The sequence below is a fragment of the Dictyobacter formicarum genome, from assembly GCF_016587435.1.
Genome location: NZ_BNJJ01000001.1, coordinates 403701 through 461371 on the forward strand (window position 1 = coordinate 403701; position 57671 = coordinate 461371).

General features: G+C 50.8%; 51 protein-coding genes, 1 tRNA gene and 1 pseudogene (2 of these 53 cut by a window edge). 34 read left to right on the plus strand and 19 right to left on the minus strand.

What is annotated here, in order from left to right; genetic code table 11:
• On the plus strand, positions 1–2723 hold the 3' portion of the coding sequence (locus tag JMI88_RS01585; RefSeq protein ID WP_201359999.1) for a VWA domain-containing protein. The gene continues 418 nt to the left of window position 1, outside the view; 2723 of the gene's 3141 nt are visible here — the last part of the coding sequence; its start codon lies off the left edge, out of view; the stop codon is at positions 2721–2723.
• A 492-nt stretch (positions 2724–3215) separates the two neighbouring features.
• On the opposite strand, the gene JMI88_RS01590 is transcribed toward JMI88_RS01585, so the two are convergent.
• Positions 3216–4381, minus strand: a protein-coding gene (locus JMI88_RS01590) for an IS3 family transposase (RefSeq protein WP_201360000.1) whose coding sequence is annotated in 2 segments (ribosomal slippage) — positions 3216–4342 and positions 4342–4381 — 1167 coding nt in all. Because the reading frame shifts where the segments join, the coding sequence is not laid out codon by codon here.
• Between the two features lie 276 nt (positions 4382–4657).
• On the opposite strand from JMI88_RS01590, the gene JMI88_RS01595 reads away from it, so the two are divergent.
• From JMI88_RS01595 to JMI88_RS01610, 4 genes are all read left to right on the plus strand, one after another.
• Positions 4658–5781 (plus strand): IS630 family transposase gene (locus JMI88_RS01595; protein WP_373323728.1). Its coding sequence is split into 2 segments (ribosomal slippage): positions 4658–5081 and positions 5081–5781, totalling 1125 coding nucleotides; the frame shifts between segments, so codons are not numbered across the junction.
• A 1057-nt stretch (positions 5782–6838) separates the two neighbouring features.
• Positions 6839–8482 carry a hypothetical protein gene (locus tag JMI88_RS01600; RefSeq protein ID WP_201360001.1) on the plus strand — a complete coding sequence of 548 codons (1644 nt, stop codon included), beginning with the start codon at positions 6839–6841 and terminating at the stop codon, positions 8480–8482.
• A gap of 245 nt (positions 8483–8727) precedes the next feature.
• Positions 8728–9075 (plus strand): hypothetical protein, encoded by a 348-nt coding sequence (locus tag JMI88_RS01605; protein ID WP_201360002.1) that lies wholly within the window; start codon positions 8728–8730, stop codon positions 9073–9075.
• 49 nt (positions 9076–9124) lie between these two features.
• Positions 9125–9319 carry a hypothetical protein gene (locus tag JMI88_RS01610; RefSeq protein ID WP_201360003.1) on the plus strand — a complete coding sequence of 65 codons (195 nt, stop codon included), beginning with the start codon at positions 9125–9127 and terminating at the stop codon, positions 9317–9319.
• Between the two features lie 77 nt (positions 9320–9396).
• On the opposite strand, the gene JMI88_RS01615 is transcribed toward JMI88_RS01610, so the two are convergent.
• The 7 genes and pseudogenes from JMI88_RS01615 to JMI88_RS01640 form a co-directional block, all read right to left on the minus strand.
• Positions 9397–9579 (minus strand): zinc ribbon domain-containing protein, encoded by a 183-nt coding sequence (locus JMI88_RS01615; protein WP_236022765.1) that lies wholly within the window; start codon positions 9577–9579, stop codon positions 9397–9399.
• The gene (locus tag JMI88_RS39995; RefSeq protein WP_268905950.1) at positions 9569–9691 is read right to left on the minus strand and encodes a hypothetical protein; all 123 of its coding nucleotides are present in this window, start codon (positions 9689–9691) and stop codon (positions 9569–9571) included. The genes JMI88_RS01615 and JMI88_RS39995 overlap by 11 nt, the downstream gene beginning before the upstream one ends.
• A 149-nt stretch (positions 9692–9840) precedes the next feature.
• Positions 9841–10140, minus strand: coding sequence for a YciI family protein (locus tag JMI88_RS01620; RefSeq protein WP_201360004.1), 300 nt, complete (start codon positions 10138–10140; stop codon positions 9841–9843).
• 352 nt (positions 10141–10492) lie between these two features.
• Positions 10493–10639: pseudogene (locus tag JMI88_RS01625) on the minus strand (transposase); the annotation flags it as partial.
• An 86-nt stretch (positions 10640–10725) separates the two neighbouring features.
• Complete coding sequence (locus tag JMI88_RS01630; protein WP_201360005.1) at positions 10726–12885, minus strand: recombinase family protein; 2160 nt, start codon at positions 12883–12885, stop codon at positions 10726–10728.
• A complete protein-coding gene (locus tag JMI88_RS01635) occupies positions 12885–13052 on the minus strand; it encodes a hypothetical protein (protein ID WP_201360006.1) in 168 nt (55 codons plus the stop codon). Before JMI88_RS01635 ends, JMI88_RS01630 begins: the two co-directional genes overlap by 1 nt.
• A gap of 126 nt (positions 13053–13178) precedes the next feature.
• Complete coding sequence (locus JMI88_RS01640; protein WP_236022766.1) at positions 13179–13931, minus strand: IS5 family transposase; 753 nt, start codon at positions 13929–13931, stop codon at positions 13179–13181.
• Positions 13932–14357: 426 nt separating this feature from the next.
• Here JMI88_RS01640 and JMI88_RS01645 point away from each other — a divergent pair, with 426 nt between their 5' ends.
• From JMI88_RS01645 to JMI88_RS01670, 6 genes are all read left to right on the plus strand, one after another.
• Positions 14358–15215 carry a hypothetical protein gene (locus tag JMI88_RS01645; RefSeq protein ID WP_201360007.1) on the plus strand — a complete coding sequence of 286 codons (858 nt, stop codon included), beginning with the start codon at positions 14358–14360 and terminating at the stop codon, positions 15213–15215.
• A 21-nt stretch (positions 15216–15236) separates the two neighbouring features.
• Positions 15237–15497: a hypothetical protein gene (locus JMI88_RS01650; RefSeq protein ID WP_201360008.1), complete on the plus strand. Its 261-nt coding sequence runs from the start codon at positions 15237–15239 to the stop codon at positions 15495–15497.
• Between the two features lie 93 nt (positions 15498–15590).
• On the plus strand, positions 15591–18629 hold the full coding sequence (locus JMI88_RS01655; protein WP_201360009.1) for a VirB4 family type IV secretion system protein: 3039 nt from the start codon (positions 15591–15593) through the stop codon (positions 18627–18629).
• A gap of 68 nt (positions 18630–18697) precedes the next feature.
• Entirely contained in the window at positions 18698–21763 is a 3066-nt protein-coding gene (locus JMI88_RS01660; protein WP_201360010.1) for a type IV secretory system conjugative DNA transfer family protein, read from the plus strand.
• 2 nt (positions 21764–21765) lie between these two features.
• On the plus strand, positions 21766–23727 hold the full coding sequence (locus JMI88_RS01665) for a replication-relaxation family protein (protein ID WP_201360011.1): 1962 nt from the start codon (positions 21766–21768) through the stop codon (positions 23725–23727).
• 33 nt (positions 23728–23760) lie between these two features.
• On the plus strand, positions 23761–24180 hold the full coding sequence (locus JMI88_RS01670; protein ID WP_201360012.1) for a hypothetical protein: 420 nt from the start codon (positions 23761–23763) through the stop codon (positions 24178–24180).
• Here JMI88_RS01670 and JMI88_RS01675 read toward each other — a convergent pair.
• Together JMI88_RS01675 and JMI88_RS01680 are read right to left on the minus strand one after the other, a co-directional pair.
• On the minus strand, positions 24177–25067 hold the full coding sequence (locus tag JMI88_RS01675) for a class I SAM-dependent methyltransferase (RefSeq protein WP_201360013.1): 891 nt from the start codon (positions 25065–25067) through the stop codon (positions 24177–24179). The genes JMI88_RS01670 and JMI88_RS01675 overlap by 4 nt on opposite strands.
• A 35-nt stretch (positions 25068–25102) precedes the next feature.
• Positions 25103–25990 (minus strand): hypothetical protein, encoded by an 888-nt coding sequence (locus JMI88_RS01680; protein ID WP_201360014.1) that lies wholly within the window; start codon positions 25988–25990, stop codon positions 25103–25105.
• A 408-nt stretch (positions 25991–26398) separates the two neighbouring features.
• Here JMI88_RS01680 and JMI88_RS01685 point away from each other — a divergent pair, with 408 nt between their 5' ends.
• From JMI88_RS01685 to JMI88_RS01720, 8 genes are all read left to right on the plus strand, one after another.
• Positions 26399–27235, plus strand: coding sequence for a class I SAM-dependent methyltransferase (locus JMI88_RS01685; RefSeq protein WP_201360015.1), 837 nt, complete (start codon positions 26399–26401; stop codon positions 27233–27235).
• A 207-nt stretch (positions 27236–27442) separates the two neighbouring features.
• Positions 27443–27691: a hypothetical protein gene (locus tag JMI88_RS01690; protein ID WP_201360016.1), complete on the plus strand. Its 249-nt coding sequence runs from the start codon at positions 27443–27445 to the stop codon at positions 27689–27691.
• A gap of 137 nt (positions 27692–27828) precedes the next feature.
• On the plus strand, positions 27829–28398 hold the full coding sequence (locus JMI88_RS01695) for a GrpB family protein (RefSeq protein ID WP_201360017.1): 570 nt from the start codon (positions 27829–27831) through the stop codon (positions 28396–28398).
• Positions 28399–28443: 45 nt separating this feature from the next.
• Positions 28444–28617 carry a hypothetical protein gene (locus tag JMI88_RS01700; RefSeq protein WP_201360018.1) on the plus strand — a complete coding sequence of 58 codons (174 nt, stop codon included), beginning with the start codon at positions 28444–28446 and terminating at the stop codon, positions 28615–28617.
• A gap of 8 nt (positions 28618–28625) precedes the next feature.
• Complete coding sequence (locus JMI88_RS01705; protein ID WP_201360019.1) at positions 28626–28994, plus strand: nucleotidyltransferase family protein; 369 nt, start codon at positions 28626–28628, stop codon at positions 28992–28994.
• 3 nt (positions 28995–28997) lie between these two features.
• The gene (locus tag JMI88_RS01710; RefSeq protein ID WP_201360020.1) at positions 28998–29501 is read left to right on the plus strand and encodes a DUF4037 domain-containing protein; all 504 of its coding nucleotides are present in this window, start codon (positions 28998–29000) and stop codon (positions 29499–29501) included.
• Positions 29502–29732: 231 nt separating this feature from the next.
• Complete coding sequence (locus JMI88_RS01715; RefSeq protein WP_201360021.1) at positions 29733–30203, plus strand: hypothetical protein; 471 nt, start codon at positions 29733–29735, stop codon at positions 30201–30203.
• Positions 30204–30234: 31 nt separating this feature from the next.
• Positions 30235–30465 (plus strand): DUF4253 domain-containing protein, encoded by a 231-nt coding sequence (locus tag JMI88_RS01720; RefSeq protein ID WP_201360022.1) that lies wholly within the window; start codon positions 30235–30237, stop codon positions 30463–30465.
• 430 nt (positions 30466–30895) lie between these two features.
• On the opposite strand, the gene JMI88_RS01725 is transcribed toward JMI88_RS01720, so the two are convergent.
• Both JMI88_RS01725 and JMI88_RS01730 read right to left on the minus strand, forming a co-directional pair.
• Positions 30896–31048 carry a hypothetical protein gene (locus JMI88_RS01725; RefSeq protein ID WP_201360023.1) on the minus strand — a complete coding sequence of 51 codons (153 nt, stop codon included), beginning with the start codon at positions 31046–31048 and terminating at the stop codon, positions 30896–30898.
• Positions 31049–31453: 405 nt separating this feature from the next.
• Positions 31454–31600 carry a hypothetical protein gene (locus JMI88_RS01730; protein WP_201360024.1) on the minus strand — a complete coding sequence of 49 codons (147 nt, stop codon included), beginning with the start codon at positions 31598–31600 and terminating at the stop codon, positions 31454–31456.
• Between the two features lie 523 nt (positions 31601–32123).
• Between JMI88_RS01730 and JMI88_RS01735 the strand changes: the two genes are divergently transcribed.
• The 3 genes from JMI88_RS01735 (at position 32124) to JMI88_RS01745 (ending at position 35296) form a co-directional block, all read left to right on the plus strand.
• Positions 32124–33023, plus strand: coding sequence for an EamA family transporter (locus tag JMI88_RS01735; RefSeq protein ID WP_201360025.1), 900 nt, complete (start codon positions 32124–32126; stop codon positions 33021–33023).
• A gap of 440 nt (positions 33024–33463) precedes the next feature.
• Positions 33464–33637 carry a hypothetical protein gene (locus JMI88_RS01740; RefSeq protein WP_201360026.1) on the plus strand — a complete coding sequence of 58 codons (174 nt, stop codon included), beginning with the start codon at positions 33464–33466 and terminating at the stop codon, positions 33635–33637.
• Positions 33638–34195: 558 nt separating this feature from the next.
• Positions 34196–35296, plus strand: coding sequence for a DUF1679 domain-containing protein (locus JMI88_RS01745; protein ID WP_201360027.1), 1101 nt, complete (start codon positions 34196–34198; stop codon positions 35294–35296).
• Between the two features lie 473 nt (positions 35297–35769).
• On the opposite strand, the gene JMI88_RS01750 is transcribed toward JMI88_RS01745, so the two are convergent.
• Positions 35770–37320, minus strand: a complete 1551-nt coding sequence (locus JMI88_RS01750) for a hypothetical protein (RefSeq protein WP_201360028.1) — start codon at positions 37318–37320, stop codon at positions 35770–35772.
• 19 nt (positions 37321–37339) lie between these two features.
• The gene (locus JMI88_RS01755) at positions 37340–37849 is read right to left on the minus strand and encodes a hypothetical protein (protein ID WP_201360029.1); all 510 of its coding nucleotides are present in this window, start codon (positions 37847–37849) and stop codon (positions 37340–37342) included.
• A 625-nt stretch (positions 37850–38474) separates the two neighbouring features.
• Here JMI88_RS01755 and JMI88_RS01760 point away from each other — a divergent pair.
• Positions 38475–39494 carry a GAF domain-containing protein gene (locus tag JMI88_RS01760; RefSeq protein ID WP_201360030.1) on the plus strand — a complete coding sequence of 340 codons (1020 nt, stop codon included), beginning with the start codon at positions 38475–38477 and terminating at the stop codon, positions 39492–39494.
• Between the two features lie 201 nt (positions 39495–39695).
• Positions 39696–40529 (plus strand): PHP domain-containing protein, encoded by an 834-nt coding sequence (locus JMI88_RS01765; RefSeq protein ID WP_201360031.1) that lies wholly within the window; start codon positions 39696–39698, stop codon positions 40527–40529.
• Positions 40530–40668: 139 nt separating this feature from the next.
• Here the strand turns inward: JMI88_RS01765 and JMI88_RS01770 are convergent, their stop codons facing one another.
• Positions 40669–41244 carry a class I SAM-dependent methyltransferase gene (locus JMI88_RS01770; RefSeq protein ID WP_201360032.1) on the minus strand — a complete coding sequence of 192 codons (576 nt, stop codon included), beginning with the start codon at positions 41242–41244 and terminating at the stop codon, positions 40669–40671.
• Between the two features lie 239 nt (positions 41245–41483).
• Here JMI88_RS01770 and JMI88_RS01775 point away from each other — a divergent pair, with 239 nt between their 5' ends.
• From JMI88_RS01775 to JMI88_RS01785, 3 genes are all read left to right on the plus strand, one after another.
• Positions 41484–42071 (plus strand): DUF2690 domain-containing protein, encoded by a 588-nt coding sequence (locus JMI88_RS01775; protein ID WP_201360033.1) that lies wholly within the window; start codon positions 41484–41486, stop codon positions 42069–42071.
• 39 nt (positions 42072–42110) lie between these two features.
• Entirely contained in the window at positions 42111–42668 is a 558-nt protein-coding gene (locus tag JMI88_RS01780; protein ID WP_201360034.1) for a hypothetical protein, read from the plus strand.
• 111 nt (positions 42669–42779) lie between these two features.
• A complete protein-coding gene (locus tag JMI88_RS01785) occupies positions 42780–43358 on the plus strand; it encodes a DUF2690 domain-containing protein (protein ID WP_201360035.1) in 579 nt (192 codons plus the stop codon).
• Between the two features lie 172 nt (positions 43359–43530).
• On the opposite strand, the gene JMI88_RS01790 is transcribed toward JMI88_RS01785, so the two are convergent.
• A complete protein-coding gene (locus JMI88_RS01790; RefSeq protein WP_201360036.1) occupies positions 43531–44442 on the minus strand; it encodes an SDR family oxidoreductase in 912 nt (303 codons plus the stop codon).
• 239 nt (positions 44443–44681) lie between these two features.
• Between JMI88_RS01790 and JMI88_RS01795 the strand changes: the two genes are divergently transcribed.
• The 5 genes from JMI88_RS01795 to JMI88_RS01815 all read left to right on the plus strand — a co-directional run bounded on the left by JMI88_RS01795 (position 44682) and on the right by JMI88_RS01815 (position 53180).
• Positions 44682–45533: a helix-turn-helix transcriptional regulator gene (locus JMI88_RS01795; RefSeq protein WP_236022767.1), complete on the plus strand. Its 852-nt coding sequence runs from the start codon at positions 44682–44684 to the stop codon at positions 45531–45533.
• Positions 45534–45982: 449 nt separating this feature from the next.
• The gene (locus tag JMI88_RS01800) at positions 45983–46801 is read left to right on the plus strand and encodes a hypothetical protein (protein WP_201360037.1); all 819 of its coding nucleotides are present in this window, start codon (positions 45983–45985) and stop codon (positions 46799–46801) included.
• Entirely contained in the window at positions 46798–50304 is a 3507-nt protein-coding gene (gene rpoC, locus JMI88_RS01805; protein WP_201360038.1) for a DNA-directed RNA polymerase subunit beta', read from the plus strand. Before JMI88_RS01800 ends, rpoC begins: the two co-directional genes overlap by 4 nt.
• 277 nt (positions 50305–50581) lie before the next feature.
• A complete protein-coding gene (locus JMI88_RS01810) occupies positions 50582–52363 on the plus strand; it encodes a hypothetical protein (RefSeq protein WP_201360039.1) in 1782 nt (593 codons plus the stop codon).
• A gap of 235 nt (positions 52364–52598) precedes the next feature.
• On the plus strand, positions 52599–53180 hold the full coding sequence (locus tag JMI88_RS01815; RefSeq protein ID WP_201360040.1) for a hypothetical protein: 582 nt from the start codon (positions 52599–52601) through the stop codon (positions 53178–53180).
• A gap of 336 nt (positions 53181–53516) precedes the next feature.
• Here the strand turns inward: JMI88_RS01815 and JMI88_RS01820 are convergent, their stop codons facing one another.
• On the minus strand, positions 53517–53915 hold the full coding sequence (locus tag JMI88_RS01820; protein WP_201360041.1) for a hypothetical protein: 399 nt from the start codon (positions 53913–53915) through the stop codon (positions 53517–53519).
• A gap of 220 nt (positions 53916–54135) precedes the next feature.
• On the opposite strand from JMI88_RS01820, the gene JMI88_RS01825 reads away from it, so the two are divergent.
• Both JMI88_RS01825 and JMI88_RS01830 read left to right on the plus strand, forming a co-directional pair.
• Positions 54136–54199: transfer RNA gene (locus JMI88_RS01825), tRNA-Arg, on the plus strand.
• Between the two features lie 166 nt (positions 54200–54365).
• The gene (locus JMI88_RS01830; protein ID WP_201360042.1) at positions 54366–54875 is read left to right on the plus strand and encodes an AAA family ATPase; all 510 of its coding nucleotides are present in this window, start codon (positions 54366–54368) and stop codon (positions 54873–54875) included.
• Positions 54876–55400: 525 nt separating this feature from the next.
• On the opposite strand, the gene JMI88_RS01835 is transcribed toward JMI88_RS01830, so the two are convergent.
• Both JMI88_RS01835 and JMI88_RS01840 read right to left on the minus strand, forming a co-directional pair.
• The gene (locus JMI88_RS01835) at positions 55401–56198 is read right to left on the minus strand and encodes a class I SAM-dependent methyltransferase (RefSeq protein WP_201360043.1); all 798 of its coding nucleotides are present in this window, start codon (positions 56196–56198) and stop codon (positions 55401–55403) included.
• 126 nt (positions 56199–56324) lie between these two features.
• A protein-coding gene (locus JMI88_RS01840; protein ID WP_201360149.1) for an ISL3 family transposase crosses the window boundary here: on the minus strand, positions 56325–57671 show its 3' portion. Its footprint extends 270 nt past the window's final position; 1347 of the gene's 1617 nt are visible here — the last part of the coding sequence; the start codon falls outside the window, past its right edge; it ends in the stop codon at positions 56325–56327.

Consider the following 57671-nt stretch of genomic DNA (forward strand, 5'->3'; position numbering starts at 1 on the left):
AAAAAACACGACGACTACGGCGCATTCTGATTCTAGACTGCTGTTTTGCCGCCGCCGCCTTCCACTCATTCCAGTCCGCACCCGGTCAGGTGGCCTTCCAACAGGCGGTTGATGCCTTCAAGGAGACCAGCCAGGGAACGGGATATCCCCAGAGAGGAACGACACTATGGTGTTCCTCAGGACCCAAGGTTCCTTCACTGATTTCACAAGACGGCAACCATACGATATTCACGGAGGCGCTCCTAAAGGTCCTCACAACCGGCAATCCACACCAGGCAAACAAATCCTATTTGTCCCTGCGTGACCTTAATATGCTGGCCACGGACCTGCTGGCCGATTCATTGAATGCGCCCCGGCCCCATCTCCATTCTCCCGATCAGAGCGAAGGAGACATTGCAGATATCCCCTTTTTCCCCAATGTCGCACTTCAGCAACCAGGCAATCAACCACTCAAGATAACAACGAATCCGGCACATACACCTGATTCTTTGAACAAGATAGCGGCTAACCCGGTCAATAAACCCGATCCCTGGCAAATGCCAGAACAACACGCCCTGTGGTATCAACCAGGAGGGCTGGCTGCCCCCGAGGAACTGGCAGAGCTTTTCACGACAAAACTTACGCCCAATGATCCGCGTGCTTTAAAGGAAGTTCGCTTAGCGCATATTTTGGAAAAGGAGTCGCTGCCAGCTCCAGGTGGTAGCCAGATTATACACATCTTATTGCAAGCCAAACCAGCCGAATTCCTGGCAGGAATTCGAGCACCCCTCAACGTAGCCATGGTAATTGACCATTCCAGCACAATGAGGGGAGCAAAACTAAAAAATGCCAGAGAAACCGCGAAAAAGATCGTTGATTACCTGGAACCATCAGACTACATCTCTGTGGTTATTTTTGATGATACGGCAGAAGTACTTATTCCTTCAATGCCTTGTAATGACAAACCGGGCATGAAAGCTGCCATTGATCGCATTCAGGATAGAGGTGGCTCAACCATGTCGCTGGGCATAGCTCATGGACTGAGCGAAATGCGCCACTGGAATATCCCCAACGCGGTTAGCCGCATGGTCTTGATCACCGATGGTGTTACTCACGATGATGCTGATCGCTGTCGCCAATTCGCGCGCGATGCAGCGGCAGCTGGCATTTCTATCATTACATTGGGTACTGGATCAGATTGGGATGAAAACCTGTTAGACGAGATCAGCCAACTTAGCGGCGGTCCACCAGCTCAACGTATCCAATCGCCTGAAGATGCGGTAGAATTCCTCAATCAGCAGGTGAAAGACGGCATGGCAACAGTGGTACATAACACAGTGCTAACCTTACGTTCGCCCACAGGTATTACGTTTCGCAAGGCAGTGAAGGCCCTGCCCATCATCCAGGCTGTTGATCCGGTGGCACTATCAGACTACCCGGTGATAATCCCGCTAGGAAACTGGCAACAAGATACGGTACAATATGTACTGCTTGAGCTTATGGTCGAACCATCCTTTATGGGTCACGTCCGTATTGTTCAGGCTGATCTTGCCTATGATATACCCGTTGCAAGTACCTTTAATGCACATATACGAGAGGATATCAGCCTAACCTTCACCGCCGGTCCCAATCAGGGAACGCAGATAAATGCCCCGGTAAGAAATCCAGTTCTGGTAATAAGCAAAGATGACAGTGCAGGAGGTATCTGTAGCCATTGTGGTTACCACAATCGGCCCGGCGCAAAGTTTTGTAGACGGGATGGGCAACCTCTTGTATCCGGATCTTTTGTACCTGGATCTTCAACTCCGAGCCGTCCACCTATTCGAGCCAGACCGGTACAATCGGGATCATCTCCGAGCCGTCCACCTATTCAAGCCAGACCGGTACAATCGGGATCATCTCCACAAGCGCGGCCTATTCGAGCACGTCCGGTAACAACCAATAGTCATACAGGTGGTCAGCAAACGGCGTACGATGAAGGTCTACAACTGCTCAAGGACAAGAATCATTCTGGCGCTATCGCCTATTTTAAGCTGGCACAAAGCCAGGGAGACAGCAGCTATACAACGCTTTATTACCTGGGATATGCCTATCGCCAATATGGTGAAACGCTCAAAGAAAGTGATCAGCCGCTTTTTAAGCAGAATATGAAAATTGCTGCTGAATACTTTGAGGAGGCATCGAAAGTTAAACAGGATACCTCGGAGGCCGCTATTCAACTCGGCCTGTGCTATCGTGATCTAGCACTGTCTACGAAAGCCATCAATGCCTTCAAAAAGGCTCTGACCCTGGCGCCAAAGGATGAGGCCATTTATTATCAGCTTGGGCTGATTGCGCTGGAACAGCACGCATATCGGGAGGCCGAAGCATATCTAACAGATGGCTTAAAGCTCAATCCCAATCATACATTAATGATGATAGCACTGGGGCAAGTGTATTCTGAAACTAAACAGTTACCTGCTGCCATCGGCACGTTGCGGCAGGCAACCCAGCTCGATCCAAACATCTGGCGAGCGTGGTATCATTTAGGCCAGGCTCATATGAAACAAAAGGAGTGGAGTATAGCATTAAGTGCATTGGGAAGAGCATGTATGGTTAACGAAAGTGAAGTGGATATTTATGTTGCAATGGCAACTGCATACCTGAAAATGCACAAACAATCAGAAGCACGCAGGATGATAGAAGATGCATTAAAATATGAGCCAAATAATGCAGATGCCCTGAAGTTACAGAGACAACTTTGATCACTTCAAAGTCGGGGACGTCAAGGTTTTCGCGCTAAAGGATTCAATTAAAGCGTCAAAGACCTGCTCATGATCCTATCCTCATCAACATACTAATGCCTGGAGGTTCTCTGTTTCATCTGCTATGCTTGAAGAATGAGGCTGTTTAATATGTGTAGAGATGCATGGAGGTAGGCAGCCATCGGAACGGGACGGATTGGGACGGATAAAGGGCAGATCGAGAACGCCAACACCGCGTCAGGAGTCGTCACGAGAAAGAAACCAGGCTCAAGATGCTACCCTTCCCTCCTCGCACGCTCTCGTCGCAAATAAAGAATGGACTTGACCCGTTTTTGTAGAGTGCCCAAAGGTGAGAGTTGGGCAAGAGGAACGACGTAAAAACGTAGATGAAACGCATAGAAATAGGTGGTAAAGAGAAATATATGACGTATACGTAACGTCAATATTTCTTCTTTAAAGAGAAAGATAGCACATATATCTCTCTTTGTCAATTTACTCGCTTTTCTCTCGTTCCCCTCCTTCTTCAAAAGTAAGTGGACTGACGTAGCCTAATGCTGAATGAAGCCGTTTCCTATTGTAAAATTCTTCTATGTAGAGAAAAAGGTCTTGCCGAGCCTCAATGCGCGTGGTATAGGACTGACGATCGGCACATTCGGCTTTGAGCGTGGCAAAAAAGGATTCGGCCAGCGCATTATCGTAACAATCGCCTTTGCGACTCATACTGGCCACGATTCCATGCCGCTGCAACTGGGATTGATAGCAGAGACTGGCATATTGCGATCCGCGATCGGAATGATGAATGAGGCCAGGAGCGGGCTTGCGCCAGGTCACAGCCATCTGCAGAGCAGCCAGGACCAATTCTTCCGTGCGCTCATGGCTCATGGACCAGCCTACAACGCGGCGCGAATACACATCAAGCACCGTGGCAAGATACAACCATCCTTCTCGTGTGCCGACGTACGTAAAATCACTGACCCAGACGCGATCTGGCGTCTCAGCGGTAAAATTTCTGTTGAGAAGATTGGCCGCAATGGGAAACGAATGCTCGCTGTTCGTTGTTTGTACGCGGGATCGCCGTCGCCTAGCGCTGATTCCATGCAGACGCATCAAGCGAGCCACACGCTTTCTTCCACACTGCATGCCTTGGTCTCGTAAAGCAACGTGAATGCGTGGACTTCCATAGACGGATCGATGCTCATGAAAAATCTGTTCAATCTCGTGCAGCAGCAGCTCATTGGCCTTGGCTCGCTGACATGTTTCACGTTTGAGCCAGGCATAATAGCCGCTTTCCGAGACCGAAAAGGCCGCACACATCCGTTTGACCGGATAGTCCTGGTGATGCTCAAATATGCATTGGTACTTCATCATGGCTGTTGCGCGAAGATATGCACCGTTTTTTTTTAGAATGTCGCGCTCTTGACGCAGGATTTCATTCTCGCGTTCGAGACGACGCAGTTTTTCTTCCAGCTCTGTTTGATGTCCTTTTCCCGGAAAAGCTTGATTTCCGTGGTGAGCAATACTTTTTCTCCAACTGTGCAGTGCGCTATCTGAAACCCCGAGATCGCGTGCCAGTTGGGCAATACTTTTCCCGCTGGTTTCCATCAGTTGAACCGCTTCTGTTTGAACTCTGTGGTGTACACACGCTGCTTTTTGGCCATTGGACCCTCCTGAGTCGAAGTCTATCACACTTTTCTTCCTCGACTCTACAAAAACGGGGGAAGTCCAGAATGACTACGGTACCGCACCATACAACGATACTCGACACACATAAGGTACACAAGTAGCCACACAAAAGACCATGGCTTATGCGTATCAAATCGAGTTATGTCATTGCAACCAATCAGCCTTCGCCAGGCATACTCAGTAGTCTCCCACACTAAAGTTGATGCTTGGCTTCTCCTTGAGGTATGCTGAGGAAAAAGGAGACAACGGTGATGGTCCTGATCCATAAAGTCAGCCTGACGAAGGAAGAGCAAGAACAACTGCATGATCTCCTCAAAGTGGGTGAGCATCCAGCACGAACCATCGCTCGAGGATACATCTTGCTTCTCGCCCATCAAGGCAAATTGGACGACGAAATAGCGCAGACGCTGGAAATAGGACGAGCAACGGCGCAACGAGTTCGCAAACGCTATTGTCAAAAGGGACTTGATCACGCCCTTCATGAATTGCCCCGCCCAGGCGCAATGCCCAAACTCGATGGCAAACAAGAAGCCTATCTGGTCGCCCTTGCTTGCAGCGAGGCACCAGAAGGACGAACCAACTGGACCCTGCAATTGTTGGCAAATAAGCTGGTCCAACTTCACATCGTCGAGGAAATTTCTGATGAAACCGTCCGTCGTGTACTAAAAAAAACGACCTCAAGCCCTGGCTCAAAGAAGAGTGGTGCATTCCCAAAGTAGGTGCGGAATTTGTGTGGCGGATGGAAGACCTCCTCGATCTGTACATGCAGCCTTACGACGAAGCATACCCTGTCGTCTGCATTGACGAGCGCCCTTGCCAATTGATTGGGCACATCCAATTATCAGAACCACCGCAGCCGGGTCGACCTGCTCGCGAAGACACCGAATTTTCGCGCCATGGGGCATGCAGTACCTTTCTCATGTTTGAACCACATGCTGGCTGGCGGCATGCCCTGGTGAAAGCCACACGCACCAAACGGGATTTCGCTGACTGTCTCCGCTATGTATTGAACGAAAAATACGCCTCTGCTTCTAAAGTTAGGCTTGTCCTCGATAACTTAAATACGCATACGCCCGCAGCTTTGTATGAAACGTTTCCTTTTCCAGAGGCGCTCCGCTTGATGAAACGGATTGAATGGCATTACACGCCGTTACACGGAAGCTGGTTGAATATGGTCGAAATCGAGTTAGCAATCCTCGTCAACCAATGTCTCAAGAGGCGTATCGACAATATCGACCGATTGCAGAAAGAAATCGCGGCTTGGGAGCAAGAGCGCAATGCGCAAAGAGCCATCGTGCAATGGCGTTTCACTCCTCCTGATGCGCGAATCAAACTGAAACATTTATATCCATCACATGAGAATACTTCTTCTTAGCCACTGTCAGGCATCACCTTCAGTGTGGGAGACTACTCAGCACAGAGAGAATATATTAGGATCGATATGCAATACAGGAGAATCTTTTGTTGAACAATCAAGATAAGTATGGAAAACGTTCAATCGATCTGTGAACAGCTACAGACGAACATGATCACGTCTGTTAGAATAGTGGCATGAAATTGATCGATTATCAAACCGCGCCGTAAAACCCCTGGCTTGAGCCGTGGGGAGGATGTCAAGCAAGGCTCCAAGGCATCAGCTATCGTGCTGCATGGCGATGGTACAAGGCAAGCAAAATTGCTGGCCAACAATACCGGCACTATTCTGGTGGCAGAACCATTGCTCGTGAAGGAGCAACCTGCCACATCCAAATTCGCGGTGTATACGCGGGTTTCCTCATCGGAAAACACGTCAAACTTGGACAGCCACGCGGAACGGTTGATTGCCTACTGTACTGTGCATAGCTATCAGGTGAGTAATTATAATACTTTTGAAGCTAAAATTGCAATACATAAATACACTATAGGTAAGTAGCATATAGAGCATAAAATATTTTAGTAAACTTTTAGGCAAGCTTCGCTATGCACTACAGTTCTCTATAAGCTCACATCAAGAACAAAATCTACGCCAATGAAGGCATAGACCCAGCTCAAAGGATTGATTTTCTTCTGGAAGGTCAATATCCCACCCTTTCGCTACAGATATTTCTGCAGTATTCTCACCACTACACACCCACGTTACATTCATATCGGTAGAGGTATCCAATCCATTTATCCCACAAATAGAAGTATACGCATGTGCTTCTGCTAAAATAGCTGAGCGGGAACTGACGGACATAGAAAAATCTCCAGGGCAAAGAAGACGTTGCTTATCCGAAGGCTAGCCGGGTTGCACATATGGATCAGCGTATGCAATATCATACAGTTCCTCATCCATATGCGATACCAGGTAGAATCTGGTAACATTTGACTGCACGCCAGCTCAGACAGTATGTATTGTCGTGCTATCATGATCTCTTTTCGCCGACGAAAAATAAGAAGGAAACCTGCTATTCGTGCAAAAACACTCAGAGAAAAAGAACGCTGGCCGCCTCGGCACATTCCTCAAAAGTTCACAGGGTCAGATTTTCGTGACATGCTGTGCTTATAGCGCGCTTGGTTGTACCATCATCGGTTTTGTACTGTCTGATTATACGCGACTGGCCTGGCCTTTTGTGGTTGCCAGTTTCTTTTTAGCAATCCTGGGCCAGGCGGCGTACGCTCACAGGCGGTTCGCGCAAGTGGTGCTGCTTCTGTGGGTTATCCAGGCCAATTCCATTGGAGTCACTGTTTTCAATCTTGGCGACCAAGCCAACCAGCAAGCTCAACTGCAGCAGCAAACGATTCAATTGGAAAATCAGCTTCACAGATTTCAAGGCATGGACAAGATCCTTGCAACACAGCTTCCTCTCTTGCAACAGCTGTTGGACGAAACAAAGGATCCTGACAACAGTTTTGTTGTCTCTGATTCAATGCAAACAACGCAAATGGAGCAGCTTTCAATCACAACAGATAGACAATTGTTAAGAGCAGACATCGATGACAATATATTTCTTTTGCGAGATAATCTCAGAAACCTGCCCACGTCTTCATTAGTAACCGGCAATAACGAGGAGATGCAATCCAACGCCGGGTCAATCCAGTTCTACCAGAAAGAACTCAATGACGCTACCCAGGTCATTGCCGATAATACTCTTTTGCTCCCGCGTGAGCATATCCCAACAGTATCGACCAGTGATCAAAAAAACTGTGTGAACGGCTTTGTCTGTCTCGCGCAATATTCCTGGCAGCAGTCTTTTATCGATGGCTGGCAGAGTATCTCCAGTGTGCCATTCACCGCGACGTGGCCGTTCTGGCTCTCATTGTTGCTCGGCATAGCAGGCATGTTTCTCCTGTTACCGCGCAATCTCAGCCAACGCTGGGTAGTGACATATCGTGTGCGATATATCGGTACTCTGGCTCATCTCAATGATCCCGCTTTTCCTGAGCAGAAACGCCGGGACCTGAGAGGAGAGACCCCTATTGTCAACATTGAGATCCGCTCCTCTCGTTTTCTCCTGAAACAAAAGGCCTGGCCGGATGAGGCACGAGAGTTGTTGCGCCTCAATCTGGGACTGGGCACAACCATTCAAGATGCCTTTCTGAAGCAAACAACAACAGAACATCTTTCCGAGGCCAGCTACGATACAACAAGCGGTGATATCGTGATCAAGGTGAAACCGCTCGTACCACTACAATTCGCCCCTCATACGCCGTACAAAGCGAAACGAGCCGCATTACGTGGCCAACGTCGTTTCCCAATCCAGCTGTATGTCGTGGTCGATTATTTTTCCGGCTCACTGACAGCAACGACGCCAATCGCTGAAGTAGAGTGCCTGCGAGAGCAGCGAGGACCGACCTGGCTGGTAAGCATGGCCGCCGTCTTTCATGAACTGGTCTGGTGGATCTACGCCACCGGTCTCTACATAGCTCTGAGTATCTGCTCTACCATGTTTTTTAGAGGCGCTCCTTATACGTATCCTCCAGTGTTCATTCCTGTTGGCCTGGGCGGGCTGATTGCCGCGCTGATTTTACAACTGACAGAAATGATTATTATGCACAAAACAATTAGAAAGCAAAATATCATAAAAAATACATCATATAATGATATAGCAATGTAAATGGATCACAAGATCACATCAGACAAGATTCATAAGCATAGAAATGTTGCGATTCTATTACGAACAGAGAGTCTCAGAAGAAAACATTGCTGGCAATTCGGACTGTTGAGTTGTCACGGTAATATGAATGTGCATGATCCGCTTTCCGCCCACAAAGCACAATGATATATAAGCCACTCTTGCTTTTCCAGCCGGAATCAACTATGATACGCTCCAGCAAGCAATGGTCATTCAGAAGGGCACTTATGCAAGTTTACCTACTAACGGCTGAAGGCATCGCAGGCTCCTATGAAGGCGCGTTCAGGCTCACCCCACGTGTCCTCCTGCGCAATCTTCCACGCAACATCATCATGCCTATGCCTGAGGACCCTCTCGAGCTCCGTCTCCCGAATGGACGTCTCCTTCAGGCCCATGTCGCGAGCTTTGGTGTAGACACCTGGCGCGATGCGGAAGGGAATCTCCTGATAGATATGGATCCCGCAAACCCTGTGCTCTCATTGACCATTACTGGCGTCGAGTTGTCAGATATCCTGCCTGGGACGGAAATCTGGCTACGAGAGCCGAAATTTCAAGCGAGCGACAAACCTTCTTGACGGTGTCCGCTTTCCTCATTCCTACGAGCACCTCAGGACAGCGATCAGCGTGCATCGTGCTTATGTGACCCGCACCTGGACAGGTGACTGCCAGAACTGCCGCATGAAACATTATCCCACGTGGACAAATTCCGCGCTGCACATTGCTGCTGGCGACGCCGTCGAAGGGATCTTCGTCATCACTGGCCACCAGGGAGCCCACGCTGTCGGTCATGCCCACAATCGACCGGCGCCGTTGGGGTAGATAATGCAGTTCTTGCGATTGGTGTTATCGTACCCATAACTAGTAACACTCTGCAGGGGTTAAAACCCCGCAGCTTCTCAGGGGCGCGTCCCTTGATGGCTCTGTCCGAGCCAAAGATTTTTGATATTCACAGCCGCGTTGTGGTCCTGATCCATTTCGCACCCGCACTCACATGAGTGCCAGCGTTCACTGAGTTCTTTCTTGCGGATCTGACCACACTTGCTGCAGACCTGACTGGTATATTTGGGATCAATCAGCAAGACGACGTAAATGCTGGCGAAACTCCTCCTGCTCTGACAGGACGTTTGATGAGGACTTCGGTGTCGAACCTTCAAGGGCCGATGTGGTAGGCTTGTGTTTGGGTACAGGCATAGCGCCCTCCTTTTGGGAAAATGTCTGAAGTATTTAAGGAGACAGTCTATGCCTGTAGTATTATCGTACAAACTCCTCTTTGCAAAGCTTCTACTTTACGTACAACGCGCAATAGTGTCCGCAAAGCGGCCTCGCTTCCAGACAACTCATCACTTGTTCACAAATGACGGCCCAACACGGCAAGGTGTGACCTCAATGTGTTGCCATACATCCCCTGTGACATACGGTTCTCTCGCTAGCCATGCGTCGAGTTCTTCTCGAGAAGCAAATTCACAGACGATGACCGAGCCAATCATCCTGTCAGTCTCGTTCAGCAGTGCTACGCCATACAACTGATGACCTGAGGCAACCATGCTATCACCCAAGGCAATATGGGCTTCGCGCACCGCAAGTCTCCTTTGCAGGGCTTGTTCATCAGTTCCATCGTGGGCAACGACGATAAATTGCATACCAACGTCCTTTCATGGGAAAAGATAGGAAGAATCATGGTCAGAGTCTTGGCTATCAGAGGAGCATCCAGTAGGAAACAGTAGCATGCTCTTCGAGCTGAAGTTGCTCGCCCTTTTTGTCAAAAAAACTGATCTTTATCTTCACCACAAGTATAGCATCGAGAAGCAGTTACGTCCTTGACGTCTGTCTGAGTTGGAGAGAAAGTTTCCCAAGCCGAAAGACACAGCATCCTTCATACTCTCACATGAAGTCTTATTTTTCGCTTGAGAACTTGATCGACGTTCTAGCCGTTCTTGTTTCTTTGGTTCTTCATTTATAGTTTGCCCTTAGAGTGTGTCTTAAGATGAACAATTAGAGCCGGAAAGGAGCTAGTCGCATCAAGAAAAGACGGATCGCAGCAATCTGGATGAAGGCCTCGCTACTGGAAGGAAGCCCCTCATAGTCGCGGGCTAATCGTCTCCATCGGATCAACCAGGCGAAGGTGCGCTCAATAACCCAGTCACACTACCCACGAAAGTAGTTTTTTGTTTCTGGCTGGCTGCCATTGTTTTTTCCTTTCGTGTTGTACTGGCATGATAACTCCATTAGGGTTGTTCGACAAACTGCTCATTGGTCCAGTAACGGCGAAACTCGTCCCCGATTGCGCGCTGATGATAGACCCGGAGCCGTTCCTGTTCCCCTTCATCGGCCCAGATAACCCAGCGATGCAAGGGCTCATCGAGCTGGCGCGCTTGAACCGCCCCTTGACGAATCCAGTGCAAGAGCGTCCCGCGTGGGATGTGAAGCTGACGAGCCAGTTCGGTTGGCCACCATTCATCAGGCTGAAACCCCTCACGATGCCGAATGCGCGGGCGGGGCGCTTTCACCCCGAGCTCGTGCTGCAACTGCGAGACGGTTTCTGGGCGAAATCCCATGGTGGAACGGGGTGGGCGAAAGCCTTCCTCATTCAGCACCTGTGCAATCGCCACTGCCGTCCACCCCGCTTCGGTCAACTCTTGCACCCGCTGACAGATCTGTGGATAGGTCGAGAGTTCGCTTAACGTCCCGATAGGTCGAAGCACAATCCCCTCTGTGTGACCCCCACCAACCCATTCGATCCGCACCTGCACCTGCTCGCTGTTGCCTTGCACATCGACCATGACGCGCTCGACAACCTGCCGGAGGATCTCTTTACGATCCGCATCCGTCGTGGTTGGAGCCGCCCAGATCGCGGGAATATCGGTCGCCAGGCGACGAATCGCTTCTCGTTCAGACTCCGAAAGGAGGCGTGGTTTCTGGTGGAGAAACCGATGATACTCCTCTCCCAGTTGTTGTTGCGCGAGCAGCTTCTCTTCCCACGCTCGTTCCAGCGTTCGAGCCACCAGCCGGTGTTCCGGCTCGACCGCATGATACTGGCGAGCCGCTCGCTCCGCTTCATACGCCGCCCGTTCTCGCCGATGCTGCCAGAGCAGATCCAGTTTAGCCCGCTCCTGTTCCATCTGTTCGGTCGCCGCGAGCGACAATTCTAAGGCGGCAGGCTCCAAAGCCGTCAGCACCTGCGCGATGACAAAGCGATCCAGGCACGGACCTGCCAGATGCTGGCATCTGAGTTCGCCGTAGTGGGTGTACCGCTCGACACAGGCGTAGGTGTGAAGAGGACCGCCCCCATCGTAATGCACCGTGAGGCGACAGCCGCAGCGTGCACAGACAACCAGTCCCGCGAGGAGGGCTGCCCCATCTCGTGCTGCTCCCATGGCATCAGCACGAGCCCGATTGGCTTGCAGCCGCTCCTGATTCCGCTCATCCTGCTCGGGAGAAATGGAAGCCGGACACCGATTGGGCAGCAGGACAAACCAGTCTTCCTGGGAGACAACGACCCGTCCCGCTCGTGGACGCTCTCCCTGTTTGCGGCGTGGATCTTCTTGGCGTCGCCCATAGACGTAGGAACCTGCATACAAGGGATGTTTGAGCATCATCTGGATCGTGGCCCGATTGGGACGGCGCCAGACCAGTTCTCCTTTGCCAGGTCCCTCACGGACACGAATCCCCAACTGGATCTGGTGGTGAGCCAGATAGCGCACGAGACCGCCGAGGGTACCGAGTTCGTCAAACTTGCGGAAGAGAAACCGTACCACGTGCTGCACCTGTTCATCCGGGTCGAACTGGATCTCTCCAGTCGAGCTCCAGACATAGCCAACGGGCAGGGCAAACTGGAGGTCACCCCGCCTGGCTTTACTCAAGCGTCCCTGATACATGCGTTGTTTGAGGATATGGAGCTCTGCTTCTGACATGGTGCCCTTTAATCCGAGCAATAACCGATCATTGTACAACGTGGGGTCATAGATCCCGTCAACATCAGCGATCAAAGTGCGGAACAGAGCACACAACTCTAACAGTTGATGCCAGTCCTTGTTAGAGCGGGCTAGGCGTGACATTTCCACGCCGAAGATGATTCCAACGTGATCCAGGCTCACCTCCAAGACCAGGCGTTGAAAGCCGGCGCGCCCCTGCGTGCTCGTTCCTGACTTGCCCAGGTCATCATCAATGACCAGAATACGCGAAGCTTCCCATCCCAGCGCCTGGGCTCGGCTCACCAATCCATATTGCAGTCGGGTAGACTCTTGATGGTCCAGGACTTGTTGGGCGGTAGATTGACGTACATAGACGACCGCAAGCCGTTCCTGATGAAAGGGACGGAGTTTCTCTGAACGCACCTCGTCCAAAGCAGTGAAGCCAGATTTACTCCACACAGTCGCCGCGTTCATCACTGTCCTCCTTGCTCGGGGCGAGACTTTGCTCCAACTGGCGCTCGAGGAGGTGACTCAGAAGCCAGAGAAGTCGTTGACGATTGACCTGAGGTAAATTCGTCCACCAGCCGATGGCCCACCTGGAATTGGGCGGGGGGGACAATGTGAAGTGAGAGACTGGACATAGCGCACCACCTTCCTCATGCGATGAAGCTTGGGCCTGCTGCCGGTGTTCAACCCACGTCAGCAAATTCAGCAGCCCACTGAGACCAAGCATAGGGCGTGGTGTCGGTTCTGTCAACCAAAGGGATTCAGGGGTTTTGTGATTGGGTGTTCTCAACAATCCAGCGTTTTCGTTGGACCTGAAAGCCTCCTTTTGATTTGATGATTTTGACCGGTTGACCGTCAACGAGCACCCATTGGATATGGGAGGTGTTGTGCTCATGAGGAACAATTTCGGTCTCCCAGCCCAAATGCTCTTTGATCCAGGCGAGCAGCGGTCCTGTATATCCATGGTCAGCAAACACATGCCGCATGCGAGAAAAGCGATGGTTGAGGTGCTCTAACAGCAAAGGAGCGCCTCGCCGATCGACGAGACTGGCGGTATGCACTTTGACAGCCAACAAAAAGCCTTGCGTGTCAACCAAAATATGCCGTTTGCGTCCCCAGATTTTTTTCCCGGCATCGAACCCACGTTCGATGCCTCGCACAGGACTGGTTTTGATGGATTGGCTATCGATAATAGCGGCACTGGGTTCTTCCTCTCGGTTGATGGCTCGACGCGCTTGTCCGCGTAAGGTGTTCATGGCTTCTTCCCAAACCCCGGTGAGTTTCCAGCGCCGGAAATAATGGTACACGGTTTTGCCTGCTGGCAAGTCGTGAGGCATCTGTCGCCATGAACAGCCGGTGCGTAACACGTAGAGAATGCCATTGACAATCTCGCGTCGGGGGATCACCTCGATCGTCGCATTGGGCGACGCTTCTGAAATGAAGGGAGCCAGCAACTCCCATTGCGCATCGGTCAGATCGCTTGGATAGGGCTTCCGATGGGATATCTGATCCATGGATCATGGTCCTTTCTTGTTCCGTTCATAACTCCTTTCTGTTTTCTATCGGCTGTTTATTGTTCTTACGACACACTCTTACACATAAACCGGAGTGGTGTTCATTTTTTAGCATAGTTCATTTTACCTTTATTGCTGCTTTTCTCCCTCCTTTCTTTTTTTCTGAGAATCTCTGTCCTTGCGGGCAATCTCCGATGAGCCACCGTTTCACCCTCATAGAATACATGGTTTTGTGATAGCAGACATAGTATTACTCCTCGCCTACACCTTCGCTGCCTGCATTGTCTCCCCCTCACTCTCACCCTCCTCACCAATGACCTACCAGCGTTGCTGGAGTACGCTCAATCTCGACGCAAAAGAACGACGCGATCCCCAATAAAGGGGAACTATCGGAGGAGAAAAACCACTGGAGGAAAGGGCAGGCTCATGGATTTTCAGCAATTGCTTCAGGTGTTGAAGGTGCTGTTCAATACACCCAACACAGGATTTGGAACCGGCATTTTGGGGCCGTTACAGCCGCTTTTTGTCAGATTCATGAGCAGTACGCCGCTGGAGTTGACCACGACCAATCGTGTTGTGGTTGGTGCCTGGGGAACCATGCTAGCGGTTGCAGATGCGTTTTTTCTGCTCCTGATCATTTTCGGCGCAATCCAGATCATGATTTCGGAGAGCACTGGAACCCTGACGCTTCCACTCAATCAGTTTGTGCCAAAAATCCTGGTGACCGCGCTCTTGATCAATCTGAGCTTCTTCTTTGGTCAGGATCTGCTGATCTTCAATAATGTGCTGTGCGGCCTGGTTAATACAAATCTGGATGGCTTTTTCAACACCATCAACAACGGAGCTCGCATCACACAGGGGCAAGGAGCCTTGCTGTACCTTGGCGTCATCATTCTCCTCAATTTCACCATGCTCCGCTTGATGTTTCAGGCATTTGAGCGACTCGTGCTCTGGAATCTGTTGTTCGTACTTGCGCCACTGGCTTTCTTATGCTCATTTTTACCATACACATCCTCCTTTTTTTCGTTCTGGGGACGGATGTTTATCGTTGTCACCTTTACGCAGTTCATCCAGTTTTTAGCCTTTGCGCTCGGGCTCTCGCTTCTTGCCAGCGCGGGACAAAATGGCGTCAGTGGCATTTTGCTCGCCATCGCCATGCTCTTCCTGGTGGCCAAGATCCCTGATATCCTCGCACGTTTCCCATCGATGTCCATCCAGGGATCTCAAGGTATTAGCCATGTCATTGGAACCATTATCATCGGTGCCCGGCTTTTCGTGCCCTAAGCACCTGTTGGAGGATCACTCATGAACTACGGAACGCTCAATACCCTCAACGGCATTTTGAAAAATCTGCAGGCAGACGCCGCCACACTCGGGCTCACGGTTGCAGGATTAATGATTGTCGTCTATGTGATCATGGTCATGATTACGGATGATACCAACGTAGCCGCCCACCATAAACGCTGGGAGAATCTTCGAAAAGTGTTTTTATGCGCAGCACTCATCGCCGCGGCAGGCGCCATTATCACCTTTGGGCAGCAGTTGGGGCAAGGGCTCCATCCGTAATCAACGCTAGTGCTTACCTACGATAATACAGACGCAATGGGTACACGAGGATGGCGGAGCACACCGTCATCCTCACCAGAAAACGAAAGCGTGATGCAAGAAGAACCACATACACAACCGATACAGAACAATCCACTTCTCAAAGAAGTCGCCGGGCACCTCTTTACCTTTGAAGAGAAAATATTCGGCATGAGCTTGACGCAGTTGTTAACCGATCTTGGCGTGCTCACAGGCACGTTCTCATTGACCGGATCATTGCCTCTGCTTCCACGCCTCATCGTCGCTCTCCTGGTCACTCTGATTGCCATGATCTTCGTCCATGCGAAAATCGAAGGTCTCGCACTCGTCTACTGGCTCTTCCTGATTGTGCGTGCAAAAACCATCCCCACGCACACCATCTGGCAGCCGCGAAAGAGCAACCAGGCCAAACGAGAGCCTAGGAGCAAACGCCTTCCATCCATCCAGGAGCACTGGATCCCCATAGACACACTCCACCATGGCACTGGTTGCAAGATAGACCAGCAGAAGAAAAGGGAAACGGTTCGCTACTGGACGGCGCTGGAGATAGAAGGGAAAAACATCAGTCTGCTCTCTGAACACGAACAGCTGCGCATCTTTCGTCGGTTCGAGGGATTTCTGAGTGGCCTTGATTTCCATCTGCAATTGCTTTCCATCACCCAGCAGGTAGATCCACAACAGGCCCCTGGTGTATTGGCTCAGCAAACGGCCCTTGCAACGCTCGCACCAACACCACATCTGCAGGCATTGCAGCGAGCGAGTGTAGGTGTCCAGCAACAACACATGACGACCTGCACCCAGACGCGGCATATGCTCATCGTTTCAACATCAAGCGCCGAGACTGCGTTCCAGCATCCCGATGGATCAACGCCATCGGTCCTCTCAGGGATCATTCGGCTTCTCACATTCAGCAAGGCTCACTCAGTCTCACGAACCCAGATCCTTGATCACCTCCGCATCCGCGTCTCCATTGTGCGAAAGGCCATGCAGCACCTGGGAATGCGCATCTGGCCGCTTGAAGACAAGGAGCTCTTACAACTCTTGTCGTGTTGTCTCGCGCCAGGCAGTGCTCCGCCCACATTTGTCCCAGAGCTCATTGCATCTGAGCACCATACTCCCCAAAAACGGTTGGCTGGCATATCTCCCTCTTCACCGCCTAGCCCCCCTGTCGAGCATGAACAGCAGGCGCTACGGACTCACGCACTGCCCACACGCGAACAGGGAAAAAAGTCAGCAGCCATGAACTATAAGAAGCGCATGCTAGGGTTGCATGGCGCGTTCTTGTATACCAGCCCTCATGCGAACACTCTCTATGAGGCGGATATCCTTGATGTGGCAGACCTACTCGCCCCGTCGGCAATCACGGTGACACTAGATGTTCTGCAGATACAGGCAGGAACACAGACACGCTACGCACGCACGTTTACGATCACCGGATACGGGCACCATCTGCTGTGTGGATGGATGCAGACGCTTCATGACCTGGGATTGCCTCTGATCGTCTCCTCCCATCTGACGCCCATCGATAGCCGCTTCATGATTCTGAAGTTGGAACAGGCGCTAACCAGATTAGAGAGCCAGCGTCTCTCCAATCAAAAAACGCTACGCCTGACGCGGGCAGATCAAACCGTGGAGGCGAACCAGATTCGCCGCATCACCCATGCCCTAGCGGCCAGAAGGCTCAAAATCTTCGACGTCTCGATTACCATCTGCGTCCATGCAAGCACCATGGAGCGACTCGAGCAACGCTGCCGCTACCTGCTCTCCCATCTGCGTGATATGCAACTGCAGGCGCGTCCCGCATCCTATCAACACGATCTGGCCTGGCAATCATGCCTGCCGGTGGGACTCGACCTTCTGCAAAACTGGGTCAAGCTCACGAGCGACGTTGTTTCCACCATGTTACCTGGCACCAGCGGCACAATTGGAACGCCAACAGGCGTGTTCCTGGGCTACACCGGCAGCGGCTTTTCCCGGCGCCCCGTCTATCTCAATCCCTGGTCCCAGGAGAAAAAGATGGCCAATCCCCATGTGGTGGTGATCGGAGAGACAGGGCAGGGAAAATCCTGGCTTGGCAAAACGATCGCAACTGGCCTCATGGGCCTTGGCCTCGCGGACGTCGTTGTCCTTGATAAAGATGACGATTACCTGCCATTACACGAGGCAATGCCCGGGGAGAGTCAACGCTATAGCCTGGCACGCAGTTGCCCCATCAATCTCTTTGATATTCCCTTTGGACCAGCTGACGTTGACCCGGAGGACCCGGCAGATATCCTGGCAGAGTTTTTTGATAATGCGTTGATGACCGGGCTGGCCCTGCTTGTCACGGATGAAGAGAGCAGACTTACAAAGGGGGAAGAAGCCTATCTCATGACCGTCGCACGCGCGACCTATGCGGAGTGTGGCATTACATCAGAGGCTATTCGACGCAATCCCGAGACGCTCCTCAAACCACCTCCCACCCTGGCTGATTTCATCAAGAAGATGCAGACCATGCCCACGTCATCAGAAAGCATGCGCCAATCCTTGCTCGAACGATTGGAAAAGGCATCCTATCTCTTCCAGGCAGGCCAGACCAGTGTCTCATTGGAAAAACCGCTCACCATCTTCTCCATCAAGGGGCTCGATAGCAAATGGTTTGCACTCATGACCTACGTCGTTCAGAACTTTTTACAGCGGCACCGAGCGCTCAGGAAGGATGATCGGTATCTGGCCTACATTGTGGAAGAAGCTTCCTATCTGCTCAAACATGCCGCCGGACGACGCTACCTGGAAAACTGGAGCCGGAGTTTGCGCAAACTCGGCATTGCGCTCATCACGCTTTCCCAACATCCTCGCGATTTTCTGGAAGCCGGCCAGGTCATCTTGTCGAATGCGGGAACGATCTTCTACCTGGGGATGCAGCGAACAGCCGTTGAGAGGCTCAACCTTCCCGAGGAGCTTGAGCGCATCCTGGTCGAGAGCATGCCGGGTCAGTGTGTGGTGCGCATTGGCAACGAGTACGCGCCGCTCTCCATCTGGTCCAATCCCATTTACCGCACCCTCTTTACGACCGATCCCGTCGAACGGCGAGCCATACGCATGCAGGCACAGCGCCGGGGAACGACACCATGAAATCACGGTACTTCAACATACGCCGGTCGCGTTGCCAGAGAATCGCGACCCAAAAAAGGACAGCACACATGAGGCACATGTCTTCTTCTGCGGCAACGACCACCAGCATACCGCCATCGCCACCTGCAGGCATCATTGCGACACCCGTGGGGGCAGAATATGTGCTCCTCATGCTGCCAGGTGAAGAAGGAGCCCTGCAGGCGAGCGCCATGGAGAATTTCTTTCAGGCCTGCGCCACCGATGAGGCGTTTAGCCTGGAACTGGTCGGAACACGCCGGGAGCAAGGATTCGTCCTGCGCGCCTCCTCGGAGGAACAACTGATCCTGCTCAGCAAACAATTCTCGGCCCAGTATCCACAGGCTGAACTGCATCGCATTGCCCCGGTCGCCGATCCGCTCTTTCTCCATCCTGGAGAGCACGCCGTCATTGGCGAGTTCGCCCTCTCACAACCGCCATGGATGCCGCTCAAGACATTTAGCGGAAACACACTTGCAGAACCGGGCGCCGATCCCCTCGCTGGCATTCTCGCCGCCATGGAACCACTGGGGTCCGGGCAACGCTGCATCTCACAACTGGCACTCGTGCGCGCACCAGACACCTGGATCAGCCGCTATATTCGCAAATCCGTTGAGCACCCACTGCAAGGTGAACGCGACGCTATCACCAGTGAATACCCACACGCCACGACGACAACAGAAGGCTTCAAAACACTGCTCATGATTGGAGGTGCCTTCGGCACTTTGCTCGGCGCGCGCTGGTATCTGACCCATGCCTGGGTGCAACTGATCCTGCTCATGCTTGCGCTAGTAGTAGGAGGAATGGCGCTCCTCTGGTGGAAAGCCAGACAGAGTCGTCAAGACGTATATGATATGAAACTGGTCGCCGAAAAACTGTCACGTCAGGCATTCTATACTCAGCTGCGGGTGGTGGTAATCGGGCAGCAAGCAAGCTCAACGGAAGCCCAGCTGAAAGCGCACATTACACGACTGGAAGTGGCCTATCGCCAGTTTACGCTGGCCTCGGCCAATAGCCTCCATCTCAAACGCGTCCGATCTATCCGAGCAGACCACAAGCAGGCAAACAGGCTCATCCATGCAGCGGCAGCCTTTCCCTATCAGCATCCAGTGCTACGGTTCCTGCATGGCGGCGCCCCTGGACCTGATATCTGGAATGGCCTGGAGCTCTCCGGAGCCTTTCATCTCCCGCAAGCCTTCACGGATCTCCCCCTTGTGCGACGATTATCCGTGAAACATCTCTTAGCGTCTCCTGAAATCGCCTCGCAGATCGAGCAGGCCCCGGCGCCCCTGCCACCAGCATTGATCGGCTATTCAAAGCATCGTGGGTTTTCCATTCCGGTCTATCTTCCCTATGATACGCTCTTTCGCCATACGTTCCTCGTCGCACGGTCGCGCTACGGCAAATCAACCCTGATTCAACTGCTTGCGCAGGCGGCCATGCAACCGATACGTCATGGGACGCCCCAACCAGGCATCTTCGTCATCGATCCCCATAAGGATCTGATCGAAGATCTCCTGCTCCTCATTCCTCCTGAGCGTGCACAGGATGTGATCCTGCTTGATCTCACCGATACGCAGTACGTCGTTGCCCTCAATCCGCTCGATGCCAGTATGGGCTTCACACGAGATCAGGCCATCGCTAATGTGATGTCGAGCTTTGAACGCGTCTGGGCCGACTTTTGGGGCCCGAGGATGAGTTATTTCTTGAAGGCTGTGTGCCTGCTGCTCTATACCCTCAATCAAAAGAAAGTACAACACGGGCAGGCAGACCAGCAATATACCTTGCTCGATATTAATCCCTTGCTGCAATACCCTGATTATGCCCTCCAGGTCCTTGATGAGCTTGATATGACGGAAGTATGGCATCAAGAACTGCTGGCATGGTGGCAACATGTCTATTTTAACCTCCCCAGGCAGAGCTCGTTTCGCAATGAAGTGATCATGCCCATTGTCACCAAACTTGGCGTCTTTCAGGACAACCAGCAGCTCCGCAAAATCGTGGGGCAACCGATCACAAAAGCTCCAATCCATTTGAGCGTGACTGAGGGCAAGATCGTCCTCTGCGCCCTCTCTTCCCGTGATATGGATGACGCCGCGGTCAACGTCCTCGGCAGTACGCTCATCAATTTGCTCCATCGTGCGTTTCGCATGCAAGAACCGCTTCCACTGCTCAAGCGAAGAAAGGTGTTCTGTGCGGTCGACGAGTTCCACACCTTCTCAGGAGGGGACTATGACCGCCTGCTCTCCGAAGATGGCAAATTCGGGTGTAGCATGCTGCTGGCCACGCAAAATCTCAAACGCCTGAATAAGATCCGCGATGGCCTGCTTGAGATGGCCTTTTCTACCTGCGATACCATCTGCGCGTTTAACGTTTCAGCAGCAGATGCGAAGATTCTGGAAGAAGAACTGCGCCAGGTCGTCGAACAACGGCACATTATCAGCCAGCCCCGACTACATTGCTATGCGCGGCTGGCCATTCCTGGCTATCCTGTGCAAATCATGTCCGTTACACTCGCCAGGCCGTCTTCCTGGAAACACACAGCAGCGAACCAACAGCGAGCAGAAGCTATTCGCCACACCAATCAACAGCAGCGTGCACGAGCAGCTGATATTGATCGGCACTACGCCCGGCATGTTGCACAGTTTCTCGATGTGGCGCTCTTTGTCCAGAAGGTGCAACGAGACGTGCAGGCAGAGCAACACACAAGACAGGAACACGAGGAGGCAGAACAACGGGCAGACGCACTCCTCCAGCAGGGGCAGTCATCCCAGAAGAACACTCCGTCTCCACAGCCATCCTCCTCGGCATTCGATGACCATACGCAAACGTCTCCAGACCCTGATGGGACGCCAGCGACCATTGGGAGCAGCCTTGCGGGCGGATCATCGCCCAGGGGAACAGGAAAGCAAGAAGAAACAGAGGGGAAGCGCAATCATCCACGCAGCAAACGCAACAAATCAGCCAAGGACCCGGTTGGCATTCCACCTCCATCATCCCCCCGTACCAACAATCAGCCATCGGCTCCTACACAACAGGAGTACCGGCCCACCATCGCATTGAGAGGCAGCCTGAAAGGGAAAGCATTTTGGGGTAGTGAACGAGAATGGGGAGAATAATAATGACCCGAGAACCAGCCAATGTCTGGACGCCACTCTATCGCGCTGATCTCGAAACCCTCCTGCACAAGCAGGAATATACTACTCTGCATGTCACGATCCTTTCCTGGTTGATCTGGCTCTCCCTCCTCTCAGAAGAGGAGTTACTTCGTGTCCTCTCCCAGAAAGAGCAGCCCATGGAGAGAAGTCGTCTTTCTGATCATCTCAGCAGAATGGCACGTCTGGGGCTCATCGATGCGATCATGCTCCGCGAACCCACGGCTGGCAGGCAAAAGCGATACTATGCCACGGATATGGGACTCTATCTCTACCTTTCAGCAATCCACCCATCTCCACCACTCACCATGGCTCGACTCGCACAATCCTATCCGGTCGAACGCGCTGATCTGCTCGCACGCCTGGCTCGCCCCCATATCCATCTCGCATGCACGTCCCTGGCGACACGTATCATTGCTGAAGGGGCAACCTATGGCAACCAGCTCATAAGCTATCAGCAGACATGGCAGCATGTCTATTCCCTGGCACAGGAGAAACACACTCTCGCCAGCGATGCGGCCTTGCTCATTGAACGGCTAGATGAGGGAACATTCTATGCCTTCCTTGTCTATGTAGATATTGAACCACACCAGAAGGCAGAACGGGCAGTGGAACACTGGTTACTTTCATTACTGGATCTACGCCAGAGGCTGCGGCTCTACCGTCACCAGTGGCCGGAGGTGTTCATTATCTCCACACGCACCCGACCCTCCCTATGGGCACAACTGCTGCTGAAGACAAGCATCCAACGAACCACAACACCGCTCGCAGGAGGAATAACCACGCTTGACGCCCTGAGCGATGGCATCTATACCCCCATCTGGTGGGATCTCGCAGTCCTGGCATCAGGAGCACATTCCGATCAGTATGCCCTTTCCCACTTCTTGCGCGAACCTGCATCCAAAGACCTCGTTGAACACCTGTCAAACCAGCACCACTTCTACGCCATGCGGCTCAAAGAGACAGCGTCACCCCCTCCACGAACTAAAAAACGGCTCCACCGTTATGTTGGTGACGCCCTGCAGGATGAAGCAGCACATCTCACAAAAGAGCGTCTCATAGAGTCCTTTTCGACAAAACGCAAGAACCAGCTCGGGATAGAGGGAGCGGGGTTGCTCACACTCACACTCACTGGTACGGAAAAAGCCCTGATAGGCTGGGCGGCACACCATCCCCTGCTTGATGTCCCTACCTTCCAGGCACTCCTTCGGCCGGGAGCCAATCCCCGAGCGATCAAACCGCTGCAACAACATATCACCCATCTGTTCCAGCTTGGCTTGATCGAAGTCAGACTATGGTCCGCGGGTAGAACACCGTTGGAACAACAGCGCTACCTCCTCACACCCGTCGCATTAAAGTTTATGGCGGTGCGCATTGGGGAGCCCTATACCTATTACTTTGTCTCGCCCAAGTATCAAAAAAACGATGACGAGCAACTGGATCGACAATGGGGCACACGTGGGCTCAATGGACAGATGTGGCACACTAACGCACTCTATTCCTTTATGCGTCAACTCTACCGAAACACGTATGCACGCGGGGAGATCATCTATCACTGGAAAAGCGCCCATGAGTCTGCACGCTGGTACCGGGACAGCATCACCCAAAACGATGAGCACACCCGGCCAGACGCCGAGATCCTCTTTGCGTTATCGCCCACTGATGACCCCGTGAGAATGGTCCTGTTGGAATATGATCGAGGGACGACGGGAATTGTGCAATACACCCGCAAATTTACCGCCTACCTGGACTATCACCAGGCAACAGGCGTCGCGCTCCCCCTCCTCGTCGTCACCACATCCCACAAAGCCATAGCACGCATGCAGCAGGTCCTCGACACCTTGGGAACGTTACGGATCATCATGCTGTTAGAAAAAGATCTTCTCGCTCAGGGCTTCACGCTTGTCGTTCGCCATTTTTCGCCGTAACATAGATGGAAAAAACAGACGAAGAGATGGGAAATGGATAGACGAAGCTATAGCAAGCTCAAACATATGCTACGGACGTTCGTTGAGGAGAATCAACCTTCTTTCGAGGATGATAGGTATCTCGTATTAGCGCAAAGTATATTCAGGTATATTGAATTACAACCAGAGGAGAACAATCGCCGTATTCAAACATGCCGCCTATCGATCACGTGGCGACAACAGGGGATTCCTTCCATTCGGAGCATCAAACTAGAAGATCAAAATCACTCTGTGGAGATTTTGAGACTGTATCACCACGGAGTGGAAGAGCTCTTTTGTGCCTCTTTCCCTAACCAGCAAGTATCTCAGCAACCATTTCTACGCTCATTGCGCAATCGCAACGATGAAATGATCAAGCAGAGTATGCGTTGGTTTTGCATGACGTTATTAGCAATGTGGGAAGAGGATAGCTAATTCACAGGTTTTTGTCCGAAGATGCTGTAAAAGTCCCATAGCCCAACAAATGGATCAAACCCACCTTCCTCATTGGACACCCCATAACGCATCTCGCGTACAAGACGACGATAACAGTCATCAACTTCCTCCTGTGTAGCAACTCTCCATCGTACCAAGAAGGGTTTCATGGCCTCCAGCAAGATTTTATAATCGGTGTAGCACATCTGATATCCTTCGCATCCGTATGATACATCCACCAGGTTATGTTTCGTTGAGAGGATCTGGAATCCCGCACGCTTGAACATCGCGGGTAAGCGAGGAATCACCCCTAACTGATCCGTATAATATCCAGCGCCCTCACGATAGAGTGCCTGGCATCCCAGAAAATGATATTCATGCAATGCAGGTGAATTTGTCTGAATGTTTGCATCTTCTTGAATCAGGCGCAAATAGCCGCCAGGCTTCAAGAGTCGATAACATTCTGTGATGAGGCGTGGCCATAATGTTCTACTCATGAATGCGTAGACCAGACTGACATTCACTAGGTCGAAGCTCTCATTTGCATAGCGTAGCGGGAATTTGGTAGCATCACCTACTTCAAATTGGACGTTTTTCAGGTTGTCTCTCGCTGCTTTCGATTGAGCGAATTCAATCATGCGCTGAGATATATCAAAACCTATGAGTTGCATATGTGGATGTGCCCGTGCAACTTCAGTAATCCACTGTCCAGGTCCGCAGGCGATGTCCAGAACATGTTCAACTCCTTCAAATGACGGATGCTCGGGACAAATCCCTCCGAATTGTTTCATTAAAAAATGGGATTGCTGGAGCAAACGGGACATCTCTTCTATGTGTTCCTGATCAACATAGTATTTGGGCTGCCCATTCGGATCGTTGTTCGACATGCCAGATAATACCTCTCTTCTTTCTTTTTTTATGTTCAGCGTCCATGGCGGATTTCGTCATCTCGTGGCGTAAATGAAATAGAAGAAGTATGCATGGAATAAGGGGGAATTCGTGTGTACGCTAATTGGACTAACGCCACACGTAAGAATGCTTGAAGTTCATCATCCACATAGGGACCAGAGCTTATCATGGCACGTAAAGCTGGACACCAGGTAATAAGCTCCTCATAAGTAAGGTGATAATATAGTTTCCCATGAATGTTTGTCGCGCCCGCGAATCGAATAGCTCCATAGAAGTGAGATCCAGTGGCATTGGAAAGCAACCACCAGCGTCCTTCCTCATCCCATGCGGCTCCAGCCCAGGGCGTCCAGATTAAAGTATGTGCTGGCAGATGTGGAATATCGGTAATAGGTATAACACAAAATGGCGACAGTGGAGACTCTTGAGCATAGCACCACCAGGCTGGTTCATCCGCTGGTATCGAGTGTGGCAGAACTTTTTTTCCTTTGATAGACATGCGCATGATACACAACGCTGCTCCGCTATCTCTGGTCGGTTGCCCTTTGCGCTCATTGCGGATCAAATTCATTGAAACCCAGTGATTAAAAGTTTTAGGCGGGATTGGCTTGCCGCTCGGTGTATATTTCCCTAATGTTTCTCTCAACCATTGATTAGAATATGTGAGTCTATGGGGAGACTGATCTCGTATGCGATTACGTACGAAACTGTCCATCACAAAATAGACATTTTCCCGTTGCTCATTCACGTCCATTAAGAATTGTTTCAGGCATTCTTCTTGGTCTGGTAGATCATTGTGCTCATTTAACCAGTAATGATAGAGATGCCGGGCAAGAGTGCGAGAAAGCGGAGCTACCTCTGGAGCTAAGTTGTCAGGGAAGGTCCATATTCTGTTGTCTTTCATAAGTTCTGGCCGCTCATCTTTCTTCGTAACTCCTTTCCATAGAATATATTTAATTTTTCTATATAAGTGTACTGATGCTGCATCCAGCTAGCAACAGCTGGCCTATTATTTAAAACAGAGCAACTGCATTAAAAATATATAAGGATAAATACTTGTTCTCATCAGGCCCAAGAACCCTTTCATTTATCAGTATTATTAGTATATAATACTGATATGATATTCGTATTTCCAGAGATGGAAGTACTACATTCTGATAAGAGTAGATATATCCATAGATGTAGTACATGGCGATCTACAACCCACAAAATACAAAAGATGTGCAATGGCTACGAAGCGTGAGTGTAAACCTTATTGTAAGAAGATAGAGCTACTTGTAATGCAACCATCCAAGAAAACGATGAGTTTCTTATGTTTACTGAGGCTCAGACGCTTGATGCTGTTATCGAGATAGCGCGATTGACAAATAAGCTTCCACTGCTTATCCATTGCCTGGGGGGAGTACTACCAGGAATGCCTGGTGGTAACTTGTCCGATTTCTCCCATGTCTTAGAATTGTGTTGTGGGCCAGGTGGATGGATGCAAGAGTTCGCGCGAGCATATAAGAAAACAAGGGTGACAGGAGTGGACACGCGTGAAATTATGGTGGAGTACGCAGCAAACAGGATGCAAGCATACTCCAATGCCAAAGCAGTACTTGTTCCTTCCTATACAAATTTATCTTGCTTTAATGATGCTGCCTTTGATGTGGTAACAATCCAATTCCTCAGCTCACATATCAACATTGATCAATGGGAATCTGTCTTAAAAGAATGTAAACGGGTTCTCAAAAGTGGCGGGCTTGTACGCATAACGGAGTCCGAATTTCCACACTCGAACTCACCAGCATTAGAAACATGGAGTAACCTTTGCTGGCAAGGATTGATACGCATAGCACCATATTCTTTCTCCTCACATCGACGTCAAGTATGGCTTTGCGAATTAGAACCGTCACTGGTAGCTGCAGGGTTTGAGAGTCTAGCATTGCGCCCACACCTCATCAATTTCTCCTATGGAGCTTCATACTATGAAGAATGGAAGCATGACCTTCTCATACAAGCGCATATGTATCTTCCAGCAATGATAGCAAGTAATCTTATACATCAGGACCAAGGCACGTTACTTTTGGCTCAACTTCAGCAAGAAATGAATCTGCCAACATTCCATGCAATCCAATATCTCGCCACCGCATGGGGACGCAAAGGCTAAATAGAGATGTGATATGCTTTCCAATCAAGAACTTCTCGCCACGATTCGTTTCTCGTCGCCAAGTCTAAAGAGTTGGACAGGGAAGAAAGCGGCAAAGGAGTTCTGAGAGCGCGGTTCTCGACAACGAGGAAACCAGGGTCTACTGGCTACTATGAGCGACATTGGAGCTGGTGAGGCCTATCGAGAAAACGAGCCCAAGCACCAGCTGTGGTGATATCGGCATCGTCGAGTGCCGTCAAGCCGGACCAGGATGAGCAACGGGTACTCCTGCGCTATCTACGCATGGGAAAGGAAGTACTGGTCGAACTCCTGATCACTACGGAATGGCCTCTGACCGAGCAGCGAAAACGGTGGCTCACTCAGCAGGTTGAGGTACATACTTGGCGACTCCGGGCAGAGGCTGCAGAAACTCAAGTGCAAGACACCCAAGCGAAGACAAGCCAACAAAACTACTGATCACAAATCGGACTTTCTTGCTGAAGCGCCAAAAAAGTGGTAAGGTATCTATCCAGCAGCTTCTCCTTTTTCGGTTATTTTTTGCTTACTCTCCCTCAACAGTTTCTTTAAAGGATATTCTCTAGGAGATGTTTCTCATGTCTGAGTTCATGAAAGCGGGTGATCCTGTGTGGGTGGTTCCCTATGATGAGAATTGGCCTGATCGGTTTCAGCAGCTCGCACAGCCGTTACGACAGGCTCTCGGCCCTGTTGCCATGCGCATTGACCATATTGGCTCCACGTCCGTTCCTGGGCTGGCAGCCAAACCAATCATTGATATCCAAATCTCTGTGGCTGATTTTGAGCCGCTTGATGGCTATCGATTGCCATTAGAGCGTCTTGGATATCTTTTTCATGCCGACAACGCTGAGCGGACAAAACGCTACTTCCGTGAGGCTCCGGGCCTGCCACGAGTCCATATCCACGTTCGGCGATCAGGAAGTTTCAGTGAACAGTTTGCGCTCCTTTTTCGCGATTATGTACGAACGCACCCAGATATTGCCTTTCAATATGCTCAGTTGAAAATCGAGCTGGCACAGCAGTGTTCTCGGGTTGAGGATCGACATGCCTACACAGAGGCGAAAAGTCCCTTTATCTGGAAGGTCATTGCCCAAGCCGATGAATGGGCTCAATACATTGGGTGGATTCCTGGCCCTTCTGATTTGTAGAAGCATACGGCTTTGCTATGTATCTCTGTTTTCCATCACTGCACTATGGTTACAATTGATCGGCTTCTGACCGTGGAACGCACAACGGATCAAGAGCGTGAACGCTGGCTCACCCAGCAAGATGCGGTACCGACCTGGCGATTACGTGCGGAAGCTGTCGAAGTACGGTTGTCACGAGACAGAGATGATCTCGATAGATTCAATCCAGCAGAAAGGTGAGAAAAGATATGAACGAAGCGAGTCGCTGGCGTTATGACCTGGCTCAAAAGATGGCCCCATTTTATAGTGAGAACTCCAAGGCACTGCTTGTGGAAATCGGAGGCTCTGTGGCACGAGGATGGGCTGATCGCTACTCCGATATTGAGCTTGGCGTCTTCTGGATAGAGGCCCCTACCGAAGAGGAACGCAGAACCATCATTGAGCGTGCTGGAGGAGTACTCAAAGAGATGTGGCCGTACCACCCTGAAAAACAAACGTGGTCAGAACTATACAGCATTGATGGGGTAGACTTCGATGTAAGTCATATGACCATTGAGCGTATGGAACGCCTCCTGATCGATGTTCTTGAACACCACGATCCGAACTTCCTCAAGTAGTATGTGATTTCGGCCATTGTTCCTGCTCTACCCCTCGTTGGAGCACCACTACTGACACAGTGGCAGGACAAAGCAAAGGCGTACCCCGATGATCTCGCTCGGGCAGTGATTCGTGCCAACCTTGGCTTCAGCGCTGCCTGGATACGAGAGGTCTTTGCGGCACGTCAGGATCTCTTGCCACTCTATGAGTCCTACAGTTTTGCTCAGAAACGCATCTTGACCTTGCTATTCGGCCTCAATCATTTGTATCATCCTGGATTCAAGTGGATAGATCGACGCATTGAAGCGTTGTCTTTCGCTCCTCCAGCGTTATCCCTTCGCTTCAAGCAGGTGTGGAACAGTGAACCAGTGGCAGGAACCCGGCTGCTTCATACTCTGATTGAAGAGACATTTACCCTGATTGACATGCATATGCCAGAAGTGGGTACTGCGCAAGCCAGAGCTGTTTTTGAACAGCACCAGATGGAATGGGAACAAGCCCCAAAAAGGTTCTTGGAAGAACAGTGACAACAGAGCCCCGATCAGCTCAATGGATCAGAGTTTGCTTGGAGGAATCGATACAAACTCCCATTTTGTAGAGGTACATGGATTCCTATGTGCCTCTACAACGCTCTATACTATTTGTAAGAATGTTTGGCTGCTTTGTGCCAAAAGGTTGGTCGAGCTTCATGTGGGCTGCTCAAGCAGTGAAAGAGACTGGTATCATACTCAAAAATGCTTCTTGTATGGCGGGTCATCATGAACCTAGAAGAAACGCTTCAATATCATCATATTGATGTATCATCATTAAGCCTCCCTGAATATCAGCGTGGAGGGAAAGAGTATCCCATCTACCTTCTGCGGGTCCCTGTTACTCAGGCTCTCGCGCTATGGGAAGTATTACGCGATCTCATCTCTGAGACGGGATATTGGCCAGTCATTGGCTGGGATCGTTTTAAACAGCCTCCCTGGGAAGAGGAAATGGTCCAAGATATCCTTGAGGAAGGATTACACATTGATATCCAGCAATGGCTGGAACAGGAGGGAACCCACGCAAGAATAGACGAAGAGGGCGTGAGAAGGCGTGTTGACGCTCCACCCGCCCCTTTCGACTTTCGCCTTCTCCACGGTCGGTTTCCCAATACACTCCCTCCACTGGTTCCAATTGCTCTCGTTCCAACAGCTCATTTCTGGGAAGTGCCGGCCTATCTCCCCCGTTCAAGCCAATGAATGGGACCCGTCAAATGCAGTCCAGGTGGCGATGATGAAATACTGGAATGAGCGCTGGGGAGCCGAATTAGTTGCCATGGCTCCAAGTACCGTGGAAATGCGTGTGCTACGACCGCCAACCACGTGGGAAGAAGCTTTTCTACTCGCAAAAGAACAGTACATTTACGCTCCTGATGTGGTTGATCAATGGCTCGGAGGAAACTTTGCGACTCTCGTCAAGACATTGCTCAACGGTCGTGTGTGGTTATTCTGGTGGGATTAGCAAGATGTGCTTTGATTTCAGGCAATCCATGGGGATGCAAAATTCGGCCCTATCCACAAAGCGGCCAATCATTGTGACAAATGGCAGCCAAAAATGGAAGGAAGTTTGGCCGTCAGGGCCAAACTTTTCTTCCATTTGCAATGGATGTATAAACATCTTTTTCTCGAATACCACCCGTTATCAATCGAAATGTGACATGCTTTCCTCCTAGCGGTGTGTAACGATCTATGGATTTCTCAGAAATCTCCGCCTAGCTATGTGGGTAAATGATCCCGGGAACGATACTCAGTGCGTGCCAGGAATGAAACTGGTGGAATACGAGAAACATCAGACATGCAAGCGCTGCTAGGAACACAAACAGTGCAACGATTACAAAGGCAAAAGTTTGCGACACGATAAGTCTGTACACCATGTCAACATTACCTCCTGTTTAGCTACGTGGATAAATGACATTCGGAGTGCTGCTCAATGTATGGCCGGTTAAATATGGGCTAGCAAGAACCAGACAAACAAGAACAAGCAGTGCAAACAATGCAATGACTCCGACGATAAAGATGTGTTGCTGACGAAGTGTAGGCGTCATATGGTTGTACCTTTCTACCGTAAAACTCTGCGGCTTTCACCATTTTTAGGACCAGGGAACAAACACATTTGAAGCTGTCATATTGGCAAGGAGCTATCCATTCGAAAATGGAGCGTAAAGTGCGTACCAGTGATAAAACACGTAGGACGCTACTGAAACAAGACTATTATAGAGATAAAAAGCTCCTTCGCCTGGCAGCAAGCATGATGCCTTAGGGACGTGGATAGATAATGGTTGGCCTGCTCAATGCGATCACATGCCCAGGGTTTGATACAGAGAGAGCGACATAGAGCAGGACAAGCAGGCAAGAGATGAGAACGAACAAACACAGTATCTTTTCGCGCGAGATTGTCGGCATCGCAGCGTCCTTTCTTTTCTTTCATTGCTCGTTTCTAGAGCTGAGATTCAACTATGCGGATAGATAACGGTGGGGGTAACACTCAATTCTTGCTGCCAGCAATGAATCTGGCAGAATGCCACCAGCACTAGACACAACGCAGCAATAGCTATGAGTACAACAACCAGGGTTTGTCGATGATGAAGCGGGAACACTGGATAGATATCTCCTTTCTTTTATGACTATGCTTTCCAGAAATGCCGCTGTTACGATCTTAGCAGATATAAAGACAGAACACCTTTTTTGTGTATAAAATATAGCGCACAGACATGCCGAATTTTTAGCATGCCTGTGCGTGAGATCTGGTAGTTATTGAGAGACGGCGGATACACCCGTAAGGTATGCTCTATAAAAATGTGAGCGGGAGGTTCCACCCTGGGTTATACCGGTCAATGCGCCTGTTCTGAGAGTGCCTCTCCTGTTGATCACCCGCGACCATTTTTTAAAATTGTACAGCGCATGAGAGGCTCACTGGAGCTTGGTATGGCCATCCTGTTTGGATTATCGTCTGCATGTATGTTTGGGCTCTTAGATATTTTCATCGCTCGGGCCACGCGAGCGATAGGCATACGCTACACACAGGTCCTCGCACATGCAACGGCAGCAGCTATCTTGTGTCTCGTTCTGTGTGCAAGTACTGCATCATGGACATGGGGACTTCATCCAGGATCCCTTCTCTTGCTGCTATGCATGGGATGCGGGCTCGGGCTGGTGAGTAGCCTGACCAACCTCAGCTTGTATCGGGCGCTCTCTCTCGGTCCGCTATCCCTGATCTCACCAATAACGGCGAGTTACGGATTGATCACCATGGCCATGGCTATTCTCCTGCTCCACGAGATTCCCTCGCTCTTTGTGATTATCCTCCTTTTGCTTGTCGTTGGCGGAATGATTCTGACCATCAACACCGCGACAAAGAAACATGCTGTCTTCCCACACCTCGTGCTCTCACGCCAGATGCTCACATTTGTCGTACTCGTCCTGGGTCTCACGGGAGTGGTGGCTACAGCATTGTTTGTCATGCTCTGCTGGTTGGAAGTGAATATGTGGTTTGCCCTGTTCTGTGTTCTCACCGAAAGTATCTGTCTCGTGCTCGCTTGCGGTTTAGCACTGGTGCCAGTACTGTCCTCCCTTCAGCACTGGTGGTCCGACAGTCAACCACAGAGTGGATTATTATTTGGAGTCGGTGCCATGCTCGGCTTTGGCACTGAATATTTTTTGCTCAGCCTGGCGACGAGCCATCTGGGACCAATCCAGCCGGTTGTGGTATCTCGCCTCTTCTCTGCGCTATTCTTATTTATCTATGCACGACACCAGCACGTTGCTGGTTGGGGAGAAATCCAGCTCAAACAGTGTGGCACCATTGTTTTGATTGGTCTCTGCGATGTCATCGGCACCCTCTCTTATGACATCGGCTCCCGTGAAAGCACCCTCATGGTCGCCGCACTTTCCTCACTCTATCCTCTGCTCCCATTCATGGTAGGCGTAGTATGGTATCGCGAGCGCATGAAGCTCTCCCAATGGGCTGGTACGGGCATGATGGTGTGCGGAATGGCTGGGCTATCACTATGTGGAAAGTAGGTCATGTCATGATGGTATCTTCGTTTGATTATCCCTCTGTAGCTATCCCCTCGAAGGGAGAAACGACTGAGCAGCTTCACATTGCTTTTTTCCTGAGTGCATTTGCACTATGCCTCGGGATCGGCTGTCTTCTTATGATTCCGCTCGCTCCACCATATCGGCCGGTTGGTACCTGCTACTGTGTAGCACTATTGCCCTTGCTATTCACATGGTGGGGAATCATACTACCAGTTGTGACCTACTGGCTTTTCCAGCAGTATATCTCCGCTCATTGGGAGGAGGCTATTACTCCGCAGATATACAGTACGACCACAGAATCAGGCACAGAGATACTCAGTCTTCTAGCACTCCAATCTGCGGGCCGATGGTCATCTGTAAACCATCAGAAACACGACGAACGCATACCCCACATGGTGCACCAAGGAGAAACACTCGAGGACATGGCGGTAGCGACTGAAATGGATAAGAAACACATTGCCTTGCCTCTATTGAGTGGCTATTCATGGAACCAGGGTGTAATACGAACTGCTGTGCGCCGATGGTTTGGAGAGAAACAACCCGAACGAGCACCGCCACAGACTTCTCTCAGGCAACGCATCATCCCCAGACTCTAACATATCAATCATTCATATGAGACAGTCTACCAATGACCCAAGTGTTGTGTGTCAAATAATAAGGAACTGTCCCAATTTTGGTGATTGATGAGTTTACCTGATGTTTCTGGTTTTTTCTTCGCACACAGAAGAAGAACAAACATCGTTGTTAGTGAGATACTTTCACCAAAATTGGGATAGTTCCGAAATATGAGCACTGAAAGAAAAGTAGCTGGAAAAACCGCTCCACCTCTGCTATACTGCTTCTAGCGTTGTAAATCGCGTTCGCACTTTCATGATTGGCTGACTATGCGAGGCTCTGTAGGCCGCTTTTGCAGGATGAATATTGATGGTCGTCGTGACTATCGATGGCATTCATCTGTTCAAAATTGCAGGTTGCTCCATTTCAAGATGGCTTGCCAGTCTTAAGACGTGCACGACATCCCGTATCTGGCAGCCGGAGTGACAGCCAACTCGAATAGAACTCCTAGGTTGTCAGCTACACTCGTGGCAATACCCAATTTGTACACCTCTGAGAAAGAGTATCAATACTTATGGCTTTTTGTAAATGAGGAAATCATGACCTATTCCCTTCCCATCGACGCCGAGGCAGATGTTACTCCAGAATGGCTCACTGCAATTCTTCAACAGGCTGGTATCTTATCCAGAGGCAATGTAACGACTATTCAATTCACACAAGCGAAATACGCATTCAATTCAAAAACAGAACATCTCCATCTTTCCTATTCACAGGATGCTTCTGGCGAAATGCTCACAAAGCTGGTGCTTAAACGCAATTCTTCCCAGCAAGAATGGTATAGAGAAGGGGGGCAGCAGGAGGCCCATTTCTATCGATTACTGGCCTCTCTGCCTGATCTCTCCGCGATTTTTGTACGCTGTCTGGCTGCAGAGTATGATGAGCGAAGTGGCAACTCTTATGTGATCCTTGAGGATCTGTCTGATACGCATATTCCGCTCATCGACAAAGTTCCTCTCGCGACTACCATTGAGACTGTGATTGATATATTTGCGCATTTTCATGCCTACTGGTGGGAACATCCACAACTTGGCTCCGCTATCGGACCTGGTCGCTGGCAACGTGATCGGGCCCATTTCGAACTCTATCATCAACAATGTATGAGTGCCTGGCAACTCCTTTTACTGCACGAACAGGACTGGTTGCCAGAGGAGATACGCCAATCATATGAGCAGATGCTTTATCTGCTGCCTCGCCTCTGGGAGCGGTATTGGGAACCACGTTTCGCCTCTAAAACGCAACTCACGGTTATTCATGGCGATGCCTATTTTATTCAGTTTCTTGTGCCACGTGATGACCGATTCGGCCAGACCTATCTGATTGATTGGCAAAGGCCAAAGATGCATATTGGCGTGAGTGACTTAGTACATATGTGCGACACATTCTGGACGCGTGCAATACGCCAGGAGGGGCAGCGCGAGCTTCATCTCTTGCAACGCTACTATGATCTGCTTTGCACCTATGGCGTCAAAAATTATACATGGGAAGAACTTTTAATCGACTATCGTTCGCAGCTGATTGAAGAGGCATTGTTTCCCGTGCTTCATGATTGCCTACGCACCACGAAACATTATTGGTGGCCTAAGATACAGTGCTTAATGGCGGCGGTGGAAGATTGGCAGTGTTTGAAACTTCTGGAATGATAGCAAGAGGAATAGTGGGAGGGACACTCCCATAGAAACCGTAGCTCCAGGGTTAAGTCGCATTCTCTCGTTAAAAAGGCATTGACAGGCCGATCTCGAACGGCTTATTTACAACATTCCATACTCGTATTAGTGCTCATATTTCGGAACTGTCTCAATTTTGGTGAAAGCGTGGCAAGAAGATGGAAAATCGTATTTCTTCTGCGCTCGAAGAAAAGATCAAAAGGAGCATATAAGCTCATCAATCACCAAAATTGAGCCAGATCCGTGAATGCATCGGCATTGACACCGAGGACCAACTGCTCTACGACGCATGGTCAACCGCTTGGGCAACAATCTCGCACTGCAGAAGGGCATCGGAGAGCATCTCGATTATCTGCGTGGCTGCCCATTACCATGCGTATCTACCATCCTTGTTTGCTCGAAAGGTGATATGAATCTCAGCACATAACTTTATTGTTCATGGACAGTGCTCAAAATTGCTGCACAGAAAAGGTAGCCAACTGTTCGAGCTGGTGATGAATCCATACGCTGCCTTGCTGTGTGGCATTGCCAATGTAGACATCATTAGCTAGATTTGCTAACTCATTCAAAAGCGTCTGGGCCGCCGATTGGTGGAGTTGCATATCTGACATGGCAAGGAGCGCTTTGGCATCGTGCCGAGCCTGCTGAAGCGTATGGATAATCCCATTGATCGCAGCGATAACGTTTGCAGCTATCTGCCTTTGCTGCGCTGTGACACCAGGAGAGGTAGTGACACTCGTCAAGTGATCGTCGATATGAGGAAAAAATCCTTCCAATGCTTGCGTGGGAGAAACATCGATGAGACCAATGCGTAAGAGGGTTGGATCAACCAACAAGGGCGTCCCGGCTGGCACGTCTTGATAGACGTACGCTGTTCCATCAATGTAGTCCAGGGTACGAATGAGCTGCCGCCGCATAAATGACACATCGGCCTGTCCCCAGTCATCGCGCGCCGATTGCGTCCACTCGAGAAGCTTGCCACAATTCTTATACTGCCAGTAATCGAGCCCCGCGTGAAGCCCCAGCAATTCCAGAGTTGGATCCTGAGCCAACAGATGTCGCAAGTGATCGAGCAAGCTATAATGGTGGCCATCGCTGGGAGAGGGTGTTTGGGCAATAGATCCCACATAACGCCATGCATGATTATTGGGTGAAGGAACAATCGGAGGAGTGCTCTGGCTTTCCTCCGTCAGCAGGAGCTGGCTATAGCTGGCCAGAAGATTGCGATGTCCTGGATCACGATAGGTCAGTTCTGCCGTTCCATTCTGTGGAAGAAACGTGCCAAGCAAGAGTGGACGCCCATCGCTCACATTCTTGTCGCCGAGCAGCCAGGCGTAGTATGTATTCCCAGCTTTGGGACGGCTCAGGTGCTGCAATGCAATATGAACCTGGTCGCTGACCCCACTTGTTCCCTCCTGGTTATAGATGCGGCTACTTTCAAATGCTGCCTGACCAACAATCTGCGGTGCAGCAGATGGAGATTGGCTGAGTGAAGATGGAATCGATTGCTGCTGCACGAACACAAAAAAAGCAGCAGTCAGGAGCGTCAACATGCTCAGAACGACAAGGAGACGTTTCATTGGCCTCTGAGATGATCTTTTCTGCTGAAGTGGTTTTGTCTCATGCAACGTCGTTGCTTGCCGCGGTGGGAACGGGCCAAGCTGCTGTTTGTCAGCAGATTCTGGCTGAAAGAGGGTGATATGATCCGCGGCATCCTCAAGGGAGGAGAACACAAGTGAAAAGCCGTTCTCCTTCGCCCATTGTCTGGCTAATCTATCCTCCTCAGGAATGACCAGAACAATATGCTTCTTGTTTTGGGCACGTAACTCATGAAAATCATGGGCTCGACCAAAGGCACCCCTCTGTGCCGCGGTTCCTGAAAGGACAAGAAGCAGGGTCTGAGATGGTATCGCCTGCACTATTTCCAAAACGGTTGAGAGCTGATCCCGAGTGTCAACATGAATGGTATGCAGCTTTTCTTGCATATCTGCCTGCATCATAGATCATCGTCCCCCTCTTCTATACCAGGACACGAGAACGTTCCGCTTCAATAGACACCTCTGAAGGAGGATGAGGCGCTCGTTTCAAACGCTTCAGCATATATCCTGTCTCCGTGACAGCAACAACATCGATGCCAAAGCTCCGCATTTTCAGCCGCGCGCGTGAGAGGGCCCCACGCATAGGGCGAACGCATTCGTCCCAGCGACCCTCTTGTTGTGCCTTGTGGAGACGGCGGCGGGAGCGATCAATATCCTGGACAGTAGCCTGTCCCCCTGCATAGGATGCAAGCAACTGTTCATAGGGACAGTAGTAGGGATAGCTTTGCAAGAGAGGAATCAATAAACACAGTTCACTGACAGTAAACTGCTGCTCCTCCAGAAGATCTGGACCTGGAGCCAGAACAGAGAACGTTCCCAACTGGGGATTGAAAATAAGCACATGATCTGATTCAAGGAGGCCTGTGAGCCGAAATGACATCATTTCATTGGGTCCTGATAAAGAGCGTTCCTTGCGCTTCAGGCGAACCATTCTGTTCTCCCCTTTCTTGGTACGAGATGAGACAGGCTCGTATCCATACAAAGCGCCGCCTTCGTCTCTGGAAAAATCTCTTACACCGATCTGGGTAGAGCTATGAACACAGACAATGGTTGAGCATTGGTGAGAGCAAACGATAGAAAGAATCAACATACGAGTGGCTGCTACAAGACGCTGCGAAAGATAACTAACATGCAATATACCCTCTTTGGCTCGTGATCCATACCGAAGGACACATACCATAGAGTAAGAAGAGAAAGATACAAAATCGTGCCATTTCCAGCACAGGAAATATGTGTACACAACAGCGTATCAGGAATATTCCAAGCAGAGATGAATAACTAGTATAGAACCACTATAGCACGATATTGATGCATTTGTCAACGCAAATTGATGCATATTGCACCAAAATATGATGCATATTGATGCAGCCCAGTATAAAATACTACTATTGAAGCACTGTAAAAACTTCTGGATGAGAGGCAAGGTCTTTTCGCCTATAAAAATGGGTGAATTCCAGGTACAATAGGAACATGAAAAAGCATCGCATTCTAACGTTGACGACTCGTAAGAATGTATTCTATGCTACTGGCAAAACATCATGCTCAGTGAGGACCATATGACAACAGAGCGAGCAGCGTGGCGTCGATATCTCGACGATCTCTTCCGCCGTCTGTCGCCGGCGGAAAAACAGCGCCTGTATGCAGAGGTTGGCGTGTCCCGTACCACGGTCCAGCGCTGGAGAAATGGCGAGAATACGGCTGATCCATCCCATGTGCATCGGCTTCTCACTGCCCTTCCAGAACAGGAACGCCATCAACTGCGTCTCCTTATGCAGGAAGACCCAACGCTACAAGTACCAGAAGCGCCACTTTCTGTTGAACAGGCATCGGATCATATTCCCCTGCATATATATGAGGAAGTTCTTCATCTGGCTCGCCATGCCCCCAATCAATTCTGGCTGTTGGGGGGAACTATTGTGTTTCATGCACTCACGCAATTAGGAGCCGCAGAGCAGGAAGGACTTGAGATAGTTATTGCTGGTTGTATGCCACCAGGGGATAATGGAAAAATCAGATCACTCAGAGCCTTGGGAGTAAGAGGCACTGCACCCCGGCGAACGGATTTCCACACCAAAGAAATGCTTTTGGGGGTGGAATCCCTGGCAGGATATGCAGCAATGCGACAACAGAGTATCCTCGTTCCAGATACAAGAGATCCGGGGACGGCGCTCCCCTTGTATAGCCAGGAACATGAACGCAGTTGCGCGGCAGTACCATTGATGTGGGGAGGCAAGCTCGCCGGTGCCCTGCTTGTGACGAGCAATCTACTTGATTTTTTTACAGAGGAAAAGCTGAGGCTGCTGGAGAGATATGCAGACTTGGTGTGCCTCGCCTTCTCTCAGCAGGATTTCGTCGATAGTTCATACCTGGACCTCGCCACGCTCCCAGGTTGGCACATACAACAGACCTACTTCAACACATTTCGCCAACGGGTAAGCGAGGAATATAAACGGTCAGTCCAACATGGATCGCACCAAGAATTAGCGAATGTAGAAGTCAAAGTTCGTCAAAAAATCGAAGAGGAATTGCTGCAACTCACACCTCTGGCCCAGCGCCTTGAAACAGTAGAAGGATGAGAAGGGCATCCTCGATGTCTCCTGTGGTCCGGGAGGATGGATGTTAGAATGGATGCGTTACGCACCTCTTTTCGAACCAGGACAAAGGTCGAATGCCCTGGCTATCAACTCTTTCATACATGAGCACAAAAGAGCTGGCCCCATCACCACGAAATTCACTATTATCTGTTATCCATCATACAGATTGTAAAGGAGCTTTACGTGCAGTTGCAGATATCCGCTACGACACCAATCGACTTGCAGATACACACCACATATAGTGATGGGCGCTGGTCAGCAAAACACCTTTTTGAGTACCTCGCGCAAGAACGCTTTGGCCTGGTTGCGGTAACTGATCACGATCGCGTGGATACAGTAGAGAGCATCCAGCGCCTGGGAATTCAAAAACAGGTGCCAGTTCTCGCAGCCGTAGAGATAAGTGCCCAGTTTCATGGCAAGATGGCCGATGTCCTCTGCTTTGGTTTTGATCCTCATGATCAGGCACTTCGCGCCATCGCAGATAACGTTCGACACCGCCAGAAAGACAATGCAGAGCAGGTATATACAGAGTTGCAGCGCCGGGGCTACCAATTTCCGCGTCCTCACGATCTGCGTGTGGCAGGCGATTGTGGCACATTGTTGATCAAGCAGGGTATGGTCCCAGATTGGCCGAGCGCCCTGGCGTTATTGGCCGAGGCAGGATATCGGGAAATGAACGCAGATATACGCCAGACAGTTGAGGCAGCACATCAGAGTGGAGGCATTGCCCTGATCGCTCATCCCGGTCGTGGTTTACGCGAGCCGCAGGAATTTACCAACTACACACCGGAACTGCTCGACCAGGTACGTGCAGAAGTCCCCCTTGATGGTATCGAAGTCTACTACCCTACCCACACTCCAGAACAAGTGGAAACCTATCTGGCCTATGCCATGCAACATGACTTGCTGATCAGCGCAGGCTCAGACTCGCACGGCCCTCCAGGTCGCATGCCGATCAAGTATCGTGCCGAACTCTGTCGACGCCTCCTTGAGCGTGTAGGCATTCAGGTGCAATAAGGTAGTGCATATGCCATGAAGCGTTGGGCTGCCCAGAAAAACTGGAAACATCAGCGGCTATCCGCGTCTCAACAGATATGAAAAGCTGGTCAGGGGATGAAATCTTCCTGACCAGCTTTTCATATCTGTTGAGACGCAGTCACAGCTTGCGCGCTATACTATGGTAAACATGCCAATGCTTTGATGCCCCATCTGCTGTTGTCCCACCTTCTTCCTCTTCCTCGAACTCAAGCAGTTCTAACCCTTCAAGATATACGAGAGCCTGTTGACGTGTCAAAAATGTCATGTGGGTATCGGGAATATTCCATGTATCATTTATCCCAAAGAACTGCCCAACAAAAATCGATCCAGGTTTAAGGGCAGCTTTCAGGCGGTCAAAAACAAGAGGAAAGTGCTCGCGATCAATAAAAGGAAGAGAAAAATGGGCATTGATCAAATCATAGCGGCCAAATTGGAACATCTCAAATGAGCATTGCACCCGATGGAGCCGATCCGTTGGCAGGTCAGAAAGGAGCTCCAGGGATGCTGCTTCTTGATCAACAGCGGTAACGCAGAATCTGTGCTCGATCAGATAACGGGTATCACGGCCTGCACCACATCCCAGGTCTAATACCTCACCACGAGACTTCTGCAGTTCTACCGCCCGAACAAGACGAGGCCAGGGTAGGCGATTCTTGGTAATCGCATAGAAATCAGTCCAGTCAAACGCTTGCATAGCTTCATTCCTCTCCATCGAGATTTAGGTAGTCTCAATACACAAACCAGAACAGGAAGGCGGCGGTATACTCTATCCTCCTTGCTTACCTCCTGCTCATCATCATAGCTCCTCCTCACCTGCCTCCGTCTGACCGCCACAGCTTCTCCAGTTCCAACGGGATCTGCAAACTACGCTGGGAAGAGCAAGTAACTCAGTCATACAAAATCTGCCAGTCTCATATGGAAAGGAAAGCCACTATGATCGTATTGAAACACCATCACGCCCGACGAACACTGATCATCCTTGGAAGTAGTCTTGTAACTACACTCATTCTCATCGCAGGAACTATAGCAATCCACAACCAGGAATTAGCGCCGCTCCTAAACACCGTTCATGCAGCAGTAACCTCGGTTGCTACAACCTGTGCAACAACCAGGGGCACACAACAGGCTCTGTGCGAACACAAGGATCCGATTGCCCAGGGGTGCGTCATCGATGCAGAAAGCCTCGATCTGCAAACCGTATTCCAGGATACGCAACAAACCAAACCGCTGGGTGACGTTGAACTGCGTTACTCGCCAAGCTGTAAGACGTATTGGGTTCGCACCACGGCCTTTGTCACCAGAATGGGGGTATTGAAAGCTATCCATGCCGTGATACTCTTCCACAATCATACAACAGAAGACATCACTGGCACACCCAAGTTTGCTGGTACGCCTTTTGCCTATGCCGCCTGGACGGATATGACCACAATGCCGTCCTCTCCCCATGCCGGGTCAGGCAGTTTTGATCTCATTGGGCAATCACGATCACTCACCGCTTTTGTACAAGCTCACAACAAATAATCTACGAGTTCACATGCTTCTGGAAAGGGAAACGTACCTATGATTATCACACCACGAAGAAAACACACACAGCCAGTTCGTATCATTATCCTGGCTGCAATTACCTGCCTCACCACCCTGCTTGTATTCTTTGGGAGCCAGCTGTTGCATGTCTCCGACTTTTCATTCTTCTCCCGCGCTCATGCAGCGATCACGTGCGCATCAACCCATGGAACGCAACAGGCAGTATGTGAACAGCAAAATCCTATCGTGCAAGGGTGTACGCAAGATAGCCACATGATTGAACTCCAATCCGTCTTCACAGCTCAGAATGAGTTGATTGGCGTGGTCAATTTATTGCACTCGGCGATCTGCAAGACCTATTGGATCAATACGCTCGCCTATGCCAATGCGCAGCAGCGGGTAGCAGCGATAGATGCTGTCATTTCTTTTCACAACGGCAGAGTAGAAGACGTGAAACACATGGTCCTCCCAGATGGGAGGCAAACCATTGCCCTCACAGATATGGTCTTTGCCCTCCCGAACATTCGCCCAACGAATTGGGCAGGCACATTTTTTCTCAAAGGCCAGACGCAACCCATAACAATCCCTGTCTAACCAACCATCTGTTCAAGCCGTGCAACCACGACACCGCGAGAGACACGACCTGGTAGGTTCAGAGAGATTCAAAACAAACGAAGCGACATGGATCATCGAAAGGACACCGCAATGGTCACTCTAGTAAAAAAACATCTGCAAGTACTTCCAATACGCATGCTTATCAGGCTGCTACCCATTATGGCAGTACTCATATTGATAGGAAGCATCTTTGGCACACAGTTCGTCCCTTCTGCTTATGCTGCAGGAGCGGCAGAAAAGATCAACACACATAGTCAGTTTCAGGGACTCTGTGCACCCGAACCCACAGAACCACACTGTACCAATCAAGATCCAATGCTCCAGGGATGCTACAAAGATGCACAAACGCTCTCATTTCACGAGGTCCCTAGTGATCAAAGCCAGATTCTCGCAACTGTCCAAAGGAGGTATTCACCAACCTGCCATAGCGAATGGGGAAGAATTATCACCTCACCAGATATCCATCAACCTGTCAGTATCACCATCGGAACACATGCCAGCCAGGTATCTCCTGGTCCCATAGCGTTCACGGCTATGGTTTTTGTTTCCAATCTGAGTCACGTCTCTGAAATTCAAGGAACGGTCAGTCTCAACGGGATCACTCCCGGTCGAGCAGATGGTGCCGGGCTCACCGTGACCCTCCCAGCCTTACCCTCACAACAAAAATAGCCACACCAATCGCATACTGGTGCTTCTTTTTTGACATATTGTAGAAAAGAAGCACCTCTTATCTCCACAGAGCAGATTCTAAACAGGACCACTCCACATCGGTAAGGAAGCCTTCACCCAACCACGATACCAGATCGTGTCGCCACATTAGTTCAACTAACCTGCCTGGACATTACCTCTCGTTCGTGAAGTAGTGATTCTGGTCGAGATCCTCTAGAAGTCCCGGTTGCACGGGATGCCACCCCAGGTGCTGTTGGGTGAGTGTGCTTGATGCCGGGAGGTCCATTGAAAAGAAGTGCCAGACGTATGAGAGCCAGCCGAAGTGTTCGCTGGCGTCACTGACAGGTAGAGAGGCGACCGGAACGTTGAGGTGGCGACCGATGACACCTGCGATGTCGCGCACCGACACCCCTTCCTCAGCGACCCCGTGAAGTCGTGAGCCTGCTGGCGCGGTTTCCAGCGCCAGGCGGAACAGACGTGCAGCATCGAATCGGTGTACGGCAGACCAACGATTCAATCCTTCACCTGGGTAAGCCGACACGCACTTCTCGCGAGCAATGGCGATGAGAGCAGGAATAAAGCCGTGGTCTCCCTCGCCATGGACCGATGGTGGAAGTCGCACAACCGACACGCGCACCCCGCGCGAAGCCAGCGCCAACGCCGCTTCTTCCGAGGCAACCCGAGGCGCCGCAGCTGAATTGGGAGATGGTGCGTCCTCCTCCGTCCCAAGGCAACCTGGCAGCAGAAGACCGATGCCGGAGGTCACAACCAACGGACGACCCGACCCAGCAAGCACCGCGCCGAACGTCTCAATGGCCCGCAGATCCACTTCAGCGGACCGCACCATATCAGAAGATGTGGTAAAGTAGGCCGTATGAATCACGCCATCGGAGGTTGCTGCGCCACTACGCAGGCTCTCAAGATCATCGAGCGCGCCGCGATGCACCTCCGCGCCGGCAGTGATAAGGGACGCAGCGGCTGCATCGGAGCGAGCCAGGCCTATGACCTGGTGCCCGGCAGCTAAAAGCTCACGGACGATAGCTGAGCCAATAAAACCGGTCGCGCCGGTGACGAAAATTCTCATGGAAAATTCCTCCATTAGGTAGAGTTAGAATTGGGATGCGCGGTGGTGTGACCACACTGTACGTGCTCCGGCCTCGTGGGACGGGGTCTCTCTGCTGACTGGTTATGGAGACGCTTGATGGGTCCACTCACCTCATTCGTCACCAGTGTATAATGAGGGGCAGGTTTTAACGAGATAAGCATTTATTATGGAACCAGCACTTCCAGTTTTCGGTCACATCACTAAGCGGAGCATATCGCATGCCAATGAATCAATTGGAGTTGGATCGTCATCACGAATTAGCCGCGTTTTTGCGGAGCCGCCGCGCTCGCCTATCGCCAGAACAGGTGGGATTACCCAGAGGGCAGCGTCGGCGCACACCGGGCTTACGACGGGCAGAAGTAGCTCTGCTCGCTGGAGTAACCCCAGAGTGGTATACCTGGCTGGAGCAGGGGCGGGATATTCACGTCTCGGTGCAATTCTTGGAAAGTCTAGCCAGAGCATTGCAACTGGATGCGAACGAACGCGCCCATTTATTTTTGCTCGCACATAGACAGCCCCCTCCAGTCGAGACGTTTTTCCCAACGACAATCAGCCCTACTTTACACCAGTTTCTTACGCACCTTGGGACCATCCCGGCATGCGTTTTTGATCCTCGTTTGAATGTCATAGCATGGAACGCCGCCTCTCGCGTCGTTTTTGGTTACAGTGCCACCATGCTTGAGCGAGAGCGAAACTTGATCTGGAGATTATTCACGCACCCTTTGATCAATCAAGGAAGCAAGGAGTGGGAGGAACTGGCACGGGTGTATCTGGCACAATTTCGCGTCGGATATGGTCGTTTCATCGAAGATCCCTGGTGGACCACACAGATTGCTGAACTCTCCCAGATCAGTCGAGCATTTCGGGAATTATGGGCCCGCCATGATGTGCTCAATATGTCGGAAGGGCGCAAATCGATGCAGCATCCGCTGGTAGGAGAACTAATCTTTGATTTTCTCTGGCTTCAGACGGTCGATTCCAGCGATCTGCGACTGCTGATTCACACGCCACAGAACAACTCTGGGACCACCGAGAAAATCGAGCGGCTTCTGGCCTGTGAATCGAAGTGAGGCGGATCAAATGATCCTTCACAGCGCACTTTGAGTTGAGAAAACATCGTTCTGATTCATTTCATCAGATTGAGACGTACAGTCCGCGTACAGAGCGTGCTTCTTTCTTTTACCTTTTTGAGCGAGAGCATTCCCACCTCGCTCATGTTTCACCTGCCACAATAGCAAAGAAATACACTGCCGAATTACCCGTGGCCTACCTACTCCTTCCCCACCCTACCTCTCTGTTGCCCCTCGAATCGTACGTTATCTGCCTCTGTTCTCAGAGGGAGGATTTTCTATGCTGGTGATGAGAAAAAAACTGAAGCCCCGTTCATGATCGAGATCAGATCACAACACTGAACCATCAACCAATCGCCTTTGTAGAAACAGAACTCATGATCAGCTTACGCATCTGTATGCATTCACAGACAGAGAGCAGTCTGCTCATTTGAAGGAGGATATCCCCTATGACTGTCTCCAACCAACCACCAGAAATACAGCAGAAATATCTGGCTCCCCAGGATTTCTCCATTTTAACGCTCGTGATGCAACAACGGGCAATCAGACTTGATCAGATGGTGTGTTTTCTCACAGCATGCAAAAGAAGATCACATAATCATCCAACGTTCTCCTCAAAAAGTAGCATCCATAACCGTATTGAACACCTCCAACGAGAAGGTCTGCTCAATCTGGAGCAGATTGAGCAAGGGCAACCAGCCTGGATGTGGCTTACCAAACAGGGCGTACACATACTTGGCACAACTGCACCGTGGAAGTGTCCTGGTCGCCATACTCTCCCATTCCTCTATGCCACCAATAGGGTTCGTCTTCTGCTTACCGAGCAGCATCCACAGGCAACATGGCGAAGCCAACAACAACTGAAGAACACAGAAAAAGGGTCCAATGTCTCTTCACTCCCAACAGCAGAACTGCTCACGGAATCAGAACAACGCATCGCTATTCACGTGATGGTCCGCCTGCTGGGAACATATGAACACATGCTGATACGTATGTTTGAGCAATTGGGCCGAAACACAGATGATAGAACCCCATACTATACTGCTCTCTGGTATTACGCCTCTGGCGAGGCAGAACAACAACTGCGAACAGCACGCGCCAGCGTTGCCACACTCACCACACAGGCGATTGCACGAAAAATCAGCATTATCTCCTATCCATTCCAACCACAACAGAGTTGGAACAATCATCGTCTCGCTGTTCAAACACACTCCTGGTCACGACATGAACAATCTGGTTCCATGAGGAGGAAGGAAGAAGAACCATGAGAACCTTCGATACGATCGCAGCACTTCGCATCGGCTTAGCCAGAGCTGAAGACATCCATCGCTGGAGCCATGGTGAGGTCACAAAACCGGACACTATCAACTACCGCACACAACAACCGGTCAAAGACGGCCTCTTCTGCGGGCGCATCTTTGGACCCACACGTGATTGGTCCTGCTCATGTGGAAAATATCAATACAGGCGTCAGGCTGGCCTCGTGTGTCGCACCTGTGGTGTTGAGCTTGCGCCGGCAACCGTTCGCAGAGAACGGATGGGGCATATTGATCTCGCAGCTCCTATCGTGCATCCCTGGTATAAGCGCACCATTGGCCTCCTGCTCAATCTCTCGCCCTGGCAAGTCACAGCACTCCTGGGATATCAGCGCTATATCGTCCTCCACATCAATGAAACGCAACGCAGCCATGAGCACCTTCATATCTCAGACATGCCGGATCCTGATGAGAAGGAAGTCTACCAGTATCTGCAGGCACTCACGATTGGTAATCTGCTCGACGTGGAGAAATATCATGCCTTATCCTCCCTGTTTCCAGGTACCATTGAGGCAAAAACAGGTGCCGAAGCGGTGCGCGATCTCTTGCGCACGCTTGACCTGGATGCCCTGTCAACACAGCTTCAAATAGAGATAACCACAGTAGGGACCAATACGAAGAAAGCAATCCGGCGCCTGCAGGTCGTTGAGGCGTTTCGCAGGTCCAAACAACGACCAGAATGGATGATTCTTACGGCCATTCCGGTCCTTCCACCTGAGCTCCGCCCGATTCTTGTCCTGGATGGGGGACGCGTGGCCTCTTCCGATTTGAATGACCTCTACCGTCGCATCCTGCATCGCAATAATCGTTTGAAGCGCTTTCTGAAACAGAACGCGCCGAACATTGTATTGAATAATGAACGCCGCCTGCTCCAGGAAGCCTGCCATGCGCTCTTTGATAACGCCCATACAAAGAAAAAGGTGACTGATGCTCGCCACAGACCTTTGAAGAGTCTTACTGATGTGTTGCAAGGCAAAGATGGCAGATTCCGTCGCAACTTGCTCGGAAAGCGTGTAGACTATTCAGGCCGCTCGGTGATTGTTGTCGGCCCCCAACTCCAACTCCATGAGTGTGGTCTACCCAAAGAGATGGCCTGCGAACTCTTAAAGCCCTTTCTCATTGGAAAACTCCTGGATCATCATTATGCCTCCAGTCCGAAAGCGGCCAAACGTATGGTTGAACGCCGAGACACAAAGATGTGGGATGTGCTGGATGAGGTGCTCTTCGAACGCCTGGTGTTGCTCAATCGTGCGCCGACGCTGCATCGCCTGAGCATTCAAGCCTTTCAACCACGGCTCATCGAGGGAAAGGCTATTCAACTTCATCCGCTGGTGTGTGCCGCATTTAATGCCGATTTCGACGGCGATCAGATGGCCGTGCACGTTCCACTGTCTCAAAGGGCGCAGCAGGAAGCGCGCCGTCTGCTGCTCTCAACCCGGAATGTGCGCCATCCTGCCTCCGGTGATCCCGCGATCACCCCGAGTCAGGATATCGTCCTGGGCTGTTTCTATCTCACAGAAGATCGACCGAGTCCCCAAAAAGCTGGACGTCTCTTCACCGATCGTAATGAGGCGCTGCTTGCACAGGAGGCCGGGTATATCGATCTCCACACACCTATCATCATACGTATAGGTGATATCCCTGTGTACATGGCACCTCCTCCTGTAAAACCCGAACATCCCACCCGTGGACGCATTAAAACAACCGTCGGACGCCTCCTCTTCAATGAGATACTACCCGAACACTGTGGGTACCGCAATTATCCACATACGAAAGAAGACTTGAAAGCGCTCGTTGCCGAATGTCTTTCGCAGTGCGGGGAAGAACGAACGGTACGACTGCTTGATGACATGAAACGGATCGGCTTTCACTATGCCACCAGGAGTGGCATCAGCTTCGCGCTCAGCGATATCACCATCCCGCCAGAGCGAGAAGTGTTGATTGAACAGGGGCGCACACAGGTCGCAGAGATAGATGCGCGCTACCATACCGGCGAGGTCACCTATGATGAGTGGTATCGGCATGTCATTGCCACCTGGACACATATTACCGATGAGATCAGTGGAAAATTAAGCACTGTCCTTGATCCTTTCGGCACCATCATGACCATCGTGAAGTCAGGTGCAACCAAAGCCAAATTTCAGCAAATACGGCAGTTGAGCGGCATCCGCGGCCTGATGGCAAGCCCATCAGGAAAGGTCCTTCCGATCCCAGTTCTCTCGAATTACCTCCATGGCCTGCTTGTCTGGGAGATTTTCATCGCAGCATCCGGTGCACGCAAAGGATTTATGGATCGAAGTCTCAATACGGCCATGTCTGGCTACCTGACGAGACGTCTGGTCGAAGCCGGGATGGACGTCATCGTCACCCAGGAAGACTGCCACACCACGGACAGCCTGCTCATCACCAACGATGTGTGTCACCGCAACGGGTTGCCAGATATGCGCAGCGCCATCATAGGGCGCGTTCTGGCAGAACACACTGGGCATGTCGCCGCAGGCACCCTCCTGGATGAAACCCTCGTTGATGAACTACTCGCGAATGGCGTCAAACACGTCTTTGTCCGTACACCGCTCTCTTGCCAGGCAGCACATGGCATCTGTCAGAAATGTTATGGGTCTGATCTAGCCACAGGCACGCTCGTCCAAAAAGGCGTGGCCGTTGGCGTTCTGGCAGGCCAGGCGATTGGAGAACCCGGCACGCAACTCACCATGAGGACCTTCCATTCAGGTGGTATTGCCAACAATGCAGCCGACATTACGCTGGGTCTCCCTCGGGTCGATGACCTCTTTGAAGTCCATATGCCCGCGCAAGCCGCGCCAATGGCGGAGCGACATGGTATCGTGAAGACAATAGCAACAGATGCAGGAACAGACGGCTATCTGCTTCACTTCGTGTCGCCACATGGAGAGCCATACGAGGAATGGAGCACCCGCATCCCACTGAGGCGAAAGCTGACGGTAAAGGAGGGGCAACATATCACACCAGGAACGCCACTTACCGAAGGCCCTCTTCATCCCCAGATCATCTTCCAGCTGCTGGGATCGGACATGGCCCAACGCTACCTGATCCAGGAAATACAAAAGATCTATCGTGGGACTGGAGCCATCGTGCATGATAAACACTTCGAGGTTATTCTCAGGCAAATGATGCGCTCTGTCCGCGTCACCGATGCAGGTGACACGGATCTTCTCCCAGGCTCGATCATCGATCGCTTTACCTTCCAGCAGTGTGTTGCGGATATCCTCGCCCAGGGAGGCAATCCAGCACGAGCGCAACCACAGCTCCTGGGGTTAACCACTGCCATTTTACAGACACAGAGCTGGATTGCCGCCGCATCGTTCCAGGATATGAGCCGCGTACTTGCTCGCGCCGCTATTCACCACCAGCAAGATCACCTGGTCGGTTTCAAAGAAAGGCTCATCGTTGGGAAAAAGCTTCCTGAATTGAGGTGAAACGGCAACCTGGACAAGCGAAACTCACAGATAAGTCAACAATAATTATTGCTTGTCCAGCAGATGATTACACTTCTTTCAATATTGTCTACTTTATCACACTGTGATGTATTTTACACTTTGTTCAACTATACTCGTGTAAAATAGAAGAAAGTATGAACGCGAGCAAGAAACCTGTATGGCACATGAATGAATTTCAATAGGGACAATCCATATATTGCTATGCTATAGAAATACGCCGATATATATGCACCTCTCTGTGAAAGGAAGCACACTCATGTCTCAAAATAGCATGCATGCCCGAACCTATTTGATAATCGCAGGAATGGTTGGACTCTTGATGGCGATCGTCGTCACGGTTCGGCTCTCTCTCCCAACCATGCCACTACTTGGTCAGCTCTCTCAATTTTCGCTGCCGATACGTACAGCCATTATCGCCAGGCTTCTTTCACCTCTGCTCAGCTTTGTCCTTATAGGAGGGTGGATCTGGGTGCTTCTGTCACTAGGCGAGCAATTTTTCTTCTCGCACGAGAACAAAGAACATGCAATCCTTGCCACGCCGTCTTCAGAAACCACGCATCAACACCCTCAATATACAGAAGAGCAATTCGTCACACCGCACACAAACCACCCAGAACCATTGACCATACAAAAACGCATCGCGGTCCCTCCACTCTTTCAACTAGATCCAACCGATCCCTGGCAGCAAGGCAATCTTCCAACGACCCCATTGCCCATCACAAACCCTGGCTGGTCTGCGAACGTCAATCGCACAGAAGAAGAAACGAAAAACGAGAATGATGAGCATACAGGAGCTCCCCCACCAGAGCAGGCCCAGCCACCACAAACCCTCAACACGCCTTCACAGCAGGAAGAGCAACAGCAAACAGAAGAACCCAAAGAAGCACAACCATTATTCTCTTTACAGCTACCAAAACAATCTGATTCGACGCCCACACCAGTCACATTGACACTCCTCAAACAGATTCGCTGCTGGATACAGGCGGATGACGGGACACAGGTGGAAGTCAAGTTGCGCAAAGGAGAGAACGCGATTCGCCTGATTCAACTTGCCTACATCGCCTGGCGAAGAGGAAATGCCGTCGACCGAGATAAAGTCCTGACCTATGCTGTCGCCCGTGGAAAAAGACGTGATATGAATGTAGATCAGTTGGGAGAGGTCTTTGATGCAGCCAAGCGCTATCTTCGCCAGGATTTAGATCGCGCCGTCAAAGATTTGGAAAAGAACGGCCATCCTGTCACGGGTAATATTGATTTCTTCAGTAATGAGCCAGGATTTTATTCACTTCACCCATCGTGCCGAGCCATTGACCTTGATGAAATTGAAGAACACGACAACACGATCAAGGTTGCGCGCAAGGAAGGGCTTCTGGATGAAAAGCTCGATGGCACTATGCCTGACTGGGTCATACAAGCTTGTCAGAAGCTCATTGATGCCTATCCAGGAGATTTCATCCAATCACTGCTAGAGAAGTTCCCTGAAGAGTTTGGCCCCTGGGCCAAAGAGCCTGTGACCCTGTATCGCGACAAGTATCTGGATGCGCTACTGATCATGGCCAACCATGAAAGCGCCCTGGGCCGAAACGTCTTTGACAACAAACTTTCTACGGAACAAAACGAAGAGCAGCGTAGACATCATATTGGCAGGGCAGCACAGCTGTTCTATGACTATGCTATGTACGCCATCAACACGCGCTGGGACAAAAAAGTAAAATTCGCCTATAGAGCCGACAAAGATGGTGAGCGCGTCATCAGGGCCGCTCGTGCGATGCGGCGCTGTGTCGTCGAACTAGGAATGCTCGGCAATCCCGATATGATCGACCAGGTCTATCTCGCATTCAAAGAACGCATGTCGACACTCAGCGAAGGCACCTGGAAGCCAGACAAGGATACCGAAAACGATGTGGCCGAAGCCAAAAAGACCACCAATGCCTATCGCTTCTCATTGCAACTATCATCCCAGCAACAGGGGCAGGTTCAAGCCAGGTCCAAAGGGGCCACGAACGAAAGTCTGAGCACGCCTCACCGCACACCATAAAAAGGCGGTGGCTTGCGGCGGGCTAAAATCCTGCGTCAAGCTGCCCCTCTCCTCTCTCTCTGGTGCCCTGCAGCTCCCCTGTTACTCTCCACCAAAGCAGCATAGACTCAATATCAAGGGTATATCGAAGTACTGTATACCTCGCAGAAATGCCGTATACATGTACAACACTGATGAGTCAATTTCTTGCCCTGACAGAAAATAACTTCATAGCAGGAGCGAAAGGAAAACAGCGATGTCTTTACACAGGAAGCCAAACAACTATCGTACATTTCACATCGCCATTGCAGGCGCAGCAGCCATTGGAGGTTGGTGGATCTGGAAGAATGCATCGAAAAAAAAGAGGGAGAGTATGCACGATCAAGTGAAACAGTCACTAAAGAACGTCGACCTCCATGAATGGCTATCAGAAAAACATAGAAATATTCAAGAAATGTCACCGCTACAGGATATGCGTACCCCTCGAGGAATTTCGTGTGTGCTCTACCATTCCTATGTCTCAGTAGATGAAAGTAATATCTGTAAACCAAACCATTGGCATGCAACGTACTGGCTCCGATTCGTTGCGATCATTGAACAGGAGCCACGATGTGCTATTGTCCAGCATAGTGACACCAAACGCTATTACCTGATGATACAGGTTTCTGCAGAACACCCTCTTCCCTGCGACAGTTGCATTGCCCCTCATGAAATATATCGCTTGCCTGTCCAGGATCACTATGGCTACTTTGTATTCGCTCCTCAGCAAGGCCTCGATGGTTTTGCGTCCTTGCAACATGCACAAGAGGCAGCGCTAACACTGTCGACTTCTCTCTGAACTTGCCTTACTTTCATGGCTAAAGAAATAGATGTCTACTAGCCACGAAAGCGGGGCAATCACAGGCTCAATAAGGCGGGATATGTGGCAAACAAAAATGAAGCCTTTATCCCTGCCTTATGGGCATCTAATCAGTGTCACACAACTCCAGCAAAGCAAAAACCAACATATACAGATCAAGACTTGCACCATCTGGCGAAAACACACACATCAACAATCGCGAATACAATAAAGCCAGTTTGGGGATGGGTGTCATTTTTGATAATGAAGCACCACCTTCTGGTATTTGATTTGTAGCTCTTTGGCCCAATCATCTACTTCACACAGCGGCATGCGTCAACAGTCATATCCCAAAATCTCACTGACAATGGACATCTCTCGTTCCGCAAATACAACTGTTCCGTCCTCATCTATATGTCCGATACCATCAAGCACAAGTCCTGCTTCGTTGATATCGATAGCATCTTGCAACGTCATCTTCTCGGGGAGAACAACTTTTACACCACATTCATCTACACAGACAGGATATCCTCCAGGTAATCCATTTGGGGCAGGGGCATGGGTAATAATCCCAGTATCATTGACGATACCATCAAAAACGACGGCTGCCTCAGCAGCCGTCATGATATTCCCAATACCACCGCCAGTTCTCCTGAGTGTGGATCTGAATTGTTGGAAAACTGCTGATTGATCAATTGTGGAGGTTTTATCAATACCATTGATAGAAATAGACAACGAGAGCGGGACATCATTAAGCGGGATGCGAGACATCCAATAGCTTACTGTGGTTTGACAATCGGTTTGTCCAAAACTGGCACTTTATCGGTCAATGACTGTGTTGGACATTTTATGGTTCAAAGATGCAAAGTAGTTCAACGGCTTGAAAAACCATTCTAGATAGTGGCCCTTGAAAGCAGATGGATTTGCTGGCAATAAGACTCACGTGTGGGGCCGTAGCTCAGCTGGATAGAGCACCAGATTCCTAATCTGGGGGTTGAGGGTTCGTCAAAAATGCTTCCTGCATTTTTGGGCGGCTCGCTTCGCTGCGCCGCCCACAAGGGCAAATGGTCAGGAGACCATTTGTCAATCCCGCCGGTCAAACCTCATACTTGAACACTCATATCTGCTCGTCATGATACCGTAGGGACACTTGCTGTATTATCTCGTTGGTCGTATACTTAAGCCATGGGCATAAGAAATTATCTGATTGAAGGTGTTTCCGGCACCGGCAAAACTTCGGTCTGCACAGAATTGCAGCGGCGCGGCTACCAGGCCATTCATGGTGACCGGGAATTGAGGTATAAAGGTGATCCGAAAACAGATACACCGACGGATACCTCCGCAAATGATCGCCACCTATCCCCCCTTTGGGATGTAGAGAAAGTCCAAACCCTCGCCGCTAACAAGGATGAGGCTGTCACCTTTTTCTGCGGCGGTTCAAGGAATTTTTCCCAATTCATCCAGTTATTTGACGGCGTGTTTATCCTTGATGTCGACCTTGACACCTGTCTTCGGCGGATTGATGAGCGAGTGGCACTGGACCCAACTGACTGGGGCGGAAGACCAGAGGAACGAGAAATCATTGCGCGCTTGCATCAAACGAAAGAAGCTATACCGAAAGACGGCATCATCATCGACGCCACCGCACCTCTCATGCGCGTCGTTGACGAGATCGTCCGTCACATAACTCTTTAGAGCGGTATTCACAAGGCAAGTGCCATATGGCTAAAGAGCCAATCGCCATCAATGTGGAAGTCCAGAAAGAAGCATAGCGCGCCTTTCCATATGCCGCATCATTTGGGCTGACCACGGAGCACACACAGCAGTCAGCCCTTTCCTATGTATCCACCTTTTTTCTCTTTCCTAACAAGACACAGTTCTCAGAGCGGCCCTCTCAGTCTTTCAAACTCCTGGTCAATCAACCTTCTTTGATCCAGTTTCCTTAGCGTTGTTTTTCGGGCTCTGACTCAATTTTGATGATCACGATAGTAGAGTTAAACGTGATGCTTCGATAGGAAGTCATGTGCTTACTCGCTCTTGCAGGACCAGATGCAGTCTTTTCACAGTTTTGACCCATATCCTGGCTCTTGTCCACTCTTGGGGTTTTCTGTTTGCTTGCTCGCTCTTCTCCCCATGCCATGAACTTGACACAAAGAAGCATTTCCAGGTGTTTGAAACACCTGAAAATGCTTTTCAATACAGTACGGCGAGAGGCGAGAATCAGGTGCGTGGACAGTAGGTAGCCCAGAAGCCGAACCAGGGTGGAGCATAGGCAACAAAATGATCCCAGGTTCCCGGCTCTGCTTCTCCGTTTGGAAACAGGTGCAGATCCTCGCTCAGATGCTGAAGAACAAAGCCCTCATCGCTCAGGCCATTGATCAGCGAACTCAGCGTATGGCGGTACTCGCGCAAGATGGGAATGGGCTCGCCATGATAGTTCTCACGCGCGTAGGCCCAAGGTTGATCCTCGCTTTCCAGAAGCATTCCCTCGATGTAGGGATACTTCAGGCTGTAGCCATTGCCATTCCAATCCTTGGGCGTCAGGCCACAGGTGAAAGGATTGGCACACTGCATATGGTAGATCCCACCAACATGCAAGACCCGTGCAACTTCGTGAAAAACGGCGCGTGCATCAGGGACGAAGTTCAGCGAGTAGGGGTGCCAGACGATATCGAAGGATGTCGAGGCTATGGCCGAGAGGTCCCGCATGTCACCTTGCACCGTCTTGATGGCGACATGATAGTGTTCTGCCACCTGTTGATCACGTGCAAGTTGGCCCTCGGCGATATCCAGCACCGTCACCTCAGCGCCGAGCAGCGCGAAAGCGGCTGATTGCTGACCGCCGCCGCTCGCCAGGCAAAGAACTTGTTTCCCCCGTATACTCCCCAATCGCCCCTCTGGATCAATGTTGCCCTGCGCACTCTTCGCATCGAGCTCTAACGCTGGTCTGCTAAAGAGTGCATTCGCTCCTGCCAGTGCATTCCAACGCTTCTGATTATGTTGGGAGATGTTGTCCACGAGAAAATCCTCCTTGTTGTTTTCACACGTCCCATTGCCTCTGACTCAAGAAGAGAGATCGCGAAGATGTTGAGGAGACGCTGGTATTTCATACAATCTCTCATCTGCCCCTCTCTCAGGCGTCTCCTACACTGCATGAAGCACCCGTTGGCGGAGCAAGGCAAAACCAGCTCTGCCATACATCGTTCGCTTGATCAGCTTCAATTTTGTCACATGGCCCTCAACCATGCCATTGTTAATCGCCCAGGTTAAACCAGCTTGCACCGCATCTTTGTCCTTTTCTACCCCAGCAGCAAATGACTGAAGTTCTGGCAGCTCGCTCTCTGCAACCCTGACCAGCCAGGCATCTAACCGCTGCCCTTCTCGTTTGTGGACCATGGATAAAAAATCTTGCAGGAGGTCATACGCCTTTTTCAAGGGGGCACTTGCCTCACAGAAAGCAGCCAGATCCTCGCGCTCGATCTCATCGAGCTTTTCTGGATCACGTACAAACAGCCAGATGGCGGTATTGGCGGTCCATTTTTGCAGACGATGCACGTCGATTGAAGCCCTCACCTCAGCCTGTTTGAGTGGTTCCAGATAGCGGTAGACGGTGCGCTCCGAGCCATCGTAGCCTTGCTCCTTGATCTCGCGATAAATCGCCAGGCCGTTTCGCTCACCGGCTTGCCAGCGCGAGAGGACATAAGACGCGTAGATCTCGAAAGAACCAGGTCGCCGCCGCCGCCGCTTGGCGTCAGGGAAGGTGTCGGCTTTCAGCCAACGCTGAATGGTTCGTCCTGTTACACCGAGAATCCTGGCAATCTCTTGGGGTGGTTTTCCGAGACGGTTGAGTTCGACTGCCTGTTCATAGCGTGCCGAGCGCTCAGATCGTCTGGCTCGTTGCACGCGCTCTATATGAGCTGGGATTTTCGGACGCCATTCTTCGATGGAAATGAAGGGTTTGTTTTGTTCATCCTGGCTTGGCTCGTCCGGTTTCTTTTCTGTCAGGATTTCGGCCTGACAGCGCGCCAGAAGCACCTGAACAGCTTCGGTCAGGTTTTTCACCACGTGGAACCTGTCTGCGCACTGGATAGCCTGGGGAGCGCCTTCTCGCGCAGCGGAGGCATATTCGCCTCCTCGATCACGACTGATCACCGCCAGATCTGGCTGTTGGTACATCCACCGGGCTGCGGTTTCCGCCCGGCGATCGGGTAAGAGATCCACTACGCGGTGGCTTTCCAGGTTGACCAGGATGGTGCCGAACCGATACCCACGTCGAAAACTAAAATCATCGATGCCCAGGTACACAACGGAACTCCCAGAAATATCTGGCAAAGCCATGATGCGGCGCAGGATCGTCGGACGCGTGGTTGGTATCTCCAGGCGAGCGGCGAGTCTGGCTCCCCCTTTGCCGCAGGTCGCTAACCCGATCGACGTAATGTGTTGGCAGCAACGGATCGTCATCCTGGCCCACGGCTCGACAAAGGAAGGAAG

Excerpts from the sequence above, each read along its gene's own strand:
- rpoC (WP_201360038.1), top strand. The coding sequence starts at position 46,798 with ATGAGAACCTTCGATACGATCGCAGCACTTCGCATCGGCTTAGCCAGA.
- JMI88_RS01770 (WP_201360032.1), bottom strand. The coding sequence starts at position 41,244 with ATGCAAGCGTTTGACTGGACTGATTTCTATGCGATTACCAAGAATCGC.
- JMI88_RS01665 (WP_201360011.1), top strand. The coding sequence starts at position 21,766 with ATGACCCGAGAACCAGCCAATGTCTGGACGCCACTCTATCGCGCTGAT.
- JMI88_RS01645 (WP_201360007.1), top strand. The coding sequence starts at position 14,358 with ATGGATTTTCAGCAATTGCTTCAGGTGTTGAAGGTGCTGTTCAATACA.
- JMI88_RS01620 (WP_201360004.1), bottom strand. The coding sequence starts at position 10,140 with ATGCAATTTATCGTCGTTGCCCACGATGGAACTGATGAACAAGCCCTG.
- JMI88_RS01635 (WP_201360006.1), bottom strand. The coding sequence starts at position 13,052 with ATGTCCAGTCTCTCACTTCACATTGTCCCCCCCGCCCAATTCCAGGTG.
- JMI88_RS01800 (WP_201360037.1), top strand. The coding sequence starts at position 45,983 with ATGACTGTCTCCAACCAACCACCAGAAATACAGCAGAAATATCTGGCT.
- JMI88_RS01650 (WP_201360008.1), top strand. The coding sequence starts at position 15,237 with ATGAACTACGGAACGCTCAATACCCTCAACGGCATTTTGAAAAATCTG.
- JMI88_RS01760 (WP_201360030.1), top strand. The coding sequence starts at position 38,475 with ATGACAACAGAGCGAGCAGCGTGGCGTCGATATCTCGACGATCTCTTC.
- JMI88_RS01715 (WP_201360021.1), top strand. The coding sequence starts at position 29,733 with ATGAACCTAGAAGAAACGCTTCAATATCATCATATTGATGTATCATCA.
- JMI88_RS01640 (WP_236022766.1), bottom strand. The coding sequence starts at position 13,931 with ATGGATCAGATATCCCATCGGAAGCCCTATCCAAGCGATCTGACCGAT.
- JMI88_RS01775 (WP_201360033.1), top strand. The coding sequence starts at position 41,484 with ATGATCGTATTGAAACACCATCACGCCCGACGAACACTGATCATCCTT.
- JMI88_RS01695 (WP_201360017.1), top strand. The coding sequence starts at position 27,829 with ATGTCTGAGTTCATGAAAGCGGGTGATCCTGTGTGGGTGGTTCCCTAT.
- JMI88_RS01725 (WP_201360023.1), bottom strand. The coding sequence starts at position 31,048 with ATGACGCCTACACTTCGTCAGCAACACATCTTTATCGTCGGAGTCATT.
- JMI88_RS01675 (WP_201360013.1), bottom strand. The coding sequence starts at position 25,067 with ATGTCGAACAACGATCCGAATGGGCAGCCCAAATACTATGTTGATCAG.
- JMI88_RS01705 (WP_201360019.1), top strand. The coding sequence starts at position 28,626 with ATGAACGAAGCGAGTCGCTGGCGTTATGACCTGGCTCAAAAGATGGCC.
- JMI88_RS01785 (WP_201360035.1), top strand. The coding sequence starts at position 42,780 with ATGGTCACTCTAGTAAAAAAACATCTGCAAGTACTTCCAATACGCATG.
- JMI88_RS01815 (WP_201360040.1), top strand. The coding sequence starts at position 52,599 with ATGTCTTTACACAGGAAGCCAAACAACTATCGTACATTTCACATCGCC.
- JMI88_RS01810 (WP_201360039.1), top strand. The coding sequence starts at position 50,582 with ATGTCTCAAAATAGCATGCATGCCCGAACCTATTTGATAATCGCAGGA.
- JMI88_RS01700 (WP_201360018.1), top strand. The coding sequence starts at position 28,444 with ATGGTTACAATTGATCGGCTTCTGACCGTGGAACGCACAACGGATCAA.
- JMI88_RS01680 (WP_201360014.1), bottom strand. The coding sequence starts at position 25,990 with ATGAAAGACAACAGAATATGGACCTTCCCTGACAACTTAGCTCCAGAG.
- JMI88_RS01830 (WP_201360042.1), top strand. The coding sequence starts at position 54,366 with ATGGGCATAAGAAATTATCTGATTGAAGGTGTTTCCGGCACCGGCAAA.
- JMI88_RS01790 (WP_201360036.1), bottom strand. The coding sequence starts at position 44,442 with ATGAGAATTTTCGTCACCGGCGCGACCGGTTTTATTGGCTCAGCTATC.
- JMI88_RS01670 (WP_201360012.1), top strand. The coding sequence starts at position 23,761 with ATGGATAGACGAAGCTATAGCAAGCTCAAACATATGCTACGGACGTTC.
- JMI88_RS39995 (WP_268905950.1), bottom strand. The coding sequence starts at position 9,691 with ATGCCTGTACCCAAACACAAGCCTACCACATCGGCCCTTGAAGGTTCG.
- JMI88_RS01780 (WP_201360034.1), top strand. The coding sequence starts at position 42,111 with ATGATTATCACACCACGAAGAAAACACACACAGCCAGTTCGTATCATT.
- JMI88_RS01630 (WP_201360005.1), bottom strand. The coding sequence starts at position 12,885 with ATGAACGCGGCGACTGTGTGGAGTAAATCTGGCTTCACTGCTTTGGAC.
- JMI88_RS01755 (WP_201360029.1), bottom strand. The coding sequence starts at position 37,849 with ATGGTTCGCCTGAAGCGCAAGGAACGCTCTTTATCAGGACCCAATGAA.
- JMI88_RS01750 (WP_201360028.1), bottom strand. The coding sequence starts at position 37,320 with ATGATGCAGGCAGATATGCAAGAAAAGCTGCATACCATTCATGTTGAC.
- JMI88_RS01660 (WP_201360010.1), top strand. The coding sequence starts at position 18,698 with ATGAGGCACATGTCTTCTTCTGCGGCAACGACCACCAGCATACCGCCA.
- JMI88_RS01655 (WP_201360009.1), top strand. The coding sequence starts at position 15,591 with ATGCAAGAAGAACCACATACACAACCGATACAGAACAATCCACTTCTC.
- JMI88_RS01745 (WP_201360027.1), top strand. The coding sequence starts at position 34,196 with ATGACCTATTCCCTTCCCATCGACGCCGAGGCAGATGTTACTCCAGAA.
- JMI88_RS01720 (WP_201360022.1), top strand. The coding sequence starts at position 30,235 with ATGATGAAATACTGGAATGAGCGCTGGGGAGCCGAATTAGTTGCCATG.
- JMI88_RS01685 (WP_201360015.1), top strand. The coding sequence starts at position 26,399 with ATGTTTACTGAGGCTCAGACGCTTGATGCTGTTATCGAGATAGCGCGA.
- JMI88_RS01605 (WP_201360002.1), top strand. The coding sequence starts at position 8,728 with ATGCAAGTTTACCTACTAACGGCTGAAGGCATCGCAGGCTCCTATGAA.
- JMI88_RS01740 (WP_201360026.1), top strand. The coding sequence starts at position 33,464 with ATGGCGGTAGCGACTGAAATGGATAAGAAACACATTGCCTTGCCTCTA.
- JMI88_RS01795 (WP_236022767.1), top strand. The coding sequence starts at position 44,682 with ATGCCAATGAATCAATTGGAGTTGGATCGTCATCACGAATTAGCCGCG.